The following is a 54906-nucleotide window of genomic DNA, read 5'->3' on the forward strand; positions in this document are numbered from 1 at the left end:
ATGCCTGTCGCAGAGAAAAATCGAGTTGAAGGGAATCAGAAAGCGGATCTGATGCCCGTCGCGAAGAAAAATCGAGCTGAAGGGAATCAGAATGGGGATCAGGTGCCCGTCGCAGAGAAAAATCAAGCTGAAGGGAACCAGAAAGCGGATCTGATGCCCGTCGTGTAGAAAAATCGAGCTGAAGGGAATCAGAAATCGAATCTGATGCCCGTCGTGTAGAAAAATCGAGTTGAAGGGAATCAGAAAGTGAATCTGATGCCCGTCGCGGAGAAAAATCGAGTTGAAGGGAAACAGAAAGCGGATCTGATGCCCGTCGCGGAGAAAAACCAAGCTGAGGGGAATCAGAAAGGGGATCAGGTGCCCGTCATGGAGAAACATCGAAATGAAGGGAACCAGAATACGAATCTGATTCCACTCCAAGAAAAAATTCAAGCGGAAGGGAAACAGATTATTGAAAACCAGACGCTCTGTCCCTTGAAGAAAAGGTTATTGCCGCATCCTTCTTGAATATAAATGAGTAAAACCTGTATATGGAGGGCTGATTATGGCTTTCGTTTCAATCTATACGGTCGGCAGGCTAAAACATGCCAATGACCACCCTGCTTCTCAGGAGTTTTTTGAAGTAGGGGATAGTGTGTTTCGTCAGGCAAATGATTCCGGAAAAATGATAGATGCGCTTTCACCAAAGGGAGTCCCTTTCCCTGAAAATCTTATAGAGGGGGATGGTGCCCCGATTCTTACACTGACAGTATGGAAAGACCTTCAATCCTTATTTCGCTTTACTTACTCAGGCCTGCATAGGCAAGCGTTGAGAGATAGGAGCAAATGGATGCAGCCTTATCAAGAAACCCACCTTTCCTATGTAATGTGGTGGACAGAAATGGTGAAGGATGTCACATGGAAAGAAGCATTCAAGAGGTACGACCATTATATTCAGAATGGGTCGACTGCTTTTGCATTTGATTTTAAGCATGCCTTTGATGAAAAAGGAGAGGAGTGTTCGGTTAAGTAGCGGACAATAAACAAACAAGGGACAGATGCCCTGTCCCTTGTTAATCATTTAATCCCTTTCCATCGAGGATGTGCTGCGTATATTTTTCAACCCTGGCCGTTCGTGTTTTCGATTGTTTCGCTTTAGAAAAATAAAGAAGATAGGCTCGTTGCCGTCCAGGCGTCAATTCTTCAAATGCCGCTTTCAAGTCAGGCATCTCATCGAATTTATGTTGAAGTTCTTCAGGGATGGCGTAATCTTCATTCTTTTTGAACTCCACTTCCAAACCGGCTTTTTCAACTTCGATGGCTTGTTGGATATAGGCTTTCAAGACCGGTTCCAATTCATTGATTTCCTCTACATTGGTGAAGCGGATCTGGCGCGCAGCCTGTACATTTTCCGTTTGCTGGATAAGAATGTTTTGAGGATCCTTTACTAACGAGCCTTTATGAAACAGCAGTGCACAATATTCTTTAAACCCATGGATCAACACGACGTTTTTTCCATCAAGGGTGTAACAAGGGTGCATCCATTTGAAATCTTCCGTCAGCCCGCAGTCTAGAATGATTTCCCTCAACTTTTCATATTCTGCTTTCCACTTTTTTGATTTGCTTAAATAATCATCAACCTTTGGATTCAATTTAATGTCGGCCATCTATAAACACTCCTTTTTGACTTGCTTCTGTTTACGATTGTCATAATGCCATTTTAAGTTAATTCATAAGTCCCGTCCATGATTCGGAGGGGTTCCTTATAGTATTGTCCATTTGATGGAAGAAGTAATTGGATTAAATTGAATATTATGAAATAATTGGTATATAGGGATGGCGAAAATGAAATTAGAAGGGGGCGTTGGATATTAACATCTGGATGTACATAGCGGTTTTTGCCGCCCAAGTAATCGGAGGCGCCATAGCACTTGCGGTGTTTTCGTCTATCCACATGAACAACAGGACGAAAGGATTTGTGAGTCTGGCAATTATCATTTTAGGGATGATTTATTCTGTATTTCAAGGGTTTACTCTTTCACAGACAATGGGAATCGGGATGACGTTCATTTACTTATTCTTATTTGCCGTCACCTACTTTATCCAAAGACGGAAAAAGGAAAGCGGCATTATTTCTTAAAGAAGGAGCATACGAATTTGGTGAAGTATTAGTCGGAAATGCTGTCGTCGTTGACCTTTAGCTTGTTGATTTAACAGCTTTTCTGATAAAGATTCATCGGATGGTGTTGATCGGAGCGAGCATTCTTCCGCGGAAATCAACTTTCCTATTAAGAGCAGTAAACATTACGAAAAGAGCCTAAAAGTTATCAAAAGTATACGGGACAGGTGGGGAAATGGATCAAAAAGAAAATGGTTATTACGGCTATGAAAAAATAGAAAAGTTATCGAAATTGTGCAAATTCACGAATTGCCAGCATATAAGCGAACCACATTGCGCAGTAAAAAAAGCAATTGCTGATGGTACTCTCTCACAAGAGTCCTTCAATAACTTTTATAGAGATAAGAAAGAAAAAGAACATATCTCCAACCAAAAGAATAAGACGAAGGCAGTTGACTATATGAAGCAAAGGAAGCTTTTCCAAAATCCTTTTTCAATTGAAAACAGTTAAGGGGGAAATATGCTGAAACAAGTAGTAGAAAAGATCATTTATTTTGTCTTCACGGTATTTATTTTTATCGTCTTATGGAAGCTGATGGCTGTATTTTGGGACAAATTTGTGCCCTGGAATTATAAAACCGACCTCTTGGGACTGTGTGTGGTCACACCATTATTAATCGCACTGTCATTTATATTATCAAGCTTGTCTTTTAAAGTCATAAAAGCCTCTAAATGAATGTTCACTCTTATTTTGACTGCCATCATAACGAAACGTATGACGAAAAATGTCATGCGTTTTTTTATGCCATGTTCAAAATGCCTTTGACAAAACTAATGATATTAGTTATATTGAAACTAACGTTATTAGTTTTATAAAAACGACTCGAGAGGGATGGGGAAATTGAAGGTCATTCAAGAAAGCAGTACGTACCAACTGACGTTTATGCCACGGTTGTTTCCTGTCAGCTGCTATTTGGTGGATGAAGGGGAAGGTTTAACGCTGATTGATGCAGCTTTGCCGAATAGTGCCGCATCGATCTTACAAGCAGCGGAAAGGATCGGGAAGCCGATTAATCGCATTGTGCTGACCCACGGACATATGGACCATGTAGGGGCATTGGATAAACTGAAAAGTCAGCTGCCCCACGCATCCGTTTATATTTCCAAGCGTGATTCCCGCCTGCTGCATGGGGACAGTTCTTTGGACCCTGGAGAAATTCATCCTATTAAGGGAGGGGTCGCTAAAAATATTCAAACGCAGGCGGATGTCCTGATTAATGACGGTGACAGGATCGGTTCTTTGATCGCCATTTCATCCCCGGGCCACACGCCGGGATCGATGTCCTTTTTCGATGAAAGGAACGGACACCTTATTGTAGGAGACAGCTTCCAAACGCGTGGAGGCATTGCCGTATCGGGGAAAATGAAGCCGCTTTTCCCATTTCCTTCTTTCGCTACATGGAACAAGGAAACTGCAGTGGCAAGTGCGAGAAAATTAGCTGGCCTTCAACCGGAGCTTCTTGCCGTTGGACATGGAAAATGGATCAAGCAGCCACTGACGAAAATGAAAATGGCTATATCAGAAGCAGAAAAAGGTTTAGGATAACAACAGGAAGGGGGAGATGAACCAATGCCGCGTGCAGGATTAGATGAAGCAACGGTTTTACAGGCAGCGATGGAAATCGCAGACGAGCAGGGATTGGATGCGTTGGTTTTAGCAAAACTAGCTAAAAAACTCGGTGTACGCACTCCGTCCCTCTATAATCATATCGATGGGTTAATGGGTTTAAGAAAAAAACTAACTGTATACGGATTGGAATCACTAAGCGAATCCCTGACTCAATCAGCAGTAGGTAAATCGAAAGAGGATGCCGTGAGGTCTCTGGCAGAAGCATTCATTCACTTTGCCCGCAGGCATCCAGGTCTTTACGAGGCTGCAGAGCGTTCTCCTCATTGGGATGGAGAAGAAATTCAAACAGCATCAAAGAAAGTGCTTGATCCGATCATTCAAGTATTTCAAGCGTTTGGAATTGAAAATGAAGGTCTGCAAGTCCATCTGATCCGCGGTTTTCGCAGTCTTGTCCATGGGTTTGCCTCGATTGAACAGCAGGGCGGGTTTGGGATGCCCGTTGAAGTGGATGAGAGCTTTCAGGTGGTCATTGACACCTATCTTGACGGAATAAAGTCGACAGTTGAAGCTCATAAAAAAGAATGAAAAGACAAACGGCTCCTTTCGATTCGGAAATGAAAGGAGTCGATTTTTTATCTCTTATTTAAAGCGTTTTTCCTCAACCTGCTTCAGTACGTCATATTCATCAATCATGGTTGTTCCTCCTTTTGCGGATTTCAATCAGCAAGGGGCAGCTTTTCCCACTCGCTTAAATAAAGGACATCACTCTCTGCGTTTTTCCTTTCGGGGAGTACACAAAGAAATTCTAATGAGTTTCCATCAGGATCATGAAAATAAAGGGCGGCAGCAGGCATCCATGTGTGCACCATTGGTTCCACAGGCTCCAATCCGAATGCATCCCTAGGTTCGATGCCTCTTTCAAGAAGCCAATCCTTCGCATTGACGATGCCTTCATAGGAAACCTTAAAGGCAAAATGACTCGTTCTGAAGTCTTCATCAGGGACCTCCCAAACACCAAGCATTTGTCCTTTTTTATTATTTCTGTCAAACCAAAAGAACGCCACTCGTCTCTCTTCAATCGTATGTGCAAGGTCCATTCCAAGCTTTTTGTAGAAATCGATCGCTGTTTCCAAATTTTTTGTTTTTACATGTGTTTCATATAACGTTCCAGGCATCATAATAAAACCTCCTAATATCTTCTTTCCTTTATAATATCCCATTTGCCTATTCATAGATTCATGGAATGGTAGTAAGCCTTCTACAACTTTTGATGGAAGATTCTGTTTAAATAGAGGAGATGGGACACGTGGCAAAGAAAGAAATATAAGTTGATGAAATATGTCTAATGAACCTAAGAGGTGAAATATGAATATTCGTCCATTTAAGATTTTAGCCATATCCGGCAGCCTAAGGGAGAAGTCATCCAATTCTGCATTATTGCGTGCGTTTATTTCAATGATTCCATCAGAGGGACAGGCAGTTATCTACAAAGAAATAGGCAGCCTTCCGCATTTCAATCCCGATTTAGACCATGATGACGTTGATGATGCGGTTTCCAATTGGCGCAGCCAGCTACAAGAAGCGGATGGCGTACTCATCTGCACACCAGAGTACGCCAAAGGGATTCCGGGTTCATTGAAGAATGCACTTGATTGGGTCGTATCCTCAGGGGAATTGGTCAACAAACCTGCAGCAGTTATTACCGCCTCGCCCCACCCGGATGGAGGTGGCACGGCTATGGGGTCATTATTGGGTACACTTTCCATGATGAGTGCATCGGTTGTGGAGGGAGGATCCTTGACGGTTTCATTTGTAAATAAAAAGCTGAGACCAACTGGTGAAATTGTGGATAAAGCGTTGGAATCGCATTTAAAAAATCTACTGGATGCCTTGTGTAGTGAAATAGGATCCTGAATTTTGGAGGGAAAATGATACTTATTGGTTTTATTTTCGTGGTAGTGACGCTGTTTTCAATAGAAGTACAGCTAAGAAAGGGAAATAAGCAAAACGAAGTGATGATCGAATTGTTAAAGGATTTAATAAAGAAGAAGTAGTTTTCTGGAACATAAAAGGTTTTAGGTGGTATGTATGATTTATCAATTTGATGTGATGAAACAAGCACAAGCTGAAACCATTGCATACAAGTGGCGCTATGATGGTGAATATTCATTTTATGGCATGGAAGCCGATCAATAGGACTTGGCTGCGTTTTTAGACCCAAAAGCCAAGGAGTGGGGTGGATTATCCTTGGTGGGATGGTGCAACTGTCCTCTACGTTATAAGGGAGATGAAAGAATGAATACAAGCATTTCTTTATGGATGGTTTTAATCTTAGCGATCATTTTATTTATCATTCCACTCATCTCAATGATTTTCAATCCAAGGTTCCTAAGTAAAAACAGACCTTTATTAAAATTTGTTTATTCACTATTGGCCGTTACATCACTGATTTTAATCTTTATCATCCTATTTATTATTTTTACTACCCGTAATTAACTGATGGAGTGAATTTAATGCTGATAAAAGATGAACTATACGGGGAATTCGAAGTAGATAGAGTAATAGAAGAATTAATTCTGAGTGAGCCTGTTCAAAGGTTAAAGGAAATCCATCAAGGCGGGGCTAGCTACTTGGTCAATGAAAAGTGGAATGTCACTCGTTTTGACCACTCGATCGGGGTCATGCTGCTGATCAAAAAACTCGGCGGCTTGGTAGAAGAGCAAATCGCGGGGTTATTGCATGATGTCTCACACACCGCGTTTTCACACGTAGTCGATTTTGTTTTTAATCATAAAGAGGAGGACTATCATGAGAAAATATTTAGCTCGGTTGTAGAAAATTCAGCGATCCCTTCTATCCTAAAAAAACATGGCTATGATTATGCGGATGTACTGCTTGATGATACGAAGTGGACATTATTGGAGCAGCCGGCACCTGAATTATGTGCGGATCGTGTGGATTATACGCTGCGTGATATGCAAAGGTATGGACAAATTTCGTTGGAAGAGGCGCAACGGTTTTTGAATGACCTGATCATCATAGAAGGGAAAATGTACCTTCAAGATGTTGAAATTGCTGAATGGTTTGTCCAAACCTACTATAAAGAAGTCATTGATTTTTTCATGGATCCGCTAAATATCTATGGCTACGATCTGTTGGCTAAAATCCTGAAATGCTCATTGGAAAAACAGATTATCACCCCGGAGGATTTTCTTGGGAAAGATGACGAGGTACTCAGTAAAATAAAGTCATCAGCAGATCAAGAAGTACTCAGTTTGTTAAGCAAGCTCAATCCAAGAGTAATTGTCAAAGAGGATAGGGAGAATTACGATTTTTATCGCAAAAACAAAGTTCGTATGATAGACCCATCTGTATTAAGAGAGGGCGAATTAATCCGGGCGTCATTGCGATCTGAGAGGATCAGAATGATGAATGAGGACGCTTATGAAAAAGCGACACAAGGGATGTATGTGCGTGTGTCAACTAATTGATAGACTTCAACATCTCTTAATAGTAAATGGCTAATTTTACACGATACTCAGCAAGACGATAAAAAAATCAATTCAAAGGAGAATAAAAAAATGGATGTATTAGCAAAACAGTATGATTGGATCAAACGCACAAGAGAACTTTTATTTCAATACTGCGAATCTTTGCCACAGGAAGATTATGTGAAGGAACTTGAGATCTTTGCCGGGGATTCCATCCTCAGCTCTCAAGTTCACGTCGCCAATTGCTATCGATGGTGGCTCGGGGTGCGTACCCTTGGAAAATCGTATCCGGAGACCACACCAGAGTCTGTGAAAGACATCAACGGGGTTCGGAGCCTTTTTAAAGAAGTCGATGACCTCGTTCAAGAATTTCTGAGTGAATTCCAAGGTGATTGGGACAAAATTATCCACATGACTTTGAGCAGCGGAGAAAAACTAGAGCCTACCACATTGTGGCTCTATACCCACACCACCACCCATGAATTCCACCACAAAGGCCAAATCGTAAAAATGGGAAGATATCTTGGACACATTCCGCCAGATACAGATCTGATTGAACCGCCAGTATTGTAAAGTCAACGATCAATGAAAAAACCTGGAGACATGCTTGATTTTGCGTGTCTCCAGGTTTATTTTATGCCCATCAAGGCATCAATAATAGTTTCCCCGTGCTTTTACGGCTTTCCAATAATTCGTGAGCTTGTTTCCCGTCTTTTAATGGGAATTGAACGGGTTCTGCAATTTTCAGCTTTCCATCGGCAATCCAGTCGAAAAGCTGGATGGAGCGCTTGATTCGTTCCTCTTTGGACGTAAGCACATTCCAAAGGTCGCCGCCTGTAATCGTTTTGGACGTATCCATCAACATCCGGGGATCCACAGGTGCAGGATCGCCGCCAGCCATTCCAAAGAACACGACTGTCCCTCCGATACGGGTCGCAGCAAAGCTGTCAGATAACGTAGCGCCGACGGATTCAAATGCGACGTCTACACCTTTTCCTTCTGTCATTTTCAACACTTTATCCACCCATTCATCGCCATAAAGATAGACTTCGTGGGTACCAGCATTTTTCGCGGTTTCAGCCTTTTCAGCTGAAGAAGTAAGACCGATCACCTTGCCGCCAAGGATGGTGATCATTTGTGTCAAAAGCTGCCCGACTCCGCCTGCCGCTGCGTGAACGAGCGCGGTGTCGCCTTCTTTAATCTGATAGCTGTCATGCACGAGATAATGTGCCGTCAATCCTTGCAGCAATACAGACGCAGCTGTTTCGAATGAAATGCTTTCCGGTAAAGGAATCGCTTTTTCCTCAGGAACAGCCACAAACTCGGCATTCGCATACGGCACATCCGCAAATGCGATGCGGTCGCCTTTTTGAATGGACGATACACCGCTGCCAACTTCCTCTACGATACCTGCGCCTTCATATCCCAATATATACGGAGGCTGTCCGGAGAGGTGGTAGTTGCCTTTTCGACGATAGACATCCGCAAAATTCAAGCCGATTGCTTTCGTTTTTACGAGTACTTCATCCGGTCCAACGGTAGGACGTTCGATTTCTTGATAATGCAGAACTTCCGGTCCGCCAAATTGTTCAAACACAAGTGCTTTCATACTATTCCTCTTTTCTATGTAAATTTTTTCGGGTTAGTGGAGCAGTCCCCCACAATTCCTGTATAGTTGCTTCTATTTAATGTCCGGCTTCATTATAAACTACCTTCAAGTCAGGAAACAAACGATAGGACGACTATTATGAATATGTCCCTGTAAAGACTTCAATATGGTAAAATTAATTACATATTCTGTATGTAATGGAGGCTTTTACATGAAAAACATGATCGATGCTATCACCCAATTTCGCGATGAAAGAAATTGGGAAGGAAACCATAACTTAAAAGACTTGGCCATCTCAATTTCACTTGAGGCAAACGAACTGCTGGAGAATTTTCAATGGAAAAGCAGTGAAGATGCGCTGCAGTCACCCGAGCAAAATATCAAGGAGGAAATGGCCGATGTCTTCATCTACCTGCTGCAGATGGCTGACAAAATGGGCGTGGATCTAGAAGAAGAAGTGTTTAAAAAAATCGAAAAAAACGCGTTGAAATATCCGGTGAATCAATAACTTGTCAATGGGAGAAATGCAGTAGTTGTTGAATATAATAACTACTTTCAATTAAAGGGGGGGTTGTCATTGTCTTTAGAGCAAAGCATTCTACTGAAAAATGCTAACTTAGTTGATGTGGAGGCATCTACCATTTATCCTGCATCGGTTCTTATTGAAGATGGGATTATTTCAGAAGTCATCAAAGGGAGTGATCATCTAGAATCACTGGACTCAAGCATTCCTAAAACAATTGACCTAACCGGGAAATGGATCATTCCTGGCTTAATTGATATGCACGTACATATTAAAGAAAAATTTGCTCCGCATTTCGTTGCTTCAGGCATTACCACTGTCCGAAATACAGGTGGAAATGTACTTGAGTTAAAAAAGTTAATGAAAGCGGGCAATACAGACCCTACCCCAAGAGTTTTTTCAGCAGACCGGATCATAGACGGCCCCCCGGGACTTTTTGGAGAAACATCCCCTTGGTCGATCAATATTGATGATCCAGATATGGCAAGGCGTGAAGTAAGGAGGCAAATCGAGGCGGGAGCGGACCTTATTAAAGTTTATGGAATGCTTTCTGAGAAAATTATGACGGCAGTAGTACAGGAAGCGAGTAAGTTTGGGATAGAAGTAAGCTGTGATTTAATACACGCCAAAAAAGTAAATGCCGTTAATGCGGCAAGGATGGGGATTAAGTGGAATGAACATGCATCTGGATTTATTCAAGCTATGTATCCCCAATGGAACATGAGTGCTCCTCAACATATTTGGCAAGAAGTGGATTGGAAAAAACCTAATTTATCCCTTATCAAGGATGTCTGTTTGGAACTACTAAAACACGATGTCATTATATGCCCGACTATGATCTTGTTTGACCAAATGGATCGATTGCCGGATTACTGGAAAGTCGACAATGAAATAACGAAGAAAACATTTCAAGACCATCCACTGATCGGACAGTGGGAAGCGATCTCCCAAAATATTGATGCACTGAAAATGTTAGGTAAACAAAGTCTAATCAATAAAGCAATTGCCAAAACCTATTTTGAATTAGGCGGCACAGTCGTGGCAGGGACTGACACTCCTGCAGGCGTATGGACGTTTCCAGGGATGGCTCTTCACAGAGAATTGGAGCTGTTTGTAAAGGCGGGATTTCCTGAAATGGATGCTCTCAGGGCCGCCACAATTATCGCGGCCGAAAGTTTACATGAAGATACCCGAGGTGTCATTCAAAAAGGTGCAATAGCTGATATTTTAGTCTTGAACAGTGATCCGATTGAAGATATCAAAAACACCAAAAACATCGATTGGATTATCAAAGGCGGCAAGGTATATTCCCAAGAAAAAATCCTAAGAAGTATACCTAGTGAAGAATATATCAATAGAACACTTGAAGAATTTTTAGGTGAATTTGAGGAGACCATGATTGATTTTATCGTTAAAACCTAGAAGGGTGGCAGGTTAATATTGTCCTATCATATCAGAGTCAGAGCAGGTGCAGTCATTATTAAAGACGACGCGGTTCTTTTGATAGAATTCAATGACGAAAACGGGCTCCATTACAATCTCCCAGCAGGCGGTGTAGAACCGAATGAAACGATCATCGGAGCCGTTCAAAGAGAAACAAGGGAAGAAGCGTCTATTGAGGTAGAGGTTGGTCCATTGGCGTTTGTCTACGAGTATGCCCCGCATATGAACGCCAATAAATATGGAGAAACACACTCACTTGGCCTCATATTCGCATGTGAAATCAAAGACGGATCCTGCCCCGGAATACCGGATCAGCCCGATCCTAATCAAACAGGGGTAAAATGGGTCAAACTGACGGAATTGCCTAACGTCGTCCTGTATCCCGATATGAGAGAGCATATTATCAAATACAACGAGAATAAACGAAATATAGATATCATTGAAGAGCATTTATTGGGAGAGTTTGTTTGATAGTGGAATTGTGGCTTGAATTCAAGCCCGAAGGAACAGGAAACCTGTCCTTTCCCCAAAAGAATGAAACGCATACTCATTGCGCTGCCATAAAAGGCGGCTTTTTCTTTAGGGGCTATTCTAAAGGTTTTCTTCAAAAAAGCTCTTGAACAAATTAAGGTTTTTACAAGTTTAAGCCCAAAACCTACGATGGAAAAAAACGAAAGTATGATAATCTGATGCCAGTTGGGAGCAGGAAACGGAATAAAGGGAATCAAAAAGCGAGCATCCTGGAGCTGAACCCAATTTATTTACTTACTTTAGAGCCAATATAAGAAACCCTTATGTCAAACAATAAAAACAACCTCATTAACTTATCGCTTTTTGTGCAGTACTATTAAATTAATAAATGGCATTTCAAACAAAGGGGGCACAGCTATGGAAGCAGAAATCACGTTTCGAATAGCGGAAGAAAAAGATTTAGATTCCATTGTAGCGATGTTGGCAGATGACAAGTTAGGCAGTATACGTGAAAGATATGAACAGCCTCTCCCAGAAAGCTATCTCAAAGCATTTCAGGCAATTACATCTGACCCTAATAATGAGTTGGTTGTCGCTTGCCGCGGCCATGAAGTGATTGGGGTACAACAAGTCACGTTCACCCCGTACATCACTCATCAAGGTGGATGGAGAGCAACGATTGAGGGGGTAAGGACCTCATCAGCTGTTCGAGGAAAAGGCCTCGGAACCGAACTGATTCGCTATGCCATCAAACGGGCAAAAGAACGCGGATGCCATTTGATCCAACTGACAACCGATAAGCAAAGAGGTGATGCTTTGCGATTCTATGAGAGATTAGGTTTCAACGCGACGCATGAAGGGATGAAAATGAAATTGAAATAGATGCTTTTTTGATGGTGATTAGCTTATTTTTAAAATGTAACTGACCATTTGGTGTTGATTGAAGCGAGCACCCTTAAGCGGAAATCAACTAAACATTCTAATAGAGACAATATAATCACTAATCTTACTTATGGCCGTAAAAAACAAAAAATAAGAAAAGAAAAAATATTCTAGTAAATTCAATTGTAAAACAATCGGCCTTTTAGTACGATAGTCATACAAATAGAGACGTTGGAAGTTAAGATCATTCATTGGGAATTGGGCGCTTCAATGAATGGGAGCTAGTAGCGCAACCGGCCGGCATGTAATACGAAAGAGAAAACTTTATTTGTACTGTCTTCCAAATGAATACAATAAGATTGGAGAAACGTACGAAAATGAGAATCCCCTCTACTTACTTGGAAAGTACACAAGCTCTGGATGAAAGTGCAGTGTTGACCGCTATTGAACATTCATTGGCCATGATTGAATTTGATCCGAACGGCTCCGTGCTATGGGTCAACGAAAACTTTGCGAAAACCATGGAATACTCTGTGCAAGAAATGCCTGGTATGAAGCACAAACAATTTTGCACACCTGAATATGGCAATAGTCAAGCGTATATGGAATTATGGAAAAACTTGAGAAATGGGAAGAGCTTTCAGGAAAAGATTCAGCGTGTGACCAAAAGTGGAAGACTGCTTTGGTTAGAAGCAACTTATTCGCCTGTATTTAACGAAAATGGCACTGTCATTGGCGTTGTTAAGATTGCAACCGATATTACTGAACGGGAAACGAATACAGTCAAAATCGCATCACAGCTTCAGCAGATGTCAGAAGAGTTAAGTGAAAAAGCAAACCACGGCATCCAACGAAGCGAAGAAGCTTCCAAATCGACCAATAAATTGGTGAATGAATCGAAAGAGAATTTAGAAATCCTGGATTCGCTTAAAGAAGAGGCGCAATCGATCGGCAGTATTGTCAAAACCATCAAGGAAATTGCCACTCAAACGAATCTATTAGCCTTGAATGCTGCGATTGAAGCAGCGAGGGCAGGAGAGCATGGACGAGGCTTCAATGTGGTAGCAGGTGAAGTCAGGAAACTGTCCAATCGTGTGCAGGATTCCATTAAAGAAGTCCATGATCATATTGAAGGAATAACGGGAGAAATCAAAAGGATCAATGAAGCCACTTTGCGTTCCCAAACGAGTGTCGCGCGTAATCAAAAACTAAACGAAGAAGCTGTGTCTGCTTTCAATGAAATCGGCAGTGCAGCAAAGAAATTGGATGACCAAGCAAAAAACTTTAAAGAAATGTTATAAAAAAGTAGAAATCACTCATTTAAAAAAGGGACAGTTTAACTGTCCCTCCAATCATGCAGCCGTCACAGCGGCTTCTTTTTTTTGCGTCAAAGATCGATAACGAAGCGCAAGAAGCATGGATGGAATCGTGGATACGACCATTCCCAAGAATGCGTACCTTGGTTCGATTTCGTATAAGTAGCCCCCGAAGATCGTGAAGGCAGCCGTGCTCCAGCTGAGCGCCAACGCGGAATAAATGCCTTGTGCCTTTGGAATTTGCGCATGGGGGATGTTTTTGATCAAGTATTTCATGAATGCATAATGCCCCATCGCGAACGAGAAGGAATGCAGCGTCTGTGCCAGGCAGAATACCCATACACTCGGAAAGGCATAGACCAATAACCATCGTACGGTCGATCCAAATGCGGCAAGTGCCAGCAGGGACCCGGACGAAAATTTGCCGAACTTTTTATCAGCCACCGAAAAGAAGATGATCTCCGCGATGACCCCGATATTGATGATGACGCCGATCAAGTATTTAGGTGCATGAATCTCCTGCAAATAAATGTACCCATAATTGTAATAGGATGCATGTGCTGCCTGCAGTAAAATGACGATGATCAGGACAAGTCCAAAGTGCTTAATCTTGAATAGATCGAGAAAGCTGCCGAGCTTTGTTTTATCTACTTTTGGTCTTTCCGATAACACATCCGGTGCCGGCAACAAACCGAGGCCCAAGAAGATTGCCATTCCGGCTGCGAGCACCCAAACAATCACTCTATCGCCAAGCGCCCCTGTAAAGAGTGTCAGTGACAGCCCGCCAACGACGAACCCGGTCGATCCCCACAATCGGCTTTTTCCGTAATGTTTCAATTGCTTGCTTTGCACAAGTACACCAGCTGCCGTATCCAAAGCCGGCATCAATGTCGGATAGAACAAATGCAAAAGCAAAGTCGCGATAAGCAGGGTGGTAAAGGATCCTGTCATCGTGGTGCTAAGAATGAAAATCAGGGTTCCGATCGCCGCTCCGTTCAACAAGCTCTTGCTGCTGAATTTCCCTGATAAGGTAGGAAAAGCAAATAAAGTAGAGAGTCCCCGTGCCACGAGTCCGATGCTCATGATCAGACTCGCCTGCCCGACGGAAATGCCTTTTGTATGAATCATCCAACCGGTCCAATAAGGTAAGAAAATGCCCCAAGTCAAATAAAAACTAAAAAATTGTTTGCTCATCCATCGTTGTGTGTTCATTTTTGTTTACCTCCAATGATTGCATGATATCATGGAGGTAGAGGCAAAAATATGAGATATCTCATATTTTGGAGGTGGACGATGAAAATTTACAAAAATGATAAACGGAAGCAGTATTTGGAGGTGCACTCCATTGACCATTTATTTTCGTTTCCGATTAAGGAGTTTATTGAGGTCCGTGAATATGAGCGTGATGAATGGATGATCCAGGAAGGCATGAGGCCGGACTTTTTATTTTATATCATCGAAGGGAAAGCCAAGATTTATTTGACCCATCAAAACGGGAAAGTTTCTCTGCTGAACTTTGTGAACGCGAATGAATTTTTCGGAGAGATGGAATTATTGAATGAAGTGTATTACACAAAAGGTATTCAAAGCTCGACGAAAACCATCTGCTTTGCCCTCCCATTTCACCGCTGCCGGGAGAAGATGCTCGACGATACAAAATTCCTGCGGGAACTAGCCACGTTTCTTAGTGAAAAAGCCTCCAAAATGGCGGCCAAATATTCGCAAAGCCTGGCCTTCCCGCTTGAAAACCGGCTGGCGGATTTCATCCTACAGACATCCGATGAAGGGATCTACAAAGAAAAACACGTAGCGGTCTGCGATTTTCTAGGTGTCTCCTATCGCCATCTGCTTCACGTCTTCGCCCAATTTTGCGAGAAAGGTTTTTTGCAAAAAGAAGGGACCCGCTATCATATCCTCAAACGCTGCGCATTGGAAGAAATGGCGAATGTGCTGAAGAATGGGTAGGGGGAGAGCCATCTGATTGAAAAAAATAAAACCTGAGTTATATCACAAAATTTCGTAGATTGACTCAGGTTTATTACTTGCTGTTATTTTCAACATACCTTCGGACATAAACGTAGCGCTTAATGAAAAGTAAAACATTATATAAACATTTATATTCATTATCTCGTTCCCGTTTCTTAGCTTCTTGATCAAATTCGTTTTCTTTCATGTGCAGATGAAAAGGATCGAATTCTTTCACATGACCTGGTGCTTCTTTAGGATGATAATGGGCATGAAATTTCATTAATGTCCCTGGAGAATCATCCCAGTCATAAAAGTATTCAATTATTTCGTCCGTTTGATTATCGATAAATTCTACACATTTCAAAGAGGGAATTGATAGAAAGAGCTTAAAGCGGATCCGTTTTGCTTGAATTGAAACATAGGGACCGTGATGACCAGGAACTTCGACTCCGAATATTTCATTCACTTCTTCTATGATATCCCGAAAATCTAAGCGTCCCAGCTTTGAAAAATTCGTCCGTTTAATCCCGAGAGTCTTCTTCATCCGCTATCCTCTGTAAAAAGAAAGACCACATCGCCGCATCGGTTTCTTCTTCAGTGGTGAGATGGTTCCAGTCTTTGTTTCCAAAGACTGCGTTAAAGTCTTCTCCCTCGTATTTCTTTTTAAAATGATCCAAATAAGAAAGGATCTGCTCTTTTTCATTTACTGTATTGGACTGTTTAGACTCCTGCCACTCTCTTATGTCATCATGGTAGGATTCCACTGCTTCTTTCACTTGATACCTTACCCCAGACGGTGCATCGTACCAAAAGTCAGGATGAATCCTGATTTTCTCGTTTGTCGTCTTTCGTTTCACCTGGTCTAAGTTGCCGTCTTCTGATTTTTTGAGAAATCTTCCTTCATTAATCCAGTTGTTGATCGTTGTTGTACTCACACCGAAGTAAGTAGCTAGCTGTCCTGTGGTGTATCCCTTGATGTTAGTAGGGTTAGGTGTTTTCATCTTTAATGACCGAACTTTACGAGTCCCGCTAGCGACCTTAACCATTTCAAGCAAGATCTTTTCAAGGGCTTCCTTTGCAGCATCATAGTCATCGAGAAGAAGGGTTTCCGACCAATTACTGGTGGATGCCAATGTGGTGTCCTTGATGAGGTTGGTCATGGCTTTGATGAAAATGAGACGAAAATGATTATCGTTGAAACAAATGGATGCCCACTCTTCTACATCTAATTCATGAAGTAAATGAATCTTTTCCTCATACACTCTTTTTTCAATTTCCGTGATTGGCATATGCATCACCTCTTACCTCCAACTCTACACATAACTGCAAGTAACTACAAGTTTTAACACAGAACAGAAACTTACTACAAGTATAGTGTGGTACCTTAAGAATTATACATTTTTGGAGGGCCAATGATGCGAGTTTCTGGATGAACAGCGGGGCAGGAGTGTCTCATAGCGAATTGAGGAAGCTAAAGCATTTGAAAAACAAGATCTTTTCGATGTGTCCATTTCCCTATCATTTTCTCTATATAGAAGACAAAAGGAGATGATAGGAAGTGTTTATTTCAGCGTATGCAGCCTCAAGGGACGAGAAGTTTCCGACGGAGAGCCTAAAGGTGTATCGTCTGTTGCATGAACTATTGAATGATAAGGCATTGAGAAAAGATGATGGATACCGATTTCTGCCATACAGGGAGATTTGGGAGAGCGGGATCGAACGCGGCCTTTTCACTTTTTATGAAGATCCGTTTGCAGTGATGATGGACATGCTGACAGTCATGGAAGAAGCAGGATTGGTGATGCGTAAGCGGGTGACTGGGGGGAGCTGGTTTCGGTTTTTATGAAATGAAAGCAGAGATAGTTCCAGTCTAATAGCTTCCATTTGAGAGCCAGCACCCGGGAAACGGTATCAAGTCGAAGCGAATAACTCCCGATTGAGAGTCGGCCCAGGTGAAACGGGACCAAATCCGCGCGATGATCTCTCGTTTGTAGCCAGCCCTCAGTATGTGGGCATCCTTCAACGTAAATCAACCATAACCTTTTCTCCTTACTCTATTTTACGAAAATTACTAGAATTGCCCTCACCCTTTCCTCCTAATGAAATACTATATTATGTACCATAATTAATAGATAGTTAGGAGGTTTTAGATGGAGAAAACAGTAGAAGTACAGCTTTCCCCTCCATGGGTGACGTATTATAATGAACTGCTCAATACGATCGGCAAGGATCCGGATGCAACTGTCGGACCGCTGATTCCGTCAGACGGAAATTATATCGTCCCTGTTATGGTAATGGGGGATGGAAAAGCTGAAGCGCTGGCTACCTTGTTGAAGCCAACAGTGGAGTTTGGTGGTGTGACGCTCACCGTAGTCGTCATCAACGAGGAACAGCAAATCGTCAGCCCGCTCCCTTGTCCGTTAGGGGTATTTGCCGTAGCCGATCTTGCGGATACTGCGTTGTCCGGTAATCCGTACTACGATCAGACAGTAGTCAAACGATTATCCCCGGGAGGTCCGAATGCGGTCTACCCGGTTTTCGCGCCTGAAGTGATTCAGTTCTTCAATGATGATATTTCCAACTTGTGCAACAACTTTACAGGCGTAGCATCCAAGGTTTTTGCAGAAGTGATGATAGAAGAACTCTGTCGTGTTTCGATATTATTTTCCACTAGCTGCGAAGAGTAAGTGGAAAAGCCTAGATTTAACGTAAGCCCACAACCCAACGCCTGCCCGGCACTGTCTCTTTTCATAGCCAAAAGAGATTGTTTTTCCTCCTTAGTTGTATAAGGTTATGTACGGAAAAAAGCAGCGCACCTTTTTTAAGGCGTGCTGCTTTGTATTTGTATAAGGGGGTCTGACCCCCTTTTATGCTTTAATGGAAAAAAGTTGATTCTGCAATTTTCAAAAAACTTCTTGCAATCTTTTTAATGGCATGCTAGATTATAGCCAAGAACAAAAATCTAAACGTTTACATTATTGTTCCATCAGCATTATCTGGTAAAACGTGTATAAGTTCTATTTTTTTTCGTAAGAATCTAAACGTTTACATTTAGGAGTTTTGTCCAATGGAAGGAAAAGCAACGATTCAGGATGTAGCGAGAGTCGCTGAGGTCTCGATTGCGACCGTTTCGCGGGTGATCAACAACCAGGGGGGTGTGCGCAAGGCGACGGAAGAGCGGATTCTGAAGGCAATCGAGGAGACGGGGTATATCCGCAATGCGGCAGCCCGGTCCATCAAGATCAAGGATACGAAGACGATCGGGGTCATCGTTCCGGATATCAATAACCCGTTCTTTCCATCCGTCATGGCAGGAATTGAACAAAAGGCCCGGGAGAATGGCTACTTAGCGATCTTGGCCAGTACGAATGAATCCACGGTCGTCGAAGGTGAAATCTTGAAGAACTTTATTGAACGCGGAGTGGACGGCGTGATCCTCACGACGGCGAACGAAGCGGGCGATCATCTGAAGCAGGTGCACGAACAAGGGATTCCTGTCGTGGCAGTCGACCGAAGCATCCAGCGCTATGATTGCGACACCGTGCTTGTCGATAACGTCAAAGGCTCTTATCAGGCGGTGCAGCACATGATCCTTCAAGGCCATGAGAAGATTGCCATCATCTGTGGTCCGCAGAACACAACGCCGGGGCGCGAGCGGTTCATCGGCTACAAAAAAGCGCTGGAGGATTACAACATTCCGCTTGATGAACGCTACATCATACAAGGGGACTTTGGCGAGCGAAGCGGTTATTTGGCAGCGAAGGAGCTGCATGACCTTGAGGAGAGGCCTACAGCGATTTTTGCATCGAACAACTTGATGACGATCGGCTGTGTGAAAGCCGTCAGCGCACTGGACTGGAAGCTCGGCGAAGAAGTTTCATTCTTTGGATTTGATGACGTCGAGATTGCGACCTTTGTGAATCCGAAACTTAGTGTGGTGTCCCGCCCGATGCATGCCGTCGGGGAAATCGCCTTTCAGCTGCTCCATGAACGAATCCAATTCAAGGAGCCGCTGCCGAAACGGGAATACAAACTCTCACCTGAGCTGATCGTCAGGGAATCTTCCAGGGCTCTCTTTCCAAAGGGGATCCAAAGTGGACAGACCTCATAGTGAATGGCTCTTTTCTTAAAGATTGTTGTTTCCTCTAACAGTTTTTTTCAATAGCTCATCATATGACGTGGATTGGAGCGTAAGGTGCGAGACTCCGGAGGGAACAGCGGGCCAGGTGAGACCCTGCAGCGAAGCGAGGAGAGGTAAGGTGGATGTTCGATTAAGTTCGGCACGTCGTGTGCCAACATCGAACGACCTCACTTCGTGTGAGGGCCCTCGGAAAGCGAGCATCCTGAAGCGGAAATCAACCTACACAACCTTTAATGATTAGCAACAAACTTTATGAAAAGAGTGTTATAAAAACCCCCTAATGAATAGAGGCACGAAGCATTGTGCCTTCTTCTTAAAGATAATATGAAAGCGCTTTAAATTACAGTGGTTGAAGTTCATGAAATCAACTTACTATCAATCTATTTTTCTGCCAAATTAGCTTGCGAGTACCAAAGAAAATTTCAATCAAACAAAGGGGATGTTTGTCCATGAAGAACAACGAATTGATTCAATTGCCTGATGGATATTTGAATCGCACACCTATATTCCAATTTATCCTTGTGTCATTGCTGTTTCCGCTCTGGGCGGTCGCGGCGAGCTTGAATGATATTCTCATTGCTCAGTTCAAGCATGTATTTGACCTGAGCGACTTTGCCAGTGCTTTCGTGCAGAGTGCATTTTACGGAGGGTACTTCCTGATTGCGATCCCGGCTTCCATGGTCATCAAAAAAATGAGCTACAAGGTTGCGATCATGACCGGCCTTCTCTTTTACATCGTCGGCTGTTCCTTGTTTTACCCGGCGTCCCATATGGCGACGTACACGATGTTCCTTGTGGCGATCTTTGCGATTGCCATCGGGCTGGGCTTTCTGGAAACGGCGGCCAATACATACAGCTCGATGATTGGCAGCCGCAAGTATGGGATTTTGCGCTTGAACATCAGCCAGACGTTCTACCCACTCGGGTCGATTGCAGGGATTCTTTTGGGGAAATACTTGGTGTTCCAGGATGGTGCAAGCCTCGAGTCGCAAATGGCGAACATGTCTGATGCTGAAGCGAAGGCATTTGGGCTGAAGATGCTCCAGCATACACTTGAACCCTATAAATATATCATTTTTGTCCTGGTTGCCATGTTCCTATTGTTTGCATTTACGAAGTTCCCGGCATGTAAACCGGCAGCAGAAAAAACAAAAAATAATGAGAAATCGCCTGGCATCGGCCAGACACTGAAATACTTGGCAGGCAACAAACGTTTCCGCAAAGGGGTTGCGGCTCAATTCTTATATGTCGGCATGCAGGTGACGGTTTGGTCGTTCACGATCCGCCTGGCGCTCGATTTGAATTCGGACTTCAATGAACGTGCGGCTTCGAACTTCATGGTCTACAGCTTCATTGCCTTTTTTGCCGGTAAGTTCATTGCCAATTTCTTAATGACACGATTCTCTGCTTCTAAAATCTTGTTCAGCTATTCGATCATCGGCTCTGCTTTATTGGCCTATGTCGTACTCGTTCCAAACCTCACGGCTGTGTATGCAGCGATTGCAGTGAGTATGCTCTTTGGACCATGCTGGCCGACGATTTATGCTGAAACACTCGAAGTGGTTGAAAAGAAATATACCGAAACAGCAGGAGCGATCCTCGTCATGTCCATTGTCGGTGGAGCTGTCATTCCAGCCATCCAAGGATACGCATCCGACGCATTCGGCTCCATGCAAACGGCGTTCATCGTATCAATGGGCTGCTTCCTATATGTCGGCTTCTACTTCTTCGGTGAAATGAAGAAACAGAAAGCTGTCGTAAAAGAAACAGACAAATCGATCAAATTGGCGCAGTGAAGAAAATAGAATAATAAGTTCAGGCAGCCGCAATGGGCTGCCTGAACAAATTCATCAACAAGAAAGGGATGCATATCATGGTTGGAACAATTGAACTGCAGCGAACATTTTTCCAAGATCAGAAAAAAGTCATCTATCGAGACGAAGAATTTACAGCAAGCCTTTTTCGCTACCCTTCAGGGGTAGAAGCGATCGAAGTGCTCAATTCGCGCGGCCGGATGGTTGTGCTGCCATACATGGGGCAGATCATTTGGGATCTTGAATTTGACGGGACGGACCTGAAAATGAAGAATATGTTCTCCCAGCCGAAAAACGTCGAGGCAATTGTCGATACCTATGGATGCTTTGCCTTTCACTCCGGTCTGATTGCCAACGGCTGCCCGGGCCCGGATGATGACCACGAGCTCCACGGTGAAATGGCATGCGCAGAAATGGACCTTGCGTGGCTTGAGATTTCCATCGACGGCATCAAGGTCTGCGGGGAAACCGAATATGTAAAGGGCTTCGGACATCACTATTTGGCGTCGCCAAATGTTAAAATGATGGCAGGGGCTTCACGAATTGAAATGAACATGAAGGTGAAAAATCTATCAGGTTCTGATATGCCGCTTCAATATATGTGCCACACGAATTATGCGTTTATGGAAAATGGCGTGATGACACAGAACATCCCCGATGATGCGTTCGTTCTGCGTGAATCGATCCCGGATCATGTGAAGCCGACCGAACAATGGATTACATATAATAAGAAGCTTTTAAACGGTGGCGAAACATTAAATGTGCTGAACCGGCCGGATATGTATGATCCTGAAATCGTCTTTTTTGCCGACCGGCTGAATGCTTACGGTGAAGAAGTCGAGTTTGAAATGACGGCACCGGATGGCACCGCATTTTTCACTAAATTTTCGACGGCGGAATTGAACTATGCGACTCGCTGGCTCTTGTACAATGCCGATCAGCAGGTTGGGGCATTCGTACTGCCTGCCACATGCCGTCCGGAAGGTTATGTAAAAGCAGAAAAAGACGGGACATTGATCAAGCTCGGCGCAGGGGAAGAGCGTTCATTCACCGTTGTGACCGGAAAGAAATAAGGAGGAAGAAATATGGATATTGCAGTCATTGGATCTAACATGGTGGATCTCATTTCATACATCGAGAAAATGCCAAAGGAAGGGGAGACGCTCGAAGCGCCGGACTTTGAAATCGGCTGCGGCGGGAAGGGTGCCAACCAGGCAGTGGCCGCAGCGAAACTGGGCGCGGACGTCATGATGGTGACGAAAGTCGGCGATGACCTATTTGCCGACAACACGATCCAAAACCTTGAAAAATACGGCATTGATACGGAATTCACGGTTAAGGTGCCCGGTACTTCCAGCGGGGTTGCGCCGATCTTTGTCGACCCTGATTCGAAAAATCGCATCCTGATCATCAAAGGGGCAAATCAGCACCTCGCACCGGAGGATGTGGCCGCAGCGGCTGAAAAGCTGAAGCAATGTTCCTTGATCGTCCTTCAGCTGGAGGTCCCGCTTCCGACCGTGTATCGTGCCATTGAATTCGGCAACGAGCATCATATCCCGGTGATTTTGAACCCGGCACCGGCCTCAAAAGAGCTTGATTTTGAATATGTCTGCAAAAGCGACTTTTTCATCCCGAATGAAAGCGAGCTGGAAATCTTGACAGACATGCCGGTTGAAAGTGATGAGCAAATTCAGGCGGCAGCCATGACGCTCATTGACCGCGGATTAAAAAACGTCATTGTCACGATGGGGAGCCGGGGCGTCATGTGGGTGACGAAGGAAGATGTCCAATCCGTTGCATCCCACACGGTGAAGGCGCTCGATACAACGGGGGCAGGAGATGCTTTCATCGGCTGTTTCGCACATTATTATGTGAAGAGCCGAGATGTGCTTGAAGCTATGAAAAAAGCGACCGCCTTCGCAGCATTGAGCGTTACGAAGCGCGGCACGCAAACTTCCTATCCGACTGTCGAGGAAGTAGAGGCGTTTTTACAACAGGATAAATAATGTCACATTGGGGGTCTGGCACCGTTTCGCGCATGAACGCAACGGGGGTCAGACCCCCGTTGGTTTATTCGCGCATTAAACAATAATTTTCTTGTGAAAAATGAGCAGAAAGAAGAATCGTGAAGATGTGGAGTGTGTTATTCTATTTCTATGTATAAGTACGAAAGTAGGAATGAGTGTTTTGCTGTGTTAACGCATTACCGTAATAGTGGTGTTGATTAACGCAATGCAGCCTCCGTTCCATAATAGAAAGGATTTTCAATATGCAAGACTTCTTCACCCGCAAGAAAAAAGAATTAGGTGTCTCTTTAAACGACGTTCAGACAAAAGCTGTCCTTCAAACCGAGGGGCCGCTTCTTTTGTTGGCGTCGCCCGGGTCGGGGAAAACGACGACGGTGATCATGCGGATCGGCTATCTAATCGAAAAGAAAGGTATATCTCCTGATCGCATCAAGGCGGTGACGTTCAGCAAGGCATCGGCAAGCGATATGAAGGAGCGGTTCAAGCGGTTCTTTCCGGGTCTTCCGCCAGTTGATTTCTCGACGATTCACAGCTTGGCGTTTGAAGTGGCGCGCGAGCATTTCCGTAAAACAAGGACGCCATTTGACCTGATCGAAGGCAATGTAAGCGGTGATGATCAGGGAGCGGATATGCTGCATAAAAAGGTGATCCTCCGGAGATTGTTCAAAACGCACGTCGGTGAAAACATCACAGACAGCCAGATGGAGGAGCTTACGACTTATATCAGCTTCATCAAGAACAAGATGATCAAGCCGGATCAATGGTCGACGGTTTCATGCGATGTGCCAAAGGCCGAGCAGATCCTCAAGGAATACGAAAGGTTCAAGCGTTCACACCCCAATAAACTGCTCGTCGATTTTGACGATATGCTGACGATCGCCAATGAGGTATTGTGGAGCGACCGGCAGCTGTTATGGGAATACCAGCAACGCTATGACTATGTGCTCACGGACGAGAGCCAGGATACGTCCTTGGTCCAGCACGAAATCATCGAGAAGCTGGTCCGTGAACATCAGAATCTTTGCGTGGTGGCAGACGATGACCAATCGATCTACAGCTGGCGCGGCGCTGAGCCATCCTACTTGCTTGATTTTAAAAAGGTGTATCCGAAGGCCGAGATCCTTTTCATGGAACAGAATTACCGCTCCACAAAGGACATCGTCAGTGTGGCCAACCGGTTCATCAAGCGGAACAAGAAGCGCTATGAAAAGAACATGTTTACGGAAAATCCAGCATTTGAACCGATTCAAATCAAGGAGCTGCACGATTACAATGCCCAGGCGAAATATCTCGTCAAGGAAATTCAAGGGAAAGAGAACTTGGGTGAAATTGCTGTCCTGTACCGGAACAACTCGTCTTCGATCGCGCTCATGAATGCGTTCGACCGGGCCGGCATCCCCTTTTATATGAAGGATGCTGACAACCGCTTCTTTTCGCACTGGGTCGTCGAAGATGTGCTCAATTTCATGCGGATGGCCTTCACCGATAAGCGGCCTGATATTTTGGAGAAGATACACTTAAAGTTCAACGGCTACATCAGCAAACAGCAGATGAAGGAACTGAAGGGAATTCGCAACGGGGAGTCGGTGTTCGACAACCTTGTGAACCACGTCGAGTTGAAACCTTATCAGGTGAGGCTGATCAAGGACAGTAAGGAAACATTCCGGGAGCTGAAAGAAATGCCGCCGAGAAAAGCGATCCGGGTGATTCGGAATCAGCTTGGCTACGAGAAGGCGCTTGAGAAGATGAGCAGCATTCTTGGCTTTCGCCTTGAGTATTTGATCGGGATTCTGAACACCTTGGAGGAAATCGCCGTGAATCTTGAGACGCTGCAGGATTTTGCGAAGCGGCTTCAGCACCTGGAGTCTGCTTTAACAATGGCCAAACGAAAAAAAGGGCAGAACGCCGTGACGTTTTCTACCTTCCACAGTTCCAAAGGATTGGAGTTCGAGCATGTCTATATGATTGATTTGATCAACGGCGTCATCCCCTCAAAGGAAGATAAAGAGGATATGAGCTTGATCGAAGAAGCGACCCGCTTGTTCTATGTCGGAATGACACGGGCGAAGAAGCATCTCGAGCTGATTACTTATTGGGAAAAAGACGGTGTGAAAACAGCGGAATCAACCTTTGTTCGCGACGTGAAGAACATGTTGAATCCGGCACCCAAACGGACAGGTACGGCCAAAAGCGGGGCAACCGTCACCGGAAAGAAAGTTAACGGAGTCCCATTCAATCCAAATGCTGTGCAGCGTGAGTCTGAATTAGAGGTCGGCTTGACCGTGAAGCACCGTGTATTCGGCACGGGAGAAATCACTGGGGTCGATGGGGACACGGTGAAAATTCAATTTTCCACGAAGGGAAAGGTCCTGTCGATCATGACATGTTTGGAAATGGGGCTGTTGGAGCTGGTGTAGGATGTGGAGGAAGCTTTACTATGGTACAGTGCTAATGGGGGTCTGACCCCCATTAGACATGCTGGTACCCGTACTTGTTCGATATTTCCTTTCTAGGTCACCAAACCGTCTCTATGGCACCCTTAATCGTCCAATATCTCGCTTATCGGTCACCAAATTATCTCTGTGATTCCCGCTCTCCTCTAATATCTCCTCTAACGGTCACCATTTCTGCAGCAAACATTCGGCATGAAATAGATCATAGTTCCCTACCATCAGCTAAATCCATTTTACCGGTAAACAATTACTATTTAATGTTATAATTGTAATATAATTCAAAAAAGATAAACGGAGGTGTCAAAATGAAGAATCCATTGTTATTCGTAAGTATTGGTCTTTTTCTCGTAGTTGGAAGGATGATATTAACTCAATTTGTAAGTTTGCCGGATTTCCTTAACGGACTGATACTTGGGATCGGTCTTGCACTTGAAGTCATTGGGCTTTACGGGATTTCACGTAATCCCTCCAAAGTCAAAAAATTTAAGAAGAGTTTTTTCAAAAAAATATTTTCATAACGTCAAAAGGGTCTGATCTCCCTGCAGCATGGAGGAGATCAGGCCCTTTCATATTGATCAACAGCCGTATTGCTGGACGATTTCCAAAAGGCGTTCTTCACTTTCAGTTGGCACATGTTCCGATAGCCTTGCTGCTGCAATGATCGGAGCCCATTGGAAAATGTCTTCTTTCGAAATACCGCTCTTTTCGCAATATAGCTGCAAATACAACTCAGCCAATTCCTCTGATACCTGTGTATACAAGAGATAACTGCGGTAGACATCGGCCCGGAGATCACCCGCACTCGCATCCACCCAATCAATGATTGTCACTCGATCATCGGAAGCTATCAGATTATATAGATGAAAATCCCCGTGGCAAAGCCTGTTTTCGAAGGTCATCGCATCCAGCTTCTGCAGGAGCCTGGACTTTTGGCTGTCGTCCAACTGTGTCACTGACTGGAGTTGCCTGCGAAGCCGATCAGACATCGGTTCGAGTGAATCAGCCTTAATTGCATGGATTTGCAGCTGGATATCCACGGACAGCTCCATCAAATGCGCTGCCCGTTCACTGTTTTCAAATGCGAGATCTCCGAAAGTTCTCCCGTTTACATATTCCATGATGAGTGCATGCTTACCCTCGAACGTCGCAACGTCGAGCACCTTTGGAACGGGAAGTCCGCAAGAATACGCATATTCCTGTTTAGCGGCTTCATACGACGCTTCCGTTTCAGGCAAGTGGTCATTGTAGATTTTGAAAATCCTGTTGTTGTGTAGATAAATTTTTGCAGTATTGCCGATTCCAATTGGATCGCCTAAGTTCATATGTATCTCTCCCTGATATTTCCTTTTATCATTTATTCTACAATAAAAAAAGGTGGTTCAACTGCTGAATTTTAGTTTTGTTCATTAACATGTAGAAAGTGATACACTTAGGAAAGAGAACAATTTCCAGATTTCATTAAAATGAAGGAAGTGAAGATTTTGATTAAATATAGATGCATCCATCATGTGAGTCTTACTGTGACCGATTTGGAAAAAGCAAAAGAATTTTATGAAAAAACTTTATGTTTAACAGAAATATCGCGGCCTGATTTTGACCTTCCCGGGGCATGGTATGAAATAGAAGGGCAGCAGCTTCATTTAATCGTTGATCCATCTTCACAGACAATTCGCCAGGATAAAAGCGTATCCAGCAGTGAAGGTCACTTTGCCCTTAGAGTCGAAAACTACTACGACACTCTTGAATGGTTAAAACAGAGAGATGTTGAAGTTCTTGAAAAACCAAATTCAAAGAGCGGATTCGCGCAAATTTATTGCGCCGACCCAGATGGGAATTTGATTGAACTAAATGTTGATCAAACAAACCTATAAGAATAGACGTTTACGAAAAAGGACCATACTTAATAAATAAAGAAAGCGAGGGTTATCATGAACGTTCTAATCGTAGGAGCTGGCATTGCAGGACTGACATTGGCCGATCAATTGGATCGGGAAGGGCACGCTGTCGAAATCATTGAAAAGTCTCCAGGACTGCGGACAGAAGGGTATATGATGGATTTTTTTGGAGCCGGGTATGATGTCGCTGAAAAGATCGGTTTGATCGAAGATTTACGGACCATCCATTATCCGATCGATTCCCTTCGTGTGAAGAATGCAGATGGGACAACGAAGTATTCCCTTAACTATCAATCCCTGATCAAATTATTGGATGGCCGCCATTTCAATTTCATGCGCGGAGATCTGGAGCGAGTGTTGTATGAGCGGATCAAAGAACGTGTACAAGTTACATATGGCACGTCGATTGACTCACTGCAGCAGGATGACCAAGAAGTACATGCGGTGCTGTCGAATGGGACAGAACGCAGGTGTGACCTATTGGTTGGGGCCGATGGGATTCATTCAAAGGTACGGAGACTGGCATTTGGCGAGGAAGAAAAGTTTGTCCACTCCATGGGGTATCAAACCGCCGCATATACATTTGAAAAAACGCCGGAATTCAACGACATTAGTCGTACATTCGATACCATCACAGAGCCTGGCAGACAAGTCAGTATCTATCCGATAAGAGGGGATCGAATGGCTACTTTTTTTCTCTATTCCAAACAAGGGAGTGTCCGCCACCACTCACATGAAGAGGGAATCAAAGAACTGAAAAAACACTTTGGAGACATGGGCTGGGTGATCCCTGATACCCTACAAAAAGGTGAACTTGCCGATGATTTTTATTTTGATGATGTCGCCCAAGTCGAAATGGAAAAGTGGACAAAGGGACGCGTAGCACTTGTTGGAGATGCTTGCGGTTGTGTGTCTTTGGTTGCAGGACAGGGAGCATCACTGGCCATGGCTGAAGCTTATACCTTGGCCCATTGTTTCGCTGAATCCAAAGGCAATATCGAGAAAGCTCTATCAGACTACGACACAATGATGATCCCGCAGGTAGCCAAAGTACAGCGGTCAGCCCGGAAGTTTGCCGACTACTTTCTCCCGGAAACGAAATGGAAATTAATGATCCGGGATGTAACGATGCGGGCCTCTGTCCTTCCCGTCATTCGGAACTTTGCAAAATTTAAAAGTGTAAGGCTGCCAAAATGAGAAAGGGGGCAGCCCCCTTTCGAATCTTCCCTTCCATTTATTCCATTAGGTGGTGTATACTATTTTGGGCAATTATTACATAGGGGGCTTACATCAAATGAAAAAGTTTTTATTACCAGCAGCAATGATATTGTTGATGGGCATGTTGGCAGCATGCAGCGAGAATAACGATGACAGTAAAGTAAAAGAAGAGAAAAACAGCAACGTACAATCTAGCAAAGAAGTAAACTCAACAGAAGACAGTCAAGAGAAAACAACCAGTGATAATAAGAAAGAAACGACTGTAAAAGCAGGACTCAGCGATGAGGAAACTGCCAAAGCTCTTTCTTCATACATAAAGAAAGTAGAAGATTTCGAACAGGAATTGACGCAGGCTTATGAAGATAATAAGAATAATGCGGCAAAATGGGCGGCGTTTGGAAGAGAATGGAATCCGAAAGTGCAAGCTCTAGGAGATGAAATTAATAATTCTGATTTATCTATTCAAAACAGAATAGATATTGGCACAGCGGCTGGAGATTTGTTGATGGTTAAAGGTGAATACAATTCGTTTGTTCAAGATAGTGGCGATGAAGAATCTTTAAAATCAATAATAGCTAACTATCAACAAAGCATTCAAAATTCGAAAGATACATTGAGAGAATTAACTAAATAAAAAAATAGAATTTTTTCTGAAAGGGGTCTGCCCCTCAGCGCGGTAATGCTTTAACGTACTGATGGTCAGACCCCTTTTCTTTTTTTGTGCTAAAATAGAAAATAATCCTAATTTTGTAAAAATATTTAACAATTGTTGCTTTGAGGGGGAGAATGCATGGAAATGCCTACACATATCATTGCAGTCGGAGGAATCGTGGAAAATGAAGAAGGGAAGATCCTGTTGGTTAAAACAATCCATGGGGGATGGGTTTTTCCAGGAGGACAGGTGGAAGTCGGAGAAAATCTGATGGATGCATTAATTAGAGAAGTGAAAGAGGAAAGCGGCATCGACATCAACGTATCGAACCTGATCGGAATGTATTCCAATACGTGCATACATAAATGGTACGACGGGGTGACGGATGTCCCGACTAAATTGATGCTGGATTATGCTTGCCGTCCTGTTGGAGGGGAATTGTGCACATCCGAAGAAACATCAGAAAGCTGCTGGGTCGAAAAAGAAAAAGTACTCAATATGATTGAAGCTGAAGCCATTCGAACACGATTCGAAGCCTTTTTGAATTTTGACGGCCATGTGCAATATATGGAGTACGTTACGAGGCCGGAATTTAATTTGAAGCTAAGCAGGACAGTATAAACATCTGGTGGTGAAAAAGAAGATGGACTTTGTAAAAAATCTCCGGAAAATCGTCGGGACGAGGCCGCTTATCCTTCCTGGTTCGGTTGTCATCATTCTCAATGATCAAGATGAACTATTATTACAGCATCGAAACGACGGCAGCTGGGGGCTTGTTGGAGGTTTGATGGAACTTGGGGAATCGATGGAGGAAACAGCAAGGCGTGAAGTGAAAGAAGAATCAGGTCTCGAGATCGGCAAAATGACATTGATCGATGTGATTTCCGGTCCCGACTATTATTTGAAATTGGAGAACGGCGACGAATTATATTCTGTCACAGCCGTCTATGCCTCTAAAGAGGTATCGGGAGAGATTGAAATTGATCAAAGCGAATCTCGCAACATGAAATATTTCAAAGCAGATCAGCTTCCAGACAACATGATCGATGAATATCGGCATTGCCTAGATTCGTATTTTCAAAAAGCGAGATTGAGATAGAATGAAAGAATATCAACTATTATTGTTTGATTTGGATGACACACTGCTAAGCAGCGATTGGTTTAAAGAGGGAATCATGCAAACGATCCAATCCAATTCTCTTACCAGACATGTCGATCCTGCAATGTTTCTTGAAAAGAAGTTGATGTTGCCAAAGCCATTGATCACTCAATTTAAAAACCGGGAACTTTCCCCGCATGAATTCAGACGGGCCAGGTGGAAACATGCTTTATCACATTTTGAATTGTTTCCAGATGAAGATGCCATCGACGAATTGCATGGTCTCTTTTTGCAGTCAGGGATGAGCTTCATTAAAGAAAATGAAGACCTCACTTGCCTTTTACAGGACCTGCAAAAACATTATCAGCTGGCGATCGTCACAAATGCCCTATACGATCCATTGCTGAAAATTTCCAACTTGAAACTAGCTCATCTATTTACAAAAGACAATGTCTTTCAAGCCGAGGAACTTGACTATAGGAAGCCAGACCCCGAGTTATATTGGGCCGCACTAAACCATTTCCAAGCCCAGCCGGAACAAGCGGTATTTATCGGGGATTCTTGGACCCACGATGTAGTCGGTCCCATGGAGCTGGGGATGGAAGCCATTTGGGTGAATCATCAAAATGTCCCGCCGCCATCTTCGCATAAACCGCTTGAAGAGATCACAAAGATCATGGAATTACGATCGATTTTGTTGTAAGAGGAGCTTAATGAAAAAATTGTTGAGGTGGAACACATTGCGATTCCTATTAACCAAACTATATCATTCTAAATTAATCTTAATCTTATCCATATATTTGCTGCTTCGATCATCCATCAATATAATAGGCGGTGTGATTCATCAAAACGTTATCGAATCAGATATCGCTTCTCTTTTGTTGGGCATGCTTGTCCTTTTTATTTATGTGAAAGCACGGCGAAATAATGCCTTTCAAAAATGAGTGACCTAAATCTGGCAAGGAGAGTGGAAGTATGAAAAGCCCTATCATCAATCAAATGAACACAGTATTTGTGCATGTCAGTAATCTAAAGGAATCGGTTCGGTGGTATTCGAATTTGTTGGGGCAGGACCATGATTTGGCTTCCGTCAAGGATCCGGTTTATAACATCCAGATCAACCATCATACCGGATTGACGCTGGATGCAGGACCGGAAGGCATTGTAAAACAGCCGACAGCCCATGATCAACCATTGTTCAATTTTCATACAGCCGATATAGAGGAAGCTTATGCATACACGAAGGAATTGGGCTATCATATCCATTCGAACATCGTCCGATACGATGATTTTTCGTTTTTTACCATTAAGGACCCGGATGGAAATGTGATCATGATTTGTACTGGATGAGATGCCTTCAAGAAGAATGCATTGTAAACAAAACGACTCGCAAAATATCCGAGTCGTTTTTCTAATAAACATTTCATTATTTGATATTGATTCTTATCTATTACATCCTAAATCTTATGGTAAAATAAGGTGATTGCTAGAAAAAAAGTTTAGGAGTACAATACATAAGATTTATTCTCGTTGATTAATAAAAGAGCTCGAAATCCAAATATTAGTTGGTTAGAAAGCACCTTGTTTAGGGGAATGAAATAAATAGAAGTTTAGGTAGGGAGTTGAGTGGTTTGGAGAACAAAGAAAGAAAAGGCACGGTTTTTAGAGAAAAAATATTAAATAGCCGAGTGGTTGTTTACACATTGATCGTCTTTATCCTCAGCATGACCATTTTGGCATTATCCAAAATCAGTTTTATTTTGGTTCCATTCGTGATTCTCGTCAAAACCATCTTTTTGCCGCTGATCCTTGCGGGGGTGTGTTTTTATTTATTCAATCCGTTGGTGGATTATTTCGAGAGGAAGGGAGTCAAACGGCTCATTTCGATCCTGGTGCTGTATGTGCTCATCATTGGTGGAATCAGCATTATCCTTTCATCTGTCATTCCACCGCTGAAGGATCAGGTCCAACGCATGGCAGATAACATACCGGTGTGGAAGCAGGATCTTCAAGATACCGTGAAGGACATTTCGCAAAGTCCTTACGTCGAGAAGGGGCTGAAGTCGGTCAATACGGACATCGACAAAATGTATAAGAGCGTTTCCGATCATATCAGCAATTTTGCATCCGGATTTTCACAAGGGCTGATGACGTTTGTCGGTACCGTCACCGAAATCGTGCTAGCGGTCGCCGTTCTGCCTTTCCTCTTATTCTACTTGCTGAAGGATGGCAAGAACCTACCCGATTATATCGTGAAGCTCTTGCCCAATCGTTCCCGTCCAGAGGCGAAGCTGATTTTAAAAGATATGAATCATGCCCTAAGCTCTTATATTCGCGGGCAAATTTTCGTCGCCCTATGCATCGGAGTCCTGCTTTTTATTGGATATCTCGTCATTGGACTGGATTATGCATTGCTCCTTGCCGTGATTGCCATGGTTACCAATGTCGTCCCGTATTTGGGGCCATTCATTGCGATTACGCCGGCATTCGTGATCGCATTGATCGATTCGCCGTTCATGCTGTTGAAGCTCGTAGTCGTCTGGGTGATCGTCCAGCTGCTGGAAGGGAAATTCATCTCCCCTCAAATCATGGGAAGAAGCTTGGAAATCCACCCGATCACCGTCATTTTCGTCATCTTGACGGCAGGAAACCTGTTCGGCATCATCGGGATCATTTTGGCCGTGCCAGGCTACGCGATTTTGAAAGTATTCGTCACCCATCTGTATCAATTCATTCGACTGCGTTCGAAATGGTATTCAGATCAACAAATAGAATTGGAGCCAGACGGCAGTGACTATAGCAAGTAATCATCAAGCCTCCCTGAAAACAGGGAGGCTTTTTACATGGATAAGGGGGATGGAAGAAACTTTTTCCAAATAATATTCGTCTTAATCAGTGAAACGATGCTTAAGTCATTATGTGGAAGGGGGGGTTATTTTTTGAAAAACCGCAGTGGTTTTGCTTTATATACTTGTGTTGTCGGGTTGATTGTAGGAGTTTTCTCTGTGGCCTCAGATCATTTGCCTTACACAAGAGTTCATATAACTTTGTTCCAATTCATTCGTTCATACGTTGCTGTAATGGTGAATTCGCTGCCATTTTGGTTCATCTTTGCAATGGTTCCGGGTTTCTCCTTTGCAAAGGATCTGAAAAGTGCCATGTTTGCCGGCGGAATCCATACAATCATTGCGATTACATACTATTTTGTGATCGGGTATTTCTTTGATGATAATCCAGTCAAACCTACTATCAATGACCAAGTTCGAGTTTTCGTCAGTTGGTATGGAGCATCTGCAATTGGTGGAGTGGCTGGTGGAGCGGCGGGATTCATGTTCAAGCGGAATCCATTTGTTTTAATCATTGTCATGTTGGGACTATTACTGCAATTAATTTTAAGCGGCCCAGAAAGCTGGAGGAATGAATTGGGTATCGCACAAAATCTCACCTTCTGTCTAATGGTTGTGGGATTTGCTGCATATTTAATGTTTATTTGGAAAAGAAAAAAATCAAATTACAGTAGTGCTTAATGAAAAAGAAAGAGGCGAAATAGATTGCTTTTAATCAATGGAAGTTTAATGGTTATATTCGGAACGATCATTTATCTCGTGAGCCGGGGCATCTTCATTGGGAAAACGTATAAAAATCAAGGACATGTCACATGGCTGAAAGAAATTCTTCGTTTTCTTTTTGCGGTGTACATATGCATGGTCGCTTCGGTGACTCTTTTTCCATTGCCGATTGCATTCAGTTTTGAATTTCATCCTTCTTTTCGTACAGTGAACGTTGTACCTCTAGCATCGATCATAAAAAATATCAGTTTGATCGGAACTGCCTATGATGGTGATGTTCTCTTCATGATTAAACTGCTACTAAGGAATGTAGGCGGCAATATTTTATTGTTCATTCCATTAGGTTTTCTTGCTCCAATCATTTGGGAGAAATACAGAAGCTTGAAATCCATTATCCTTTTTGGACTGATCATTTCCATGACGATAGAAATTGTCCAGTTTATTGAAAGTTTTACTGAAATGTATGGACGTGTGACGGATATTGATGATGTCATTTGCAATGTAATCGGTGCGGCAGTTGGATATATGGTTTTTGTTTTGGTTATGAGATTGGGAAGGGCATTAAAAATAAATAGTTTTAACGATTTGAATGTCTAGGGAATTCCCTGGACATTTTCTTTTAGCGGAAGACTTTGGAGAACTTTTACAGGTTATTTCCAATTTATACCGAAGGATTAATGGTAAAGAAAAATTGAGAGGAGTCCTATTTTGCCTAAAACAGTGCCAGGGATTATTGCAGCGATATCCCTTTTATTAAGCATACTATCTGTGATTGTATTTTCTGCATGTGCGATGACTGGTGAAACGTTATTTTTTGTTAGTTTTTATATCTTGTTGTTCGGTACTCCGATCTTATCCATTACCAATATCGTATTTGGCGGAATCGGGATTATCATGGAAACGGGAGTGAAGAAAAGAATCCCGATCATTACAGCCATTTTAGGAATTCCTGTTATCCCGTTGTATGTGTACTTTTTGGTTAGCTATAGTTTTGCACCATAATGAGAAAAAAAGATGGATAATGCTGTCTTTCAGGTAGTTCTCTTATCGGGGCTGCTGAGATATGGAAAGATAAAATGCTATATTAAACGGAAGAGGGATCGGATGACCACTAAATCTGAAAGGAAAAAGTTGATTGTATGGGGCATTGTGACGATGGTTGTAATCGCGCCAATATTATCTTTTCTGCTTGGAATCATTTTTGGAGTAATCGTTAGAAGTGGTTTTGCAGCAGGAGGTGTCATGGTTATTGTGTTTTTAATCACCTTTCTAGTAGGACTTATCACGTTAATCAGTGGCTTAAGTAAAAAAGAATCAGTGGAAAATGACAATTAATTTGCTTTTAATACGGTAGAAATTACTGAAATAAGCTAGATTATTAGATTAATAACAGGATTTCAAAGGCTATCTATGGAGGGCAAGATGAAAACATTTATCTATATGGTGAGACACGGAGATTCCCCGAAAGAAGGGGACGAAAGAACAAGAGGATTGACAGATAAGGGAAAACTAGACGCACACAAGTTAACCGATATTTTAATCAAGGAAGATATCGATGCGGTCATTTCAAGTCCCTACGATCGTTCTATTTTAACCGTCCAGCCATTAGCGGAGAAAATAGGGAGTGAGGTCTTGGTACATGAATCCTTTAAAGAAAGAATGTTTACTGTTGGTGGCATGAGAATATCCGATAAAGAGCTGTACCCTTTATTGGAAACATCATTTTCTGACGCTGAATATGCATTGGAAGGTGCAGAGTCTAATGCTGTTTGCCAGAGGAGATCGGTCAAAGTATTAAAAGATATATTAACCACATACGAGGGACAGAAGGTGGTAATCGGCACCCACGGAGCGGTGATGACTTTGATGATGAACCATTATGACAGCACATATGATATGTTTTTTTTATTGAACACATCAAAACCTGACATATATAGAATGGAATTTGATGGGCAGGAATTAAAGGGAGTGACAAGGTTGTGGAAGGTTAGGAGCGGTTAAAATGCGGTTCATTTCTTCCTGTCTGGTAAGCAAAACTAAATGGGGGCTTTTACATTGAAATATTTCATCAAATTAAATATCATCAGTATCCTTTATGCTCTATTGATCCTTGTTCCTTCTGAACTTATGATCAATGTATATAGGTTTAGCAGGCTAACGGGTTGGAACATTGGAAAGGTCAACACGTTAAATGGAATCACTATTACTGTAGTGATTATTCTTGGCACTACCCTTCTCTTTTTTCTTACGAAAATGTGAATGAAGGGACGGAAAGTCAACTATTGGTCAGCCATTCTTTGGGTGCCATATTTTATTCTATTTGTCTATTTAATTGCGACCACCCTTCCAATCACAGATCAAGGAGATAAACCCAATCCGGCTACAGGGCTCATTTTGATCGGGGCATTGATGGCATATCCGCTTTATATTCAATTGATCAATTACATCGGCTATCCGAGTGAGGATCAAGCAAGAGAAATCTAAAAAACGGGGGAAATGAATTTTGAAACTTCAAGATATCTGCAAATGTCAATCAACCAATTCGTTCAAATTAGAAGCAGATTTTGTGGCTGATCCAATTTGGTGCAACGTATGTGGCTGGAATCTAGATATGGATGAATTTCCATTGAATGATGATTTAAAAAGCGAATTATACCACTGGAAGGAACAATATAAAAAAATCTCGATGAATGAACATAATGCAATGGGGCAAAGTCTAACAGAAAAAGTGAGAGAGGAGTTAGGTTCGGAATATAACGTTATATTTGTCACCGGTTAATAAACAACCGACTTTTTTTATATAATATTAATTTCACTTTTTGGAAAAAGTCGAGAGCAGGATTTTAAAGAATTACTGCTGAATTCAGTTTAAAATTACTTATTTGTTACAGATAAGGACGCAAAATAACACATGCTCAAGGAGGAGAACGCGTTGGATCGAATTGAATTGCTAATAAACGGACTGGATTCGACTTATGACAAAGAAAGCTGGTATGCGCCGCTCAAGGATTCCATAGAAGGACTTACCGCAGAGCAAGCCAGATGGAAGCCGGCGGGGGATGCAGCCAAATCGATTTGGGAGAACCTGAATCATCTTCTATATTACAAAGAGAGGCTCGCTGCCAATTTGGAAGGTGAAGACTGGCCGTATAACCTCAGCGGCGATGAAAACTTCCATTTCACTGAACCTACGAATGATGATCACGCATGGGCGAAGGTCGTTGAGCGCGTTGACAAGGCACATCATCGGTTAAAAGAAATTCTGAATAAAACTTCCGCAGAGGAACTGGATCAAAAATCACTCGATGCAAAGCTGGTGGACATTTTCCTTCACGAGGCATACCATACAGGACAAATCATGCAAATCAGGAAGCTGCAAGGGGCATGGCCGGAACAGCGCTGAATTTTAAAAAACAAGCCGATTCATGAAGGAATCGGCTTGTTTTTTTATTTGGATTTCTCGATGACCGCGAAATAATTTTCTTCTGGATCTGCAAAGTTAAATACTTTTCCGTTAGGCATTGTGACGATGTCCCCGACTTTGACCTGTTTGTTTTTTAAGTCACTGTGAAGCTGGTCCAGGTTGTCGGAGAAGAACATTAAGGAAGGCGTGCCAAGATTTAATTCAGGCGACATTTTTGCCACGAATTCTTTATTGTGAAGAATGATGCTTGTTTCGGCATTCGCAGTTGGAGCAACCTCGATCCATCTCATTCCTTGACCGTTGTCTTCTTCGGAAATGACCGTGAACCCCATTTTTTCTGTCCAAAAATCCACTGCCTCATCCTGATTATTGACATACACCATAATTTGTCCAACCTTATGAATCATGCTTAATCACTCCTCATCCTAGATTGATCAATCCAATTTTATTTATTCTACATTAATAGATTTTCTCCTGCTATTTAAAAAAGGCTCCATTTTAGAAATAACCATTGAGCAAAGCCTCGGTGTTTGAAATAATTGGTATTAGAGAGAGAAAGGGGGAAGAGTGGATGATGTTCATGCCTTGGTCGAAGATATTGATGATACTCGCTATATATTTCGTTGTTCAATTAGCAATTAACTACCTGTTGAGGAAGTGGCTGAAGGTAAAAAGGAAAAAGTTGTTCTCTTATAATCATCTGAACGAAAAGCATAAAAAAATTGATTGGACAATCAGGATTATAACTATTGTGCTTTTAGTCATTGGCACTACTATTAATGCTACGCGAATACCTACAGAGCAATTTTGGTTTTTGCAAACTTATTTTATTTTATTCATGATGATCTTTTCAACAGAAACAACAAGAGCCATCATGGAGAAGAAGTATGCAGAAAATCGAAATGATTATCTATATACGACATTTCAATTAATCTTTGCATCCATATTAGTAATTTCTATTTTCACTACAGACTTTTGGGGGTTTTTTAGTTGAAATTAAAACTTAAACGAATTCTAAAATTAAGAAAGGATCAATACCGATGAAGTGTTTAGGCTGTCATTTAGCAAATAAAAATGAGCCCGTTTTCGTCGTATATGAAGATGAATTTGTTTGTTGCTTCTTGGATCATGATCCTTTTAATGAAGGTCATACCTTGATCGTACCTAAAAAGCACGTTCGATACTTTTATGACTTGGATAAATCCACTTCAGATTCAATAATGAAAGCGGCAGGATTGATTTCAAATGCGATCAAGACATTATTTAATCCAGATGGAATCACAATCTGTCAAAACGGTGGGAGCTTTGACGACCTGACTCATTTTCATATGCACGTTGTTCCAAGGTATGAAGGACAAAATTTTGCTGATTTTTTTTCAATGGACGAGGCTGAAGTCAAAGATAGGGCAGGATTATCGGAGACACAAAGAAAAATTTTAGAATTCATTTTTAACAGTGCATCCGCGGAAAGCAATCATCCATCATACATATCCGAGTAACAGATTCAATCCTGATAAACGGAGGATCAAACAGTGAAACAAAAACGAATAAGAGACTATGGCGTGAGAATTGGAAAATTAGAAACCGGCCCCAACAATTCAATTACGGATGTTGAAGGCGTCTCCGTTAGGCACGTCACACTGAGCGATCACAATATGCAGACAGGTGTGACGGCCATCCTTCCTCACCAAGGCAATCTGTTTAAAGAAAAACTCATCGCTTCAAGCCATGTCATCAATGGCTTCGGCAAAACGATGGGGACCATTCAGATCAATGAACTCGGAACAATCGAATCGCCGATCATTTTAACGAATACATTGAGCATCGGGACGGCTGCAGATGCGCTGATTGAATACATGCTTGGACAGAATCCGGAAATCGGCAGGTCTACCGGAACGGTGAATCCGATCGTATGCGAATGCAACGATATGTTCCTGAATGATGTCCGGGCCAGATTTATCAAGAAGGAACATGTCTTCCAGGCCTTGCATAATACTTCAACCGATGTTGAAGAAGGATCGGTCGGAGCTGGCACCGGCATGCTCTGCTATTCCTTGAAAGGCGGAATCGGCACTGCCTCCAGACTGATGAAGTTTGATCACGGGACGTACACGATGGGGGTGCTGGTGTTATCAAACTTTGGCATATTAAGCGATTTGAAAGTGAACGGAAAAGCGGTAGGAGAAGAGTTGAAAGAGGCGATCCTTGAAGCTCAGGAGGATAAGGATAAAGGATCCATCATCGTTATTGTCGGCACCGATCTTCCCGTATCCGAAAGGCAGCTGAACCGGATCCTTAAACGAACGGTGACAGGATTATCCCGTACAGGTTCCATCATTACAACTGGAAGCGGGGAGGTCGTCATTGGATTTTCTACTGCCACCAAGATTCCTCATGAACAAACGGGAGAATGCATTTCAGTGTCAATGATCCATGAAGAAGATATTGATACAGCCTTTCGCGCAATAGGGGAAGCGACGGAAGAAGCTGTGCTGAATTCCTTAGTGACAGCAACACATATAGTGGGGCGGGACGGCAATGAGCGGCCGGCTTTCAAAGATTTACTGAAAAAATACGATATTTCATTAATATAATATAAAAGGGGAGTTAGCCATGGAAAAAACAACTGTGATGGGAGCAAGCGGCTTCCTTGGAGTGGTATCGATCATCCTGATGGTCTTTTGTTTTTATTTTACTCATAGCTTTTTCCAGCATCTGAAATCTGGAGAGGTTCGGCTGATCAAGCAGTCAAAAATAGCGGCAGTGATCTTTCTTGCCCTTAGCTTATTGCTGCCGGCCATGTATAATCTATATATGTATCATGAGTGGATGAAATAAGATGCATATTCGTACAAACATGAAGGGGCAGGTGAGATAAATGGCGATAGCTGGTTTTCTATTAATCGCTTGGATTCTAAGCTGGTTTAAATTCGAAATGTTGTTCATCCAGGCTTTTAAAGAGCTTTTTAGCAAAGATATCACCAAAGCAAGCTATTATTTTATATTCTTCTGCATTGGGACGATTGGGGACATCGTTTTATTTTTCAATGGCAGTTATAATGATCGATTTTAAGAAACATGGTAAAAGGTTAGTTAAAACGATGGGGCTTATCCACTAGGATAGGCCCCTTTTTTATTCATAATGGAATGATATAAAAATTTAAAATCGATAGAGATAGCCATCCATACGTATATGTTCTCCTCTTCATATAATAATACATCATCTAATAGGGAGGTGATCAGTATGGATAATTACTATGACTGCGGTTGTGATGGCGGATACTATCAACATAAAGGGAAAGATGAAGATAGAATTGTAACATGTAACTGCTGCGTAACAGGTTTGGAAAAAGCGATCTTGAACAATTTCAAATGCGGAGACTCAATAGGTATCACTTTTTTTGGAGAAATGTCAGCAGCTATTTATGTTGGAAGATTTAGAGGTCTGAAAAATAGTGTTCTTGAAGTAGAAGATTTACTCGTACCAGGTACAACAAGTTTGGTGCCTTTATGTGATATTGATAGTATTGAAAGAGGCATTCCGTTGCAGGAACAACCGTTGCAAATAAAGCTTGGATAGATGATTGACAAAAACTTAGGGGGCTGGGTCTCCTAAGTTTTTTAATATAAAAAGAGTCTGACCCAATATTCTTGGATCAGACCCAAATTGAACTACCAATTCTTTCGAACAGAATCTTTTACATCACCGAACTTTTCCTGCAATTTCCCCTTATCCTTGTCACGCTCACCTTCCGCGATTTTATGATCATCATTGGTCAGCTTGCCCCATGCTTTCTTCAGGTCTCCTTTGGTTTGCTTTTGTTTTCCTTTTACCTGATCATGATTCTCTCTCATTTTTATCTCCCTCACTTTTTAAAGTTTGATAAGTACTTGTTTATTGAATAGCCGTGTCAGACGATTTCTAAACTATTTTAATTTTCAAGTGGAAGAAAAAAATTCCAAATACAATAAAACCATGATAGCCACCGTTCTACTGAACGAAGATTTTTCATGGCAAATAGCGTATGATAGAGACGAACATGAATACTAGGAGGATAACTATGAATATCTTGGACATCATTAAAACCCGCCGCAATATTAAAAAATTTAAGAAGGATCCCATCGACAAAAGCAAGGTCATGGAATGGCTGGATGCCGCGACATGGGCTCCAAACCATAAAATGACGGAACCGTGGGAAATCCTTTTCCTTGGACCTGAAACGAGAGAACAAATCAACCATAAAACAAACTTTGGCGATGCACCTGTTGTGTTCGTCGTCATTTCTAAAAAAGGGAAGACGGAAGTGGAACGCGAGGAAAACATCGCAGCGACTGCTTGCTTTGTCCAAAACTATATGCTTGCAGCTTGGGCAGAAGGAATCGGGACATTCTGGTCGTCTGTCGCCATTTCCCAGCGCAACCGGGACATCCTGAACATCTCGGACGAATACGATGTCATCGGTGTCATCTCATCCGGCTTTCCAGAGGAAATCCCGGAGCCGAAGCCAAGAGTGGCAATTACAGAGAAAGTGAAAGAATTGAATTAATGACAAAGGGTCTGTCCCTTCTTGCGGGAATGCATTAACGCAAGGAGAGGTAAACCCTTTTTTTATGGTTTCAAATTCGAATAAAAAATTGTAAAATTATAGAAAAATCAGAGGAGGAGCCAAATCAGGATGATAAAAACCCTTTCACTGTCCATGTTGGTTTGTGCTGCACTGTTGACAGGCTGTCAAGGTGATCCGTATAAAGAGGGAATAGATTATTCCATTGAAAAAGGTGCCGATGGTTTGACAGAGAATGGGCTTTCCTATCAGGCGTATAAAATCACGATGAATACAATTGATTCGGATGTGGTTAAAGTCCCGGTCCCAGCTTCGAGAGAACATGCTCAGATGAAAATCCTGCATTGCGGACCAAATGTGATGTCGTTCAAGGCTTTGAAGAAAGCAAAGTATGACCTGCTGCCTTTGGATACAAAAAAAAAGTAACTGCTTCATTTTATTTTTCACAAGCGATTATAAAAAATACCGGGAGGACGTCAAGACACTGCCTGAGCTGGAGATAGACTTTAGGAATGGGAAAAAAATTAAAAAGATTTTTGGTGGATAAGGATCAAAAAAATAGCAAACGTTTTAGCCTTGCTTAAATGAAAGTCCTTGTTCCTGCAGTGCTTGTTTCAATTTTGGAATAGACGACGGACCGATTCCGTGGAATTTCAAGATTTCCTTTTCTGTGAAGCCTGCCAGTTGTTCCAAAGTGTTGATATTGTTGTGTTCCAACGCACGCCTCGCAGGGGCAGAGAGCTGGGCCATAAATCCACTCTCAGGCTTTCTTTCCATTTCGCAGATGGGGCATACAGGACAGTCGCTGCTTTTGTAATATTCGTGCCCCTTGCTGCAAGTCCGCAAACTTGTCTTTGAATTAGAAGCTGTCATAAGGATCGTCTCCTTTATAAAAGAACCAAGATTTTCTCTTATTTTATCACAATCGCAAATTCCCAAACTCTTGGTTTGAAGATTTTTCCTAAAGTTAGAAGGACTATTGGTGCAGTAGGCGAAGTTTATTAGTATTCCATTTAGGGGTCTGACCCCGTATGCATTAATACTGTTAAGCGTAGTTTCGTTTTAATAAGGGGGAAACATGAAAAAAAATAAGATTCCATTATTATTGCTCGTCGTATTCTTCATTTTTTCGGCTGTTTCAGCTTGTTCGAATGAAACAAGCAAAGACCAGGAAACAAGAGCCGAAAAGAGTCAAAAAGGAAATGGTGATGAAACGGATGAATCGGCACTCGGAATTCCTGAGAAAGCGAACAAGATCGAATCATATTGGCCGACGAATGGCTGGCAGAAAACGAAGCCTGAAAGCGTGGGGATGGATTCGGCACAATTAAAGGAAATGTTCAAGCACATCGAAACGAAAAATATCCCGATGGAAGGGTTCTTAGTCATTAAGGATGGCTATATCGTCGCTGAAAAATACGGCGGCATCTATAGCGAAAACACACCGCATCCGATTTACTCCGTGACGAAAAGCCTGACGTCCGCCATGGTCGGGGTTGCAATGAAGCAAGGTGCCATCAAAAGTGTGGATGATCCGGTTCTTAGCTATCTGGACAAAGGTAGAATAGCGAATTTGACGGATTGGAAAAAACAGCTCACGATCAAGAGCTTTTTGACGATGAAATCCGGACTTGATTTCCCCGAGCAAACGGAAAGGGGATTTTATGATTCAGAGACTTGGAAGCAATTCATGGATGGGGATGACCCAGCTTATTTTATCCTGAACCGCCCTGTTAGAAATGAACCTGATGGCTGGAATTACAGTACCGGTGATGCAAGGGTCGTTTCCAAGATCATTCAAACCGCCGTCAATGAGAAACTGTCGGACTATGCGAAGCAGCAGCTGTTCGATCCGATGGGTATTTCAAATGTGGAATGGCCGTCTGATCAGTCAGGCACATCATTCGGTGGAACAGGAGTGAAAATGACGCCAAGAGATCTCGCCAAAATCGGCTACCTATATTTGAATAATGGTAAATGGGAAGATCAGCAGCTTCTGCCTCAAGGCTGGGTGGCAGAAAGCACGATGCCGTATGGAGATACAAATGGCAACTTTGACGGCAGTAAATATGGCTATTTCTTCTGGCTTAAGAAGGTCAATGGATATGATACATACCGGGCGATGGGGTTATACGGCCAGTACATGGTCGTTGTGCCAAAATTGAACCTGATCGTCGTCCAAACGTCGAATGGCATGGATGTTGACCCATTGCTGGAGAAGTATATCATCCCTTCCATCAAGTAGAAGGGGATCTAGCTGTTTAACAACAAAAATAATATAAAATGACTAAATGGAAAGAAGGAATTTCAATGAACAATCTGACAAAGATGAAAATCGCCAAGCCGGCGTACGAAGTATTCGAAGCATTTGTCGATCCGGAGAAAATCGGGAACTTCTGGTTTACATCAAGTTCCGAACGATGGGAACAAGGAAAGACGGTTACATTGCGGTATGAGGAATATAATGCACAAGGCGATATAAAAATCATCGAGATCGAGGAAAATAAGAAAATCGTCTTCGAGTGGGGTGCTAACGGGGAAGGGAACCTTGTCACGATTACGTTGAACGAAGCCGGCCAATCCAATACGATCGTTGAAGTTCAAGAAGAGGGCTTCCGTGAGAATGATGACAATCTCATCCTCCAACTGGTGGATAATAAAGAAGGCTGGGTATTCATGCTGACCTGCTTGAAGGGGTATTTGGAATTCGATGTGAGTACCTTGCGGGGTGGGCTAGTAAAGGAATGAAAATGTTAAAGAGGCTGATAGGAAAACTGTCAGCCTCTTTAACATTTTTACAAGAATAGTATTAATCCGTTCATCCGCTCGGCAATTTTCCCGGATAAATACTAATAAAATACAAAATGTAACAAAAAAATATGGAAATAGGCACCATGTCCCTGTACAATAGTTGTAGATAATAAGAAGGATTCTATCTTTAATGGGAATAATGACATGTGTGATGGAAGGCGATTTTTTTATCTCAATCATAGTGTAGACATTTTCCTTTATTGTAAGGGGCTTTTTTATTGTACTATGGGTCAATGAGGGAGGAGCAAAAATTTGAAGAAAATAGTAGCGGTTGTTTTTTCGGCAGCCCTATTTCTAGGATTGGGGTCGCAGGTGTATGCATCTGAAAACGTTCCTCAACAAGATGATCTACAGCAAGTATTGGCAATGATCGATAAGTCGAATCAGGACATCGAAGAAAAAATTGAAAAGGCTGTTGCGAAGGCAGACAAACTTCAGGAGGATTACCTTCTTGACATTCAAAAAATCGAAGAAGGGGATCAAGTCGTCAAGCTTCAAAACGAAAAAGAAAAAGTCCTGGCCGACTTGGAAAAAGCTAAACATGATGAAAAGAAAGCCGATGAATTAAATAAGAAGCTCCAGGATCTAGATAAAAGAATGAATGAAGAACGTGAAAAAATCCATGTGAAAATGGCAGATATTCAAGGTGATATTGAGGAAGCCACTGCTCAGCTCCAATCACCGGGTAAAAAAGATGATAAGGAATTGAATGACAAGCTAAATAAGCTTCAGAATCAGTTGGATAAAAAGACAGGAAAATATGAAGAAAGAACAAAAAAATTCACAGAAGAACTAGAAAAAATCATCCAGGATGTGTATGACGAAACGCTAAAAATCTCCAATGAAACAATCGCCAAAGCGGCAGAAAAAGGAGTCGTTGCCGAGCAGTACTGGGTGCAAGTGGAATTTGCCGGCAAGTTGGTGTGGATTGATCCTGTGCGGGTAGTGGGTCCTTAAAAAGAGGGAAAATAAAATTAATATAGAATTAAAGAAAGTGAGTCTATAATAGGCTCACTTTTTATGCAATTGCAATCAGGAGTGATTTAGATGGGATTCACGATCGGTAAAAGTGGGGATTACATTGAAGAAGTATCCTATGATACTAATAATATTCGACTGCTTGGAAGAGGGGATGGCTCAGAAGTCATCATTCAGAATATCGTAAAAGATACAATGTTTTATGTTTATCCGGGCGATAATCCAACAGTTATGGAATTCTTCTATATCTTACAAGGGGAAATGGTTTGTGAGTGGGAGGGAGAAAAAATCACCCTTGGACCGAATGATTATTATCAAGCAATGAACTTGGAAGAGCCAGTTCATTTTACAACTCTTACAGATGTAGTATACCTATGGTTCACGACTGAGCCCGCATTTCATCATCTAAGTGAAAGTATGCAGAATTTTAAGCACATTGTTGAAGAAGTAGAGAAAAAGGACCGTTATACATATAAGCACAGTGAAAGAGTTGCCAGGTATTCGGTTCAAATTGCCAAAAAACTCAAGTTTCAAAAGGACAGGCTCGAAACATTGTTTTTTTCTTCCATACTTCATGATATCGGCAAAATCAATACCCCCAGTGAAATTCTTAATAAACCGGGCAGGCTGACAAAAGAAGAATTCGATATCGTCAAACTTCATCCAATGGATGGCGCAGACATGGTCCGGGATTTTTACTACAAGAATATTGCCAAAATCATCGAGCAGCATCATGAAAGACTGAATGGGAGCGGCTATCCCCTGGGTCTCAAAGGTGATGAAATCCTTCTGGAAGCACGGATCATTGCCGTAAGTGACACGTTCGATGCCATGACGGAAGAACGGTCCTACCGAAAAGCTTTCGATGCTGAATACGCAGTGGAAGAATTAAAGAAATTATCCGGCACTCACTATGATGAAAGGGTAGTGGAAATATTTGTTGAAATTTTAAAAGAAGACGGGATAATCACATAAAAAAGCAAGCGGCCGGAACGTCCCTTGCTTTTTTATGTATGTCCTTTTCTTCTTACGCTTCGGAATCAATTACTTTCACGATCCGTTCGCAAATTTCATGGGTAATCAGTGAATCTTCCATCGATGGATCAGGAGTCCGGTTATGCTGTACACAAGCAATGAAGTGGTCGATGATTTGATAAAACCCGCGTTTGAAGAGGGTAGGCTCCCAGTCGCCGAACTTAGTGATGCTCGTTTCTTTGTTATGGTAGTGCGTTGTTTCGACAAGGCTGTCGACGACATACTTATGGTTGCCGGTGGAATACTCTATAATTTCTTCCGTCACTCCGCCGTTTCGATTCATAACCCCCATCGCTGTACAATCTTCCCCGATGAGCTGGATGATTAGATGGTCCAGCATTTCCCCGTTTTTCTTGAACTGGACTTTTACGTCCTGTACTTCAGCATCCATAAGAAAGCGAAGCGTATCGACTACATGGATGAAATCCTCCACGACGAATCTTCTCACATAATCCGGTGCAGAAAAGCGATTTTTTTGCATGAGGATCAAGCTTGGCTTCCCGTGTTCATAAAGTTCTCTCACCCTTGGGATGAAACGCCTGTTAAAACCGACCATCGCAATCTTATCGGAATCTTTTGCAAGCCGTGCTATTTCCTTCGATTCTTCATACTGCATGGAGACCGGTTTATCAATGTATGTATGAATGCCGTTTTTGAGGAGTTTCTTAGCGATTTCAAAGTGCGCCTCTGTTGCCGTGCTGACAATGGCAGCATCGATTTGCTGCGAGATGAGCTCTTCGACCGACTGCACCTTTTTCTTAATCCTGTATTTCTTGGACAAAGTACTCAATGTTTTTTCGTTTCTCGTACATAGCACCAATTCAATATCCTCTCTTTCAGAAAGGACGGGCAAATAAGCCTTCTTGGCAATCGCTCCTAGGCCAATGATGCCGATTTTCATGTTCTTCACCCCTGTTTATGGATTCAAAGTCTTGCTCTATTTTAATAAGGATAACATGAATAATGAAAGAACTCAGCTTGAGAGATTTGCCTGGCAGAGACAATTTCCATTGGTTGAAAAGGATGCAAGGTGTTAGAATTGATGAACAACATGTAGAAAACGGAGTGAGAACATGACCAAAGCAAAAGGAAAGAGCGGTACTGGACAGGGAACGGGCAAAAAAGGCTGGAACCGTTGGCAGGCAAGCGCGAATAAGAAAAAGAGCGCGAAGCCTTATAAGAGTAAGAAGAAATAGCTTTACGCCAAAGAGGTTTGCGCAATAGCGAGTGTATCCTCAAAAATAAAAAGGGTTATGGTTTCGACAACCATAACCCTTTCTGTATTTTTAACTGCATCAAATTCTTACCGTTCGCATGCATAACCGTCTTTATCGCGGTCCATCTTTGCCTGATAGACTGGATGGCCTTCTGGAACACCGTGCGGATATTTCTTTCTTAATTCCGTACAGTTTGCAAAGATTTCTGTTCCGCCGCTGCTGGCTGGTGCACTTGGCTGTGTAGTGGCTGGATGACTCGTCGTCGTGCTGGTTTTCGGAGCCGTCGTCTTGGATGGTGTGCTCGCTTTGGCTTTCGTTGTCGAAGCTGCGCATCCATTGAATCCGCGGTCCGTTGCAAATCCCGATTTTGACCAGATGTGTAATTTCTGGGCTTTTGCTTTGGCTTCATCACTTTGATATTGAGCTAAATACTTATACGGTGGATCGTAGATGTATGCCACCCGTGCATAGCCCTCTTTTACCAATGTGTCCTGGACCGATTTCCCATCGACAAAGACATAAGCCAAAAGGCGGCCATATTTGTCCCGGTCGCTGCTTGCCTCAAATTCGAGGGTCAGCTTCCCGCTGTTCACCAATTGTTTATTCCGGTTGTAGGCATCCATGGCATACAATTGAACGCAGGTTCCCGGCTTTTTCTCCTCAGGTGTATCCACCAGCAAATACCGCACCGTTTCGACTTTGCCTTTGTAATTGACTTTGATCGTATCGCCGTCAACCGTTTGGACAAGTGTGACAGGCACTTGGTTTGAAGCGGTCTTCTGGCTCGAAACGGAACCGCTCGTATCGGCTTTTTTATTGCTTGAACCGTTTGTTGCCGTTTGTGACGCTGTGTCGTCTTTCTTAGTAGTCTCGCTGGTTGCCTCTTTCTTTATGGGTGCATCATTTTCCTGACTTGCCTCAGGTGCACACCCCATCGAAATGAAAGCCAAAATTAGCAAAGCTCCAATGAGTCCGGATATTTTCTTCCACACTTTTGCTACTCCCCCTGATTTTTCTTCTTAATTAATCAGCACAATTGCGCCGTTATTATTCTATCACTTTACCAATAAAGGTAATTCATTTTTTTATTGGAAATTTTTACTTAAAAAAGGGTCGGCATAAAAAAGTTAATTCGAGCATAAGGGTTAAAATCAAGCCTGCCACGCGAAAGTGAGGAATCTGCAAAAGAACTAAATATTTATATATTATTGCTTATAATTGGGGAGAGGGCCTTTGTACATAATTTCATCCAAATTTAAAGGAGGATTATCTTGTTAATGAAAGGTTTGTTAGATGAAATAGAAGTATTTAAAAGTTGGGCAGAAACAGCGGATCAATCGAATGGAGAATGGGAAACAGAGTATCTTGATTGGCAAAGAATATATTTTCATGGCAAATCGCCTATGCTTTAGGTGAAATAGTCGGGGACAAAGAGGCCATCCAGACTTTACTAATTAGATTTATGGAAAGACGAAGTAGAAGGCGTGAGAAGAAGGGCGTATGCTGCGTATGAAAAAACACTCGAATCTTAAGAAAGAATTACGTAGTTGAGGCGGTACATTGCGATATGCTAAGTCTATTTATGGAAGGAATATCCATACTATTGTTGAATACATATGATAGAGGGGGGATACATTGAAACGACTATTCATTTGTCTAGGGCTCATTTTGTTAACGCAGAGTGGATGCTCTTCTCCAACAATGAAACAGAAGATAATGAAAGCAAATTCAACACATCTTATCGTTAACGAGCACATTAATACATTATGGTACTTTCACTTAATCCTCGAAGACAGCTTGAAAGACCAACGGGAACATACTCTGGGAATGATCGATATGTATAAATTGCGCAATCCCCTTGAGTATCCCGCCCACTATCAGGAAAGCTCAAGTCTGACAAAAACTGATACTCAGCGTCTAATCGGCTTGTATAAAAATTTGGACAAATACTTGAGCCAGCTGAAGGATCGATTATCAGAAGATCAGCCATTAAATGAAACTGAAAAGGAATCCATAAAGAGGATGTTAGGGCCAGTTGACGAAGTGCAAAACATGGATATCAAGAATGACTTAGAGTATCAGCAGGTGGATGGGTTGAATGATTTGATTGAAGACTCGTTGGGAGACCTCGATATTAAAAAGGGCTGAATCCTAAATGGATCAGCCCTTTCAAAAAGAAGCAAAAACCATTATGGTTTTTGCTTCTTTATCTTTGCGTTATTCCAGTATGTCCAATAATCGCATTGAATCATCTTGATTTAATTTTTTGCAAGCATTCCTGCCTTGACAGAGTTCCACCGCATTGTTGCCGTATAGAATCCAAACACTGTATCCTGCGATTTTAGGGGACTCCCCGTCCTTTGGGTTAAAGTAAAATTGGTAGAATGGTTTGCTTTGAGGCTCCTTTTTATTTCTTATCCCATTGTGCAGCAATTTTCTGGATTACATCATAGTCCTCTTTTGAGATGCCCTTTCTTGACTCATCATAGGTCAGTGCCGAATCCTGTTTGTTCAGCACCATGGTCGCATAGCCTCTTGAACAGCCGGCAAGCCAAAAGATGGAACAGATCAAAACCAATCCTATTGAAATTCTCCTCATGATATCCCCCTGCATCCAATCTGGTGTTTATTCCCATTATATCGATATAGGGCGGAGTTTGTCTTGAACGAATCGAGGATTTGCCCTGTGGACATACTACTCAACAAGATGAAAGGGGCGAATCTGCATGAATGTTGATTTGACGGAGCTGCAAAATGAAATGCCCGATTTTGAGAGTCATTTGGAGGCAAGAGAATGGTTTAAAGAACGGTATGAAAATCGTTTTGTGTTGGAGGGAATGGCCGCCATTGACGGAAGACGAGTTTATTATTATCATCTCGTGAAGGATCCAGAAGTGTACGAGCAATATATGGAGAGCTTTGCAAGTGAGGAAAAACATCCAATCACAAACAGTGCTTCTTTTGAAAGCTATTCAACTGTTGAGATTAGTGAGGGTGGAACGGTCAGTTTTTCATAATAAAACAACATTTTGGGGTCTGACTCTCAGCGCGGTGACACTTTAACGCACTGAGGGTCAGACCCCTTTTATGGAAAACCCCTTAAAAAAATTTCCCCTCTATATAATAGTAATCGTTTCCCCATTGAATTTTGTGAGGGTAAAGCCATAAAAATTTTCATTATAAGTTTTTCCATAATCGCGGAGGATGCCGATGGCTACGGCTTCGCCGAGCTGCAGGCCATTGATGCCGCTGCTTCGGTAATGAACGCCTGCAGCATCCCGTCCAAGCGCGATGTTATATGCAAGCTTGTTCAGTTCTCCTTCAATGGTCAAAGGCGGCCCTTCGTATGGCTCCAATGTCAATCCATCACTGCTTGCAATCACAGGATTTGGAATTATATAAGATTCTTTGAAGTAGGCTTTCAACATGGTGACGATGGCACCGATGAATGCAGCATGACCAGCTGGATACGATGGGTGGGCAGGACAGCCTTCAGCATATGCTTGAGGCAGCAGGTATGATCCGAATTTTTCAAAAGACAGCGCCAGCGCTTCTGAATCCAACACTTCCGGATTGATCGGGTAGTTTGCAAAGCCTTTCAGCTTGTTTTGAATGCGGCCGCCAAACTCTTCCGGACGAAGCCTTCGATGGACAAGCCACTTTTGAAACCAGGCAGCTTCCAAGGCTGGGCGTCCTGCTCTGGCTGCGAAATCCAATATGTGCGGAGCCCCGAACGTAGCGAATCCCACTTGTGTTTTGGAATGAAGATAAGGATTGGCAGGATCCAGCGCCTCATCGCCAAAGCTAAGTAAAATGGAACAAGTCGTCACTGCATCCTGCACGGTGGAATCCTGATGAACGTACCATGCCAACCCCCGTTCATCCCTGATGTAGCGGGGAATGGGATCCAACATATTGGATTCATCAGGAAGCGCCCCATTTTGAACCGCCAGCCACTCAGGATAATCGGTCAAATAATCTTTATTTGGAATCGTCGTATGATATCGCTGAATGATCGTCGTTGCTCCGTAAGGGATGTCCTTCCAAAGGAATTGCGAGATATATGGACCGATCAAGGCCCCAGGGAGATTTTCACGAAATAAAATTTCTGGTGTGACTACTCCATCGATAGTTGGTCCTTGGTAACCATAAAGGGTTGAAAGCTCTTTTGCCGCGGCAATCGTCAGGGGATTAGTACTGTAGTCATTGAATGGTACATCGCGTGTCAGCGCCTGCCAATACAGCTCAACCATTTCACTTGCTGTTTGGGCGCTTCTGAAGGTAGGCGGGGGTGTCGTGGTCAATTGATGGCTGTCAGGGCCAGCGAGTTCGTATGCATATGCGGCTTGTGGATTAACAAGCTTCCTTTCGCCGCCAAGTGGGATATTTTCGAAGTCTTCCGGACAGCCGGTCTCTAAAGCATGAATATATGCGTAATAAGCAGGAAGATCGACCTCATCCAGAATATTATGGGGGAAGCCTTTGGAAAAATTCGCGATTTTATTGGGATAACGGTAGCTGTCACCGTTGCAAGGATGTGGCAGCAGTGGAAGCCGCTTATAATATTCAGCAGCCGCTTTCCTGATTTTAAAAGCCTTGATGCGCCTTATCGGCGGAGGAAATGGACCAAGTAAACAATACTTGTTATTGGTCATTCGCACACCTCCTTTCTTGATGAAATCTAGTATAGTGTATGTCCAAAAGTTGAAAATGATAGGGACAAACCCGCATTAATCTTCACTATGGTGCGCTGTAAAACCAGATATCAGCGAAAATGGGGATATATCTCCGAAAATCTGATTTTATCTACGAAATCGGGCAACATATCTACGAAAAAAACAATATATCGATTATTCAAGAGAAAACGACAATATTCGCCACGAATACGTGCTTCCTCACAAACAAGAAGGAATTTCAATCCTAGTGTCGAACATATATTCGTAAGAAGTAAAGAAGAGAGGGATATCTATGCCATTTTGCAAAGTAGATAACGCCAATATATATTATGAGGATTATGGAAGCGGGACGCCGATTGTGATGATTCATGGATTCACACCGGATCACCGGCTGATGAAGGGATGCATGGAGCCGGTTTTCCAGGAGTTTGATGGCTATAGGCGGCTTTACATCGACCTTCCAGGGATGGGGAGAACAAAGGATTATGAACAAATCCGAAACACAGATGGAATGTTGAAGGCAGTCATCCAGTTCATAAATGCGATGCTGCCAAACCAGCCATTTTTGATTGCGGGGGAGTCCTATGGCGGCTATTTGACAAGAGGGGTAATTGCCAAAATGCCCGATCGTATCTTGGGAGCAGCCTTCATCTGCCCGATGGTCATTCCGAATCATATTGATCGTACGCTTCCGAAACAAGCCCATCTCCATGTTGATCCTGAATTTGTGGCCACTTTGACGAAGGAAGAAGCAGAGGAATTTGGTTCTATGCACGTGGTGATGGACGAATATAACTGGAAGCGATTTAACGAGGAAATTATCGCAGGAATGAAATTGGCAGACGGCGAATTCTTGGAGAAACTATCACGAAATTATGGGTTTAGCTTTGATATCGATCAAGCGGAATTCCCTGAACCGAGTCTTTTCCTTGTGGGAAGACAGGATCACATTACAGGCTATCATGATGTGTATGAACTTTTGGAAAAATACCCAAGAGCCACATTTTCAACGCTTGACCTCGCTGGGCATAATTTGCAAATTGAGCAGCCAGATTTATTCAATGCCCATATTGAGGATTGGCTCCAGCGGGTGAAGCTGCATCAATCTGTCCAGAAGGTTGAAAAATAAGAGAAATTGAAACGATTACGGTATACCAATCGTATGAATATGTAAGAAATTTTAGATAAGGCGGTGAAACGTATCTGCAACCCTGATTGTTTGAGATGCCAAGAAGTGATGACGGAAGTGCAAGTCAACCCTAATGGTGGGGAGTTAATGATAGAATCATTGAAGACTGGGTTCTTTAAAGGGAAATTTTCCGGTGTGACTACCTTTGTCTGTACGGAATGTGGACATGTAGAGCTTTTCGCAAAAAATCCATCATTCTTCAAAAAAGAAGAATAATAGATAAACGAAATATTCTCAAGGAGGCAAGCTGAATGGAACCACGAATCAAAATCATCCAAGAAAAAAAGCTGATTGGCATGCATAAGGAGATGACATTAAGCGAGGATACGACATTCGAACTATGGCGAACCTTCATGCAAAACCGACGCCATATTGAAAATCGAGTGGATGATCAATTATATAATTTGAAAATCTTTCCGAAAGGCATCGACTTTATGAATTTCAGCCCGCACGATTCGTTTCAAAAGTGGGCAGCAGTCGAAGTGAGGGACTTTGATCAAGAAAAGGAAGAATTCGAACCATTTACGCTAAGTACAGGGCAATATGCTGTGTTTATCCATAAAGGTCGGGCAGACACATTCCCGCAAACCCTGCAGTATATTTTCGGGGAATGGCTGCCAGCCTCATCATTCCAATTGGACGACCGTCCTCATTTTGAACGGTTCACAAAGGAACATGATCGCTCAGACCCAGAGGTCGAGGAAGAAGTATG

At 42.6% G+C, this 54906-nt stretch carries 76 protein-coding genes and 1 riboswitch (1 of these 77 only partly in view); of the genes, 62 read left to right on the top strand and 14 right to left on the bottom strand.

Annotated features, from left to right (window positions below):
- Positions 1–246: 246 nt before the first annotated feature.
- Complete coding sequence (locus tag D9X91_RS19475) at positions 247–507, top strand: hypothetical protein (protein ID WP_121682326.1); 261 nt, start codon at positions 247–249, stop codon at positions 505–507.
- A 37-nt stretch (positions 508–544) separates the two neighbouring features.
- Positions 545–1012, top strand: a complete 468-nt coding sequence (locus D9X91_RS19480; protein ID WP_121682327.1) for a DUF3291 domain-containing protein — start codon at positions 545–547, stop codon at positions 1010–1012.
- 40 nt (positions 1013–1052) lie between these two features.
- Here the strand turns inward: D9X91_RS19480 and D9X91_RS19485 are convergent, their stop codons facing one another.
- Positions 1053–1646, bottom strand: coding sequence for a YdeI/OmpD-associated family protein (locus D9X91_RS19485; protein WP_121682328.1), 594 nt, complete (start codon positions 1644–1646; stop codon positions 1053–1055).
- 197 nt (positions 1647–1843) lie between these two features.
- Here D9X91_RS19485 and D9X91_RS19490 point away from each other — a divergent pair, with 197 nt between their 5' ends.
- The 5 genes from D9X91_RS19490 (at position 1844) to D9X91_RS19510 (ending at position 4313) form a co-directional block, all read left to right on the top strand.
- Entirely contained in the window at positions 1844–2119 is a 276-nt protein-coding gene (locus D9X91_RS19490; RefSeq protein ID WP_148709094.1) for a hypothetical protein, read from the top strand.
- Positions 2120–2333: 214 nt separating this feature from the next.
- On the top strand, positions 2334–2609 hold the full coding sequence (locus D9X91_RS19495) for a hypothetical protein (protein ID WP_121682330.1): 276 nt from the start codon (positions 2334–2336) through the stop codon (positions 2607–2609).
- Positions 2610–2618: 9 nt separating this feature from the next.
- Complete coding sequence (locus D9X91_RS19500; protein WP_121682331.1) at positions 2619–2834, top strand: hypothetical protein; 216 nt, start codon at positions 2619–2621, stop codon at positions 2832–2834.
- 165 nt (positions 2835–2999) lie between these two features.
- Positions 3000–3704 carry an MBL fold metallo-hydrolase gene (locus tag D9X91_RS19505; RefSeq protein WP_121682332.1) on the top strand — a complete coding sequence of 235 codons (705 nt, stop codon included), beginning with the start codon at positions 3000–3002 and terminating at the stop codon, positions 3702–3704.
- A 24-nt stretch (positions 3705–3728) separates the two neighbouring features.
- Positions 3729–4313 (top strand): TetR/AcrR family transcriptional regulator, encoded by a 585-nt coding sequence (locus tag D9X91_RS19510; RefSeq protein ID WP_121682333.1) that lies wholly within the window; start codon positions 3729–3731, stop codon positions 4311–4313.
- A gap of 131 nt (positions 4314–4444) precedes the next feature.
- Here D9X91_RS19510 and D9X91_RS19515 read toward each other — a convergent pair whose 3' ends face one another.
- Positions 4445–4906 carry a VOC family protein gene (locus D9X91_RS19515; protein WP_121682334.1) on the bottom strand — a complete coding sequence of 154 codons (462 nt, stop codon included), beginning with the start codon at positions 4904–4906 and terminating at the stop codon, positions 4445–4447.
- A gap of 187 nt (positions 4907–5093) precedes the next feature.
- Between D9X91_RS19515 and D9X91_RS19520 the strand changes: the two genes are divergently transcribed.
- The 4 genes from D9X91_RS19520 (at position 5094) to D9X91_RS19535 (ending at position 7792) form a co-directional block, all read left to right on the top strand.
- Positions 5094–5642 (top strand): NADPH-dependent FMN reductase, encoded by a 549-nt coding sequence (locus D9X91_RS19520; protein ID WP_121682335.1) that lies wholly within the window; start codon positions 5094–5096, stop codon positions 5640–5642.
- A 14-nt stretch (positions 5643–5656) separates the two neighbouring features.
- Complete coding sequence (locus D9X91_RS23070) at positions 5657–5782, top strand: hypothetical protein (RefSeq protein WP_267900823.1); 126 nt, start codon at positions 5657–5659, stop codon at positions 5780–5782.
- A 459-nt stretch (positions 5783–6241) separates the two neighbouring features.
- Positions 6242–7219, top strand: a complete 978-nt coding sequence (locus D9X91_RS19530) for an HD domain-containing protein (RefSeq protein ID WP_121682337.1) — start codon at positions 6242–6244, stop codon at positions 7217–7219.
- Positions 7220–7309: 90 nt separating this feature from the next.
- Complete coding sequence (locus tag D9X91_RS19535) at positions 7310–7792, top strand: DinB family protein (RefSeq protein WP_121682338.1); 483 nt, start codon at positions 7310–7312, stop codon at positions 7790–7792.
- Positions 7793–7862: 70 nt separating this feature from the next.
- Here D9X91_RS19535 and D9X91_RS19540 read toward each other — a convergent pair whose 3' ends face one another.
- Entirely contained in the window at positions 7863–8828 is a 966-nt protein-coding gene (locus D9X91_RS19540) for a quinone oxidoreductase family protein (RefSeq protein WP_121682339.1), read from the bottom strand.
- A gap of 211 nt (positions 8829–9039) precedes the next feature.
- Between D9X91_RS19540 and D9X91_RS19545 the strand changes: the two genes are divergently transcribed.
- The 5 genes from D9X91_RS19545 (at position 9040) to D9X91_RS23110 (ending at position 13448) form a co-directional block, all read left to right on the top strand.
- A complete protein-coding gene (locus tag D9X91_RS19545) occupies positions 9040–9336 on the top strand; it encodes a nucleotide pyrophosphohydrolase (RefSeq protein ID WP_121682340.1) in 297 nt (98 codons plus the stop codon).
- Between the two features lie 69 nt (positions 9337–9405).
- Complete coding sequence (locus D9X91_RS19550; RefSeq protein ID WP_121682341.1) at positions 9406–10773, top strand: amidohydrolase family protein; 1368 nt, start codon at positions 9406–9408, stop codon at positions 10771–10773.
- 18 nt (positions 10774–10791) lie between these two features.
- Positions 10792–11265 (top strand): NUDIX domain-containing protein, encoded by a 474-nt coding sequence (locus D9X91_RS19555; protein WP_121682342.1) that lies wholly within the window; start codon positions 10792–10794, stop codon positions 11263–11265.
- A 417-nt stretch (positions 11266–11682) separates the two neighbouring features.
- A complete protein-coding gene (locus tag D9X91_RS19560) occupies positions 11683–12147 on the top strand; it encodes a GNAT family N-acetyltransferase (RefSeq protein ID WP_121682343.1) in 465 nt (154 codons plus the stop codon).
- A 224-nt stretch (positions 12148–12371) separates the two neighbouring features.
- Positions 12372–12455: riboswitch (cyclic di-GMP riboswitch) on the top strand.
- 69 nt (positions 12456–12524) lie between these two features.
- The gene (locus D9X91_RS23110) at positions 12525–13448 is read left to right on the top strand and encodes a methyl-accepting chemotaxis protein (protein WP_121682344.1); all 924 of its coding nucleotides are present in this window, start codon (positions 12525–12527) and stop codon (positions 13446–13448) included.
- A 51-nt stretch (positions 13449–13499) separates the two neighbouring features.
- Here the strand turns inward: D9X91_RS23110 and D9X91_RS19570 are convergent, their stop codons facing one another.
- On the bottom strand, positions 13500–14675 hold the full coding sequence (locus D9X91_RS19570) for an MFS transporter (RefSeq protein WP_121682345.1): 1176 nt from the start codon (positions 14673–14675) through the stop codon (positions 13500–13502).
- Positions 14676–14756: 81 nt separating this feature from the next.
- Between D9X91_RS19570 and yeiL the strand changes: the two genes are divergently transcribed.
- The gene (gene yeiL, locus D9X91_RS19575) at positions 14757–15428 is read left to right on the top strand and encodes a transcriptional regulator YeiL (protein WP_121682346.1); all 672 of its coding nucleotides are present in this window, start codon (positions 14757–14759) and stop codon (positions 15426–15428) included.
- Between the two features lie 73 nt (positions 15429–15501).
- On the opposite strand, the gene D9X91_RS19580 is transcribed toward yeiL, so the two are convergent.
- Positions 15502–15975, bottom strand: a complete 474-nt coding sequence (locus D9X91_RS19580; RefSeq protein WP_121682347.1) for a DUF6516 family protein — start codon at positions 15973–15975, stop codon at positions 15502–15504.
- Positions 15953–16726 carry a MerR family transcriptional regulator gene (locus D9X91_RS19585; RefSeq protein ID WP_121682348.1) on the bottom strand — a complete coding sequence of 258 codons (774 nt, stop codon included), beginning with the start codon at positions 16724–16726 and terminating at the stop codon, positions 15953–15955. The genes D9X91_RS19580 and D9X91_RS19585 overlap by 23 nt, the downstream gene beginning before the upstream one ends.
- 263 nt (positions 16727–16989) lie before the next feature.
- Here D9X91_RS19585 and D9X91_RS19590 point away from each other — a divergent pair, with 263 nt between their 5' ends.
- From D9X91_RS19590 to D9X91_RS19625, 8 genes are all read left to right on the top strand, one after another.
- Positions 16990–17277 carry a hypothetical protein gene (locus D9X91_RS19590; RefSeq protein WP_121682349.1) on the top strand — a complete coding sequence of 96 codons (288 nt, stop codon included), beginning with the start codon at positions 16990–16992 and terminating at the stop codon, positions 17275–17277.
- A gap of 304 nt (positions 17278–17581) precedes the next feature.
- Positions 17582–18118 carry a hypothetical protein gene (locus D9X91_RS19595; RefSeq protein WP_121682350.1) on the top strand — a complete coding sequence of 179 codons (537 nt, stop codon included), beginning with the start codon at positions 17582–17584 and terminating at the stop codon, positions 18116–18118.
- Between the two features lie 380 nt (positions 18119–18498).
- On the top strand, positions 18499–19542 hold the full coding sequence (locus D9X91_RS19600; RefSeq protein ID WP_121682351.1) for a LacI family DNA-binding transcriptional regulator: 1044 nt from the start codon (positions 18499–18501) through the stop codon (positions 19540–19542).
- 479 nt (positions 19543–20021) lie between these two features.
- Complete coding sequence (fucP, locus tag D9X91_RS19605) at positions 20022–21368, top strand: L-fucose:H+ symporter permease (RefSeq protein WP_121682352.1); 1347 nt, start codon at positions 20022–20024, stop codon at positions 21366–21368.
- Between the two features lie 77 nt (positions 21369–21445).
- Positions 21446–22459: an aldose 1-epimerase family protein gene (locus D9X91_RS19610; protein WP_121682402.1), complete on the top strand. Its 1014-nt coding sequence runs from the start codon at positions 21446–21448 to the stop codon at positions 22457–22459.
- A 12-nt stretch (positions 22460–22471) separates the two neighbouring features.
- On the top strand, positions 22472–23392 hold the full coding sequence (gene rbsK, locus D9X91_RS19615) for a ribokinase (protein ID WP_121682353.1): 921 nt from the start codon (positions 22472–22474) through the stop codon (positions 23390–23392).
- A gap of 254 nt (positions 23393–23646) precedes the next feature.
- Positions 23647–25830, top strand: coding sequence for an ATP-dependent helicase (locus tag D9X91_RS19620; protein ID WP_121682354.1), 2184 nt, complete (start codon positions 23647–23649; stop codon positions 25828–25830).
- A gap of 341 nt (positions 25831–26171) precedes the next feature.
- Positions 26172–26384, top strand: coding sequence for a hypothetical protein (locus tag D9X91_RS19625; protein ID WP_121682355.1), 213 nt, complete (start codon positions 26172–26174; stop codon positions 26382–26384).
- 57 nt (positions 26385–26441) lie between these two features.
- Here the strand turns inward: D9X91_RS19625 and D9X91_RS19630 are convergent, their stop codons facing one another.
- Positions 26442–27188, bottom strand: coding sequence for a phosphotransferase family protein (locus D9X91_RS19630; protein ID WP_121682356.1), 747 nt, complete (start codon positions 27186–27188; stop codon positions 26442–26444).
- 159 nt (positions 27189–27347) lie between these two features.
- Here D9X91_RS19630 and D9X91_RS19635 point away from each other — a divergent pair, with 159 nt between their 5' ends.
- From D9X91_RS19635 to D9X91_RS19715, 18 genes are all read left to right on the top strand, one after another.
- Positions 27348–27737: a VOC family protein gene (locus D9X91_RS19635; protein WP_121682357.1), complete on the top strand. Its 390-nt coding sequence runs from the start codon at positions 27348–27350 to the stop codon at positions 27735–27737.
- Positions 27738–27794: 57 nt separating this feature from the next.
- On the top strand, positions 27795–28958 hold the full coding sequence (locus tag D9X91_RS19640) for an FAD-dependent monooxygenase (protein ID WP_121682358.1): 1164 nt from the start codon (positions 27795–27797) through the stop codon (positions 28956–28958).
- A 97-nt stretch (positions 28959–29055) separates the two neighbouring features.
- Positions 29056–29613: a hypothetical protein gene (locus D9X91_RS19645; RefSeq protein WP_121682359.1), complete on the top strand. Its 558-nt coding sequence runs from the start codon at positions 29056–29058 to the stop codon at positions 29611–29613.
- Between the two features lie 156 nt (positions 29614–29769).
- Positions 29770–30252 (top strand): NUDIX hydrolase, encoded by a 483-nt coding sequence (locus D9X91_RS19650; protein WP_121682360.1) that lies wholly within the window; start codon positions 29770–29772, stop codon positions 30250–30252.
- A gap of 22 nt (positions 30253–30274) precedes the next feature.
- Complete coding sequence (locus D9X91_RS19655; RefSeq protein WP_121682361.1) at positions 30275–30730, top strand: NUDIX hydrolase; 456 nt, start codon at positions 30275–30277, stop codon at positions 30728–30730.
- A 1-nt stretch (position 30731) separates the two neighbouring features.
- Positions 30732–31433 (top strand): HAD family hydrolase, encoded by a 702-nt coding sequence (locus D9X91_RS19660; protein WP_121682362.1) that lies wholly within the window; start codon positions 30732–30734, stop codon positions 31431–31433.
- Between the two features lie 10 nt (positions 31434–31443).
- The gene (locus tag D9X91_RS19665; protein WP_121682363.1) at positions 31444–31674 is read left to right on the top strand and encodes a hypothetical protein; all 231 of its coding nucleotides are present in this window, start codon (positions 31444–31446) and stop codon (positions 31672–31674) included.
- 31 nt (positions 31675–31705) lie between these two features.
- On the top strand, positions 31706–32080 hold the full coding sequence (locus D9X91_RS19670; protein ID WP_121682364.1) for a VOC family protein: 375 nt from the start codon (positions 31706–31708) through the stop codon (positions 32078–32080).
- Positions 32081–32361: 281 nt separating this feature from the next.
- Positions 32362–33537, top strand: coding sequence for an AI-2E family transporter (locus D9X91_RS19675; RefSeq protein WP_121682365.1), 1176 nt, complete (start codon positions 32362–32364; stop codon positions 33535–33537).
- 36 nt (positions 33538–33573) lie between these two features.
- Positions 33574–34257, top strand: coding sequence for a hypothetical protein (locus D9X91_RS19680; RefSeq protein WP_233569864.1), 684 nt, complete (start codon positions 33574–33576; stop codon positions 34255–34257).
- 24 nt (positions 34258–34281) lie between these two features.
- The gene (locus D9X91_RS19685; RefSeq protein WP_121682366.1) at positions 34282–34896 is read left to right on the top strand and encodes a VanZ family protein; all 615 of its coding nucleotides are present in this window, start codon (positions 34282–34284) and stop codon (positions 34894–34896) included.
- Between the two features lie 111 nt (positions 34897–35007).
- Entirely contained in the window at positions 35008–35301 is a 294-nt protein-coding gene (locus tag D9X91_RS19690; RefSeq protein WP_121682367.1) for a hypothetical protein, read from the top strand.
- A gap of 12 nt (positions 35302–35313) precedes the next feature.
- Complete coding sequence (locus D9X91_RS19695; protein WP_121682368.1) at positions 35314–35634, top strand: hypothetical protein; 321 nt, start codon at positions 35314–35316, stop codon at positions 35632–35634.
- An 87-nt stretch (positions 35635–35721) separates the two neighbouring features.
- Positions 35722–36300, top strand: coding sequence for a histidine phosphatase family protein (locus tag D9X91_RS19700; RefSeq protein WP_121682369.1), 579 nt, complete (start codon positions 35722–35724; stop codon positions 36298–36300).
- Between the two features lie 54 nt (positions 36301–36354).
- Positions 36355–36558, top strand: coding sequence for a hypothetical protein (locus tag D9X91_RS22960; protein WP_233569865.1), 204 nt, complete (start codon positions 36355–36357; stop codon positions 36556–36558).
- Positions 36559–36783 (top strand): hypothetical protein, encoded by a 225-nt coding sequence (locus D9X91_RS22965; RefSeq protein ID WP_233569866.1) that lies wholly within the window; start codon positions 36559–36561, stop codon positions 36781–36783. It begins immediately after the preceding gene.
- A 19-nt stretch (positions 36784–36802) separates the two neighbouring features.
- Complete coding sequence (locus tag D9X91_RS19710) at positions 36803–37078, top strand: hypothetical protein (RefSeq protein WP_233569867.1); 276 nt, start codon at positions 36803–36805, stop codon at positions 37076–37078.
- Positions 37079–37231: 153 nt separating this feature from the next.
- Entirely contained in the window at positions 37232–37702 is a 471-nt protein-coding gene (locus D9X91_RS19715; RefSeq protein WP_121682370.1) for a DinB family protein, read from the top strand.
- A 44-nt stretch (positions 37703–37746) separates the two neighbouring features.
- Here the strand turns inward: D9X91_RS19715 and D9X91_RS19720 are convergent, their stop codons facing one another.
- Complete coding sequence (locus D9X91_RS19720; RefSeq protein WP_121682371.1) at positions 37747–38130, bottom strand: VOC family protein; 384 nt, start codon at positions 38128–38130, stop codon at positions 37747–37749.
- Positions 38131–38324: 194 nt separating this feature from the next.
- Here D9X91_RS19720 and D9X91_RS19725 point away from each other — a divergent pair, with 194 nt between their 5' ends.
- The 6 genes from D9X91_RS19725 (at position 38325) to D9X91_RS19750 (ending at position 41303) form a co-directional block, all read left to right on the top strand.
- The gene (locus D9X91_RS19725) at positions 38325–38717 is read left to right on the top strand and encodes a DUF4181 domain-containing protein (RefSeq protein ID WP_233569871.1); all 393 of its coding nucleotides are present in this window, start codon (positions 38325–38327) and stop codon (positions 38715–38717) included.
- Between the two features lie 46 nt (positions 38718–38763).
- Complete coding sequence (locus D9X91_RS19730; RefSeq protein WP_199738147.1) at positions 38764–39222, top strand: HIT family protein; 459 nt, start codon at positions 38764–38766, stop codon at positions 39220–39222.
- A gap of 33 nt (positions 39223–39255) precedes the next feature.
- Positions 39256–40317, top strand: coding sequence for a DmpA family aminopeptidase (locus D9X91_RS19735; RefSeq protein WP_121682374.1), 1062 nt, complete (start codon positions 39256–39258; stop codon positions 40315–40317).
- Between the two features lie 19 nt (positions 40318–40336).
- Positions 40337–40561 carry a hypothetical protein gene (locus D9X91_RS19740; RefSeq protein WP_121682375.1) on the top strand — a complete coding sequence of 75 codons (225 nt, stop codon included), beginning with the start codon at positions 40337–40339 and terminating at the stop codon, positions 40559–40561.
- A gap of 40 nt (positions 40562–40601) precedes the next feature.
- Positions 40602–40796: a hypothetical protein gene (locus D9X91_RS19745; RefSeq protein WP_121682376.1), complete on the top strand. Its 195-nt coding sequence runs from the start codon at positions 40602–40604 to the stop codon at positions 40794–40796.
- Positions 40797–40967: 171 nt separating this feature from the next.
- On the top strand, positions 40968–41303 hold the full coding sequence (locus tag D9X91_RS19750; protein WP_121682377.1) for a hypothetical protein: 336 nt from the start codon (positions 40968–40970) through the stop codon (positions 41301–41303).
- Positions 41304–41395: 92 nt separating this feature from the next.
- Here the strand turns inward: D9X91_RS19750 and D9X91_RS19755 are convergent, their stop codons facing one another.
- Positions 41396–41578: a CsbD family protein gene (locus D9X91_RS19755; RefSeq protein ID WP_121682378.1), complete on the bottom strand. Its 183-nt coding sequence runs from the start codon at positions 41576–41578 to the stop codon at positions 41396–41398.
- A 206-nt stretch (positions 41579–41784) separates the two neighbouring features.
- Between D9X91_RS19755 and D9X91_RS19760 the strand changes: the two genes are divergently transcribed.
- Together D9X91_RS19760 and D9X91_RS19765 are read left to right on the top strand one after the other, a co-directional pair.
- Entirely contained in the window at positions 41785–42270 is a 486-nt protein-coding gene (locus D9X91_RS19760; RefSeq protein ID WP_121682379.1) for a nitroreductase family protein, read from the top strand.
- 129 nt (positions 42271–42399) lie between these two features.
- Positions 42400–42714: a hypothetical protein gene (locus D9X91_RS19765; protein WP_121682380.1), complete on the top strand. Its 315-nt coding sequence runs from the start codon at positions 42400–42402 to the stop codon at positions 42712–42714.
- 144 nt (positions 42715–42858) lie between these two features.
- Here the strand turns inward: D9X91_RS19765 and D9X91_RS19770 are convergent, their stop codons facing one another.
- Entirely contained in the window at positions 42859–43161 is a 303-nt protein-coding gene (locus D9X91_RS19770) for an RNA polymerase alpha subunit C-terminal domain-containing protein (protein WP_121682381.1), read from the bottom strand.
- Between the two features lie 205 nt (positions 43162–43366).
- On the opposite strand from D9X91_RS19770, the gene D9X91_RS19775 reads away from it, so the two are divergent.
- The 4 genes from D9X91_RS19775 to D9X91_RS19790 all read left to right on the top strand — a co-directional run bounded on the left by D9X91_RS19775 (position 43367) and on the right by D9X91_RS19790 (position 47052).
- The gene (locus D9X91_RS19775) at positions 43367–44533 is read left to right on the top strand and encodes a serine hydrolase domain-containing protein (protein ID WP_121682382.1); all 1167 of its coding nucleotides are present in this window, start codon (positions 43367–43369) and stop codon (positions 44531–44533) included.
- 65 nt (positions 44534–44598) lie between these two features.
- Entirely contained in the window at positions 44599–45036 is a 438-nt protein-coding gene (locus D9X91_RS19780; RefSeq protein WP_121682405.1) for an SRPBCC family protein, read from the top strand.
- A gap of 315 nt (positions 45037–45351) precedes the next feature.
- A complete protein-coding gene (locus tag D9X91_RS19785; RefSeq protein WP_121682383.1) occupies positions 45352–46056 on the top strand; it encodes a hypothetical protein in 705 nt (234 codons plus the stop codon).
- Positions 46057–46146: 90 nt separating this feature from the next.
- The gene (locus D9X91_RS19790; protein WP_121682384.1) at positions 46147–47052 is read left to right on the top strand and encodes an HD-GYP domain-containing protein; all 906 of its coding nucleotides are present in this window, start codon (positions 46147–46149) and stop codon (positions 47050–47052) included.
- Between the two features lie 52 nt (positions 47053–47104).
- On the opposite strand, the gene D9X91_RS19795 is transcribed toward D9X91_RS19790, so the two are convergent.
- Positions 47105–48013 carry a Gfo/Idh/MocA family protein gene (locus tag D9X91_RS19795; protein WP_121682385.1) on the bottom strand — a complete coding sequence of 303 codons (909 nt, stop codon included), beginning with the start codon at positions 48011–48013 and terminating at the stop codon, positions 47105–47107.
- A 172-nt stretch (positions 48014–48185) separates the two neighbouring features.
- On the opposite strand from D9X91_RS19795, the gene D9X91_RS19800 reads away from it, so the two are divergent.
- Positions 48186–48308 carry a DUF3934 domain-containing protein gene (locus D9X91_RS19800; RefSeq protein WP_121682386.1) on the top strand — a complete coding sequence of 41 codons (123 nt, stop codon included), beginning with the start codon at positions 48186–48188 and terminating at the stop codon, positions 48306–48308.
- A gap of 107 nt (positions 48309–48415) precedes the next feature.
- Here D9X91_RS19800 and D9X91_RS19805 read toward each other — a convergent pair whose 3' ends face one another.
- On the bottom strand, positions 48416–49264 hold the full coding sequence (locus D9X91_RS19805) for a thermonuclease family protein (protein ID WP_121682406.1): 849 nt from the start codon (positions 49262–49264) through the stop codon (positions 48416–48418).
- A gap of 336 nt (positions 49265–49600) precedes the next feature.
- On the opposite strand from D9X91_RS19805, the gene D9X91_RS22635 reads away from it, so the two are divergent.
- Together D9X91_RS22635 and D9X91_RS19810 are read left to right on the top strand one after the other, a co-directional pair.
- Positions 49601–49741: a hypothetical protein gene (locus tag D9X91_RS22635; RefSeq protein ID WP_158598377.1), complete on the top strand. Its 141-nt coding sequence runs from the start codon at positions 49601–49603 to the stop codon at positions 49739–49741.
- Between the two features lie 289 nt (positions 49742–50030).
- Complete coding sequence (locus D9X91_RS19810; RefSeq protein WP_148709096.1) at positions 50031–50477, top strand: hypothetical protein; 447 nt, start codon at positions 50031–50033, stop codon at positions 50475–50477.
- Positions 50478–50736: 259 nt separating this feature from the next.
- Here D9X91_RS19810 and D9X91_RS19815 read toward each other — a convergent pair whose 3' ends face one another.
- Positions 50737–50928 (bottom strand): hypothetical protein, encoded by a 192-nt coding sequence (locus D9X91_RS19815; RefSeq protein ID WP_121682388.1) that lies wholly within the window; start codon positions 50926–50928, stop codon positions 50737–50739.
- 127 nt (positions 50929–51055) lie between these two features.
- Here D9X91_RS19815 and D9X91_RS19820 point away from each other — a divergent pair, with 127 nt between their 5' ends.
- Positions 51056–51346: a hypothetical protein gene (locus D9X91_RS19820; protein WP_121682389.1), complete on the top strand. Its 291-nt coding sequence runs from the start codon at positions 51056–51058 to the stop codon at positions 51344–51346.
- A 99-nt stretch (positions 51347–51445) separates the two neighbouring features.
- On the opposite strand, the gene D9X91_RS19825 is transcribed toward D9X91_RS19820, so the two are convergent.
- Entirely contained in the window at positions 51446–52984 is a 1539-nt protein-coding gene (locus D9X91_RS19825) for a vanadium-dependent haloperoxidase (protein WP_121682390.1), read from the bottom strand.
- 313 nt (positions 52985–53297) lie between these two features.
- Here D9X91_RS19825 and D9X91_RS19830 point away from each other — a divergent pair, with 313 nt between their 5' ends.
- The 3 genes from D9X91_RS19830 to D9X91_RS19835 all read left to right on the top strand — a co-directional run.
- Positions 53298–54134: an alpha/beta fold hydrolase gene (locus tag D9X91_RS19830; protein WP_121682391.1), complete on the top strand. Its 837-nt coding sequence runs from the start codon at positions 53298–53300 to the stop codon at positions 54132–54134.
- A 147-nt stretch (positions 54135–54281) separates the two neighbouring features.
- Entirely contained in the window at positions 54282–54410 is a 129-nt protein-coding gene (locus D9X91_RS23075; protein WP_267900824.1) for a hypothetical protein, read from the top strand.
- A gap of 35 nt (positions 54411–54445) precedes the next feature.
- Positions 54446–54906, top strand: the 5' portion of a protein-coding gene (locus D9X91_RS19835) for a GyrI-like domain-containing protein (RefSeq protein ID WP_121682392.1). It continues 16 nt past the right edge of the window; 461 of the gene's 477 nt are visible here — the first part of the coding sequence; it begins with the start codon at positions 54446–54448; its stop codon lies off the right edge, out of view.

Origin of the sequence: Falsibacillus albus, from assembly GCF_003668575.1 — a bacterium.
In the GTDB taxonomy this organism is placed as follows: Bacteria; Bacillota; Bacilli; order Bacillales; family DSM-25281; genus Falsibacillus; species Falsibacillus albus.

Coding starts and splice junctions, on each gene's coding strand:
- D9X91_RS19580 (WP_121682347.1), bottom strand. CDS start 15,975: ATGAAGAAGACTCTCGGGATTAAACGGACGAATTTTTCAAAGCTGGGA.
- D9X91_RS19800 (WP_121682386.1), top strand. CDS start 48,186: ATGACCAAAGCAAAAGGAAAGAGCGGTACTGGACAGGGAACGGGCAAA.
- D9X91_RS23070 (WP_267900823.1), top strand. CDS start 5,657: ATGATACTTATTGGTTTTATTTTCGTGGTAGTGACGCTGTTTTCAATA.
- D9X91_RS19520 (WP_121682335.1), top strand. CDS start 5,094: ATGAATATTCGTCCATTTAAGATTTTAGCCATATCCGGCAGCCTAAGG.
- D9X91_RS19535 (WP_121682338.1), top strand. CDS start 7,310: ATGGATGTATTAGCAAAACAGTATGATTGGATCAAACGCACAAGAGAA.
- D9X91_RS19530 (WP_121682337.1), top strand. CDS start 6,242: ATGCTGATAAAAGATGAACTATACGGGGAATTCGAAGTAGATAGAGTA.
- D9X91_RS19545 (WP_121682340.1), top strand. CDS start 9,040: ATGAAAAACATGATCGATGCTATCACCCAATTTCGCGATGAAAGAAAT.
- D9X91_RS19480 (WP_121682327.1), top strand. CDS start 545: ATGGCTTTCGTTTCAATCTATACGGTCGGCAGGCTAAAACATGCCAAT.
- D9X91_RS19770 (WP_121682381.1), bottom strand. CDS start 43,161: ATGACAGCTTCTAATTCAAAGACAAGTTTGCGGACTTGCAGCAAGGGG.
- D9X91_RS19585 (WP_121682348.1), bottom strand. CDS start 16,726: ATGCATATGCCAATCACGGAAATTGAAAAAAGAGTGTATGAGGAAAAG.
- D9X91_RS19610 (WP_121682402.1), top strand. CDS start 21,446: ATGGTTGGAACAATTGAACTGCAGCGAACATTTTTCCAAGATCAGAAA.
- D9X91_RS19560 (WP_121682343.1), top strand. CDS start 11,683: ATGGAAGCAGAAATCACGTTTCGAATAGCGGAAGAAAAAGATTTAGAT.
- D9X91_RS19680 (WP_233569864.1), top strand. CDS start 33,574: ATGGATAAGGGGGATGGAAGAAACTTTTTCCAAATAATATTCGTCTTA.
- D9X91_RS19600 (WP_121682351.1), top strand. CDS start 18,499: ATGGAAGGAAAAGCAACGATTCAGGATGTAGCGAGAGTCGCTGAGGTC.
- D9X91_RS19510 (WP_121682333.1), top strand. CDS start 3,729: ATGCCGCGTGCAGGATTAGATGAAGCAACGGTTTTACAGGCAGCGATG.
- D9X91_RS19695 (WP_121682368.1), top strand. CDS start 35,314: ATGGATAATGCTGTCTTTCAGGTAGTTCTCTTATCGGGGCTGCTGAGA.
- D9X91_RS19805 (WP_121682406.1), bottom strand. CDS start 49,264: ATGGGGTGTGCACCTGAGGCAAGTCAGGAAAATGATGCACCCATAAAG.
- D9X91_RS19740 (WP_121682375.1), top strand. CDS start 40,337: ATGGAAAAAACAACTGTGATGGGAGCAAGCGGCTTCCTTGGAGTGGTA.
- D9X91_RS22965 (WP_233569866.1), top strand. CDS start 36,559: ATGAAGGGACGGAAAGTCAACTATTGGTCAGCCATTCTTTGGGTGCCA.
- fucP (WP_121682352.1), top strand. CDS start 20,022: ATGAAGAACAACGAATTGATTCAATTGCCTGATGGATATTTGAATCGC.
- rbsK (WP_121682353.1), top strand. CDS start 22,472: ATGGATATTGCAGTCATTGGATCTAACATGGTGGATCTCATTTCATAC.
- D9X91_RS19765 (WP_121682380.1), top strand. CDS start 42,400: ATGATAAAAACCCTTTCACTGTCCATGTTGGTTTGTGCTGCACTGTTG.
- D9X91_RS19485 (WP_121682328.1), bottom strand. CDS start 1,646: ATGGCCGACATTAAATTGAATCCAAAGGTTGATGATTATTTAAGCAAA.
- D9X91_RS19570 (WP_121682345.1), bottom strand. CDS start 14,675: ATGAACACACAACGATGGATGAGCAAACAATTTTTTAGTTTTTATTTG.
- D9X91_RS19495 (WP_121682330.1), top strand. CDS start 2,334: ATGGATCAAAAAGAAAATGGTTATTACGGCTATGAAAAAATAGAAAAG.
- D9X91_RS19830 (WP_121682391.1), top strand. CDS start 53,298: ATGCCATTTTGCAAAGTAGATAACGCCAATATATATTATGAGGATTAT.
- D9X91_RS19655 (WP_121682361.1), top strand. CDS start 30,275: ATGGACTTTGTAAAAAATCTCCGGAAAATCGTCGGGACGAGGCCGCTT.
- D9X91_RS19775 (WP_121682382.1), top strand. CDS start 43,367: ATGAAAAAAAATAAGATTCCATTATTATTGCTCGTCGTATTCTTCATT.
- D9X91_RS19780 (WP_121682405.1), top strand. CDS start 44,599: ATGAACAATCTGACAAAGATGAAAATCGCCAAGCCGGCGTACGAAGTA.
- D9X91_RS19670 (WP_121682364.1), top strand. CDS start 31,706: ATGAAAAGCCCTATCATCAATCAAATGAACACAGTATTTGTGCATGTC.
- D9X91_RS19825 (WP_121682390.1), bottom strand. CDS start 52,984: ATGACCAATAACAAGTATTGTTTACTTGGTCCATTTCCTCCGCCGATA.
- D9X91_RS19745 (WP_121682376.1), top strand. CDS start 40,602: ATGGCGATAGCTGGTTTTCTATTAATCGCTTGGATTCTAAGCTGGTTT.
- D9X91_RS19750 (WP_121682377.1), top strand. CDS start 40,968: ATGGATAATTACTATGACTGCGGTTGTGATGGCGGATACTATCAACAT.
- D9X91_RS19755 (WP_121682378.1), bottom strand. CDS start 41,578: ATGAGAGAGAATCATGATCAGGTAAAAGGAAAACAAAAGCAAACCAAA.
- D9X91_RS19665 (WP_121682363.1), top strand. CDS start 31,444: ATGAAAAAATTGTTGAGGTGGAACACATTGCGATTCCTATTAACCAAA.
- D9X91_RS19645 (WP_121682359.1), top strand. CDS start 29,056: ATGAAAAAGTTTTTATTACCAGCAGCAATGATATTGTTGATGGGCATG.
- yeiL (WP_121682346.1), top strand. CDS start 14,757: ATGAAAATTTACAAAAATGATAAACGGAAGCAGTATTTGGAGGTGCAC.
- D9X91_RS19625 (WP_121682355.1), top strand. CDS start 26,172: ATGAAGAATCCATTGTTATTCGTAAGTATTGGTCTTTTTCTCGTAGTT.
- D9X91_RS19640 (WP_121682358.1), top strand. CDS start 27,795: ATGAACGTTCTAATCGTAGGAGCTGGCATTGCAGGACTGACATTGGCC.
- D9X91_RS19815 (WP_121682388.1), bottom strand. CDS start 50,928: ATGAGGAGAATTTCAATAGGATTGGTTTTGATCTGTTCCATCTTTTGG.
- D9X91_RS19730 (WP_199738147.1), top strand. CDS start 38,764: ATGAAGTGTTTAGGCTGTCATTTAGCAAATAAAAATGAGCCCGTTTTC.
- D9X91_RS19540 (WP_121682339.1), bottom strand. CDS start 8,828: ATGAAAGCACTTGTGTTTGAACAATTTGGCGGACCGGAAGTTCTGCAT.
- D9X91_RS23075 (WP_267900824.1), top strand. CDS start 54,282: ATGATAGAATCATTGAAGACTGGGTTCTTTAAAGGGAAATTTTCCGGT.
- D9X91_RS19795 (WP_121682385.1), bottom strand. CDS start 48,013: ATGAAAATCGGCATCATTGGCCTAGGAGCGATTGCCAAGAAGGCTTAT.
- D9X91_RS19700 (WP_121682369.1), top strand. CDS start 35,722: ATGAAAACATTTATCTATATGGTGAGACACGGAGATTCCCCGAAAGAA.
- D9X91_RS19820 (WP_121682389.1), top strand. CDS start 51,056: ATGAATGTTGATTTGACGGAGCTGCAAAATGAAATGCCCGATTTTGAG.
- D9X91_RS19500 (WP_121682331.1), top strand. CDS start 2,619: ATGCTGAAACAAGTAGTAGAAAAGATCATTTATTTTGTCTTCACGGTA.
- D9X91_RS23110 (WP_121682344.1), top strand. CDS start 12,525: ATGAGAATCCCCTCTACTTACTTGGAAAGTACACAAGCTCTGGATGAA.
- D9X91_RS19650 (WP_121682360.1), top strand. CDS start 29,770: ATGGAAATGCCTACACATATCATTGCAGTCGGAGGAATCGTGGAAAAT.
- D9X91_RS19810 (WP_148709096.1), top strand. CDS start 50,031: ATGAAACAGAAGATAATGAAAGCAAATTCAACACATCTTATCGTTAAC.
- D9X91_RS19660 (WP_121682362.1), top strand. CDS start 30,732: ATGAAAGAATATCAACTATTATTGTTTGATTTGGATGACACACTGCTA.
- D9X91_RS19720 (WP_121682371.1), bottom strand. CDS start 38,130: ATGATTCATAAGGTTGGACAAATTATGGTGTATGTCAATAATCAGGAT.
- D9X91_RS19515 (WP_121682334.1), bottom strand. CDS start 4,906: ATGATGCCTGGAACGTTATATGAAACACATGTAAAAACAAAAAATTTG.
- D9X91_RS19790 (WP_121682384.1), top strand. CDS start 46,147: ATGGGATTCACGATCGGTAAAAGTGGGGATTACATTGAAGAAGTATCC.
- D9X91_RS19725 (WP_233569871.1), top strand. CDS start 38,325: ATGATACTCGCTATATATTTCGTTGTTCAATTAGCAATTAACTACCTG.
- D9X91_RS19595 (WP_121682350.1), top strand. CDS start 17,582: ATGGAGAAAACAGTAGAAGTACAGCTTTCCCCTCCATGGGTGACGTAT.
- D9X91_RS19630 (WP_121682356.1), bottom strand. CDS start 27,188: ATGAACTTAGGCGATCCAATTGGAATCGGCAATACTGCAAAAATTTAT.
- D9X91_RS19760 (WP_121682379.1), top strand. CDS start 41,785: ATGAATATCTTGGACATCATTAAAACCCGCCGCAATATTAAAAAATTT.